Source organism: Gammaproteobacteria bacterium (assembly GCA_030949385.1).
Classification (GTDB): Bacteria; Pseudomonadota; Gammaproteobacteria; order JAUZRS01; family JAUZRS01; genus JAUZRS01.
On the sequence record JAUZSP010000007.1, the window covers coordinates 1 to 57,671 of the forward strand.

General features: G+C 50.1%; 56 protein-coding genes and 3 pseudogenes (1 of these 59 running past the window's edge). 26 read left to right on the forward strand and 33 right to left on the reverse strand.

Annotated features, from left to right (window positions below):
* A partial coding sequence (locus Q9O24_09400; GenBank protein ID MDQ7075346.1) for a hypothetical protein occupies positions 1 to 299 on the reverse strand: 299 nt, incomplete at its 3' end.
* Between the two features lie 134 nt (positions 300 to 433).
* Between Q9O24_09400 and Q9O24_09405 the strand changes: the two genes are divergently transcribed.
* From Q9O24_09405 to Q9O24_09450, 10 genes are all read left to right on the forward strand, one after another.
* Complete coding sequence (locus Q9O24_09405) at positions 434 to 1,003, forward strand: phosphatase PAP2 family protein (protein MDQ7075347.1); 570 nt, start codon at positions 434 to 436, stop codon at positions 1,001 to 1,003.
* Positions 1,004 to 1,131: 128 nt separating this feature from the next.
* Positions 1,132 to 2,412 carry a Glu/Leu/Phe/Val dehydrogenase gene (locus tag Q9O24_09410; protein MDQ7075348.1) on the forward strand — a complete coding sequence of 427 codons (1,281 nt, stop codon included), beginning with the start codon at positions 1,132 to 1,134 and terminating at the stop codon, positions 2,410 to 2,412.
* Positions 2,413 to 2,435: 23 nt separating this feature from the next.
* Positions 2,436 to 2,885, forward strand: a complete 450-nt coding sequence (locus Q9O24_09415) for a YcgN family cysteine cluster protein (GenBank protein MDQ7075349.1) — start codon at positions 2,436 to 2,438, stop codon at positions 2,883 to 2,885.
* Between the two features lie 86 nt (positions 2,886 to 2,971).
* Positions 2,972 to 4,489, forward strand: coding sequence for a GTPase (locus Q9O24_09420; protein MDQ7075350.1), 1,518 nt, complete (start codon positions 2,972 to 2,974; stop codon positions 4,487 to 4,489).
* A complete protein-coding gene (locus Q9O24_09425) occupies positions 4,398 to 5,108 on the forward strand; it encodes an Era-like GTP-binding protein (protein MDQ7075351.1) in 711 nt (236 codons plus the stop codon). Before Q9O24_09420 ends, Q9O24_09425 begins: the two co-directional genes overlap by 92 nt.
* Before the next feature lie 43 nt (positions 5,109 to 5,151).
* A complete protein-coding gene (locus tag Q9O24_09430) occupies positions 5,152 to 5,781 on the forward strand; it encodes a YcjF family protein (GenBank protein ID MDQ7075352.1) in 630 nt (209 codons plus the stop codon).
* A 77-nt stretch (positions 5,782 to 5,858) separates the two neighbouring features.
* On the forward strand, positions 5,859 to 6,992 hold the full coding sequence (locus tag Q9O24_09435) for a response regulator (protein ID MDQ7075353.1): 1,134 nt from the start codon (positions 5,859 to 5,861) through the stop codon (positions 6,990 to 6,992).
* Positions 6,989 to 7,294, forward strand: coding sequence for an Hpt domain-containing protein (locus Q9O24_09440; GenBank protein ID MDQ7075354.1), 306 nt, complete (start codon positions 6,989 to 6,991; stop codon positions 7,292 to 7,294). Before Q9O24_09435 ends, Q9O24_09440 begins: the two co-directional genes overlap by 4 nt.
* 3 nt (positions 7,295 to 7,297) lie before the next feature.
* On the forward strand, positions 7,298 to 8,575 hold the full coding sequence (locus tag Q9O24_09445) for a protein kinase (protein ID MDQ7075355.1): 1,278 nt from the start codon (positions 7,298 to 7,300) through the stop codon (positions 8,573 to 8,575).
* A gap of 61 nt (positions 8,576 to 8,636) precedes the next feature.
* Positions 8,637 to 9,572 carry a Gfo/Idh/MocA family oxidoreductase gene (locus tag Q9O24_09450; GenBank protein MDQ7075356.1) on the forward strand — a complete coding sequence of 312 codons (936 nt, stop codon included), beginning with the start codon at positions 8,637 to 8,639 and terminating at the stop codon, positions 9,570 to 9,572.
* Positions 9,573 to 9,595: 23 nt separating this feature from the next.
* Here the strand turns inward: Q9O24_09450 and Q9O24_09455 are convergent, their stop codons facing one another.
* The 4 genes from Q9O24_09455 to Q9O24_09470 all read right to left on the reverse strand — a co-directional run bounded on the left by Q9O24_09455 (position 9,596) and on the right by Q9O24_09470 (position 14,163).
* Positions 9,596 to 10,003: a type II toxin-antitoxin system VapC family toxin gene (locus Q9O24_09455; protein ID MDQ7075357.1), complete on the reverse strand. Its 408-nt coding sequence runs from the start codon at positions 10,001 to 10,003 to the stop codon at positions 9,596 to 9,598.
* Positions 10,000 to 10,245 carry an AbrB/MazE/SpoVT family DNA-binding domain-containing protein gene (locus tag Q9O24_09460; GenBank protein MDQ7075358.1) on the reverse strand — a complete coding sequence of 82 codons (246 nt, stop codon included), beginning with the start codon at positions 10,243 to 10,245 and terminating at the stop codon, positions 10,000 to 10,002. Before Q9O24_09460 ends, Q9O24_09455 begins: the two co-directional genes overlap by 4 nt.
* Before the next feature lie 144 nt (positions 10,246 to 10,389).
* Positions 10,390 to 12,951 (reverse strand): bifunctional aconitate hydratase 2/2-methylisocitrate dehydratase, encoded by a 2,562-nt coding sequence (acnB, locus tag Q9O24_09465; protein MDQ7075359.1) that lies wholly within the window; start codon positions 12,949 to 12,951, stop codon positions 10,390 to 10,392.
* 195 nt (positions 12,952 to 13,146) lie between these two features.
* Positions 13,147 to 14,163: a zinc-binding alcohol dehydrogenase family protein gene (locus Q9O24_09470; protein ID MDQ7075360.1), complete on the reverse strand. Its 1,017-nt coding sequence runs from the start codon at positions 14,161 to 14,163 to the stop codon at positions 13,147 to 13,149.
* Positions 14,164 to 14,609: 446 nt separating this feature from the next.
* On the opposite strand from Q9O24_09470, the pseudogene Q9O24_09475 reads away from it, so the two are divergent.
* Positions 14,610 to 14,819 (forward strand): annotated as a pseudogene (locus Q9O24_09475) (ISAs1 family transposase).
* Between the two features lie 65 nt (positions 14,820 to 14,884).
* Here the strand turns inward: Q9O24_09475 and Q9O24_09480 are convergent.
* The 6 genes and pseudogenes from Q9O24_09480 to Q9O24_09505 form a co-directional block, all read right to left on the reverse strand.
* Positions 14,885 to 15,208 (reverse strand): hypothetical protein, encoded by a 324-nt coding sequence (locus Q9O24_09480; protein MDQ7075361.1) that lies wholly within the window; start codon positions 15,206 to 15,208, stop codon positions 14,885 to 14,887.
* A complete protein-coding gene (gene cbbX / locus Q9O24_09485) occupies positions 15,208 to 16,179 on the reverse strand; it encodes a CbbX protein (GenBank protein MDQ7075362.1) in 972 nt (323 codons plus the stop codon). Before cbbX ends, Q9O24_09480 begins: the two co-directional genes overlap by 1 nt.
* 137 nt (positions 16,180 to 16,316) lie before the next feature.
* Positions 16,317 to 16,751 carry a ribulose bisphosphate carboxylase small subunit gene (locus Q9O24_09490; protein MDQ7075363.1) on the reverse strand — a complete coding sequence of 145 codons (435 nt, stop codon included), beginning with the start codon at positions 16,749 to 16,751 and terminating at the stop codon, positions 16,317 to 16,319.
* Between the two features lie 15 nt (positions 16,752 to 16,766).
* A complete protein-coding gene (locus Q9O24_09495) occupies positions 16,767 to 18,242 on the reverse strand; it encodes a ribulose-bisphosphate carboxylase large subunit (GenBank protein ID MDQ7075364.1) in 1,476 nt (491 codons plus the stop codon).
* Positions 18,243 to 18,704: 462 nt separating this feature from the next.
* On the reverse strand, positions 18,705 to 19,256 hold the full coding sequence (locus tag Q9O24_09500) for a pyridoxamine 5'-phosphate oxidase family protein (protein MDQ7075365.1): 552 nt from the start codon (positions 19,254 to 19,256) through the stop codon (positions 18,705 to 18,707).
* Positions 19,257 to 19,872: 616 nt separating this feature from the next.
* A pseudogene (locus Q9O24_09505) lies at positions 19,873 to 19,962 on the reverse strand (transposase).
* Positions 19,963 to 20,220: 258 nt separating this feature from the next.
* Between Q9O24_09505 and Q9O24_09510 the strand changes: the two are divergent.
* Positions 20,221 to 21,339: an ISAs1 family transposase gene (locus Q9O24_09510; GenBank protein ID MDQ7075366.1), complete on the forward strand. Its 1,119-nt coding sequence runs from the start codon at positions 20,221 to 20,223 to the stop codon at positions 21,337 to 21,339.
* 54 nt (positions 21,340 to 21,393) lie between these two features.
* Here the strand turns inward: Q9O24_09510 and cysC are convergent, their stop codons facing one another.
* Positions 21,394 to 22,026 carry an adenylyl-sulfate kinase gene (gene cysC, locus Q9O24_09515; GenBank protein ID MDQ7075367.1) on the reverse strand — a complete coding sequence of 211 codons (633 nt, stop codon included), beginning with the start codon at positions 22,024 to 22,026 and terminating at the stop codon, positions 21,394 to 21,396.
* 287 nt (positions 22,027 to 22,313) lie between these two features.
* Here cysC and Q9O24_09520 point away from each other — a divergent pair, with 287 nt between their 5' ends.
* Positions 22,314 to 22,892 (forward strand): hypothetical protein, encoded by a 579-nt coding sequence (locus Q9O24_09520; GenBank protein MDQ7075368.1) that lies wholly within the window; start codon positions 22,314 to 22,316, stop codon positions 22,890 to 22,892.
* Between the two features lie 106 nt (positions 22,893 to 22,998).
* Here Q9O24_09520 and Q9O24_09525 read toward each other — a convergent pair whose 3' ends face one another.
* The 7 genes from Q9O24_09525 to hfq all read right to left on the reverse strand — a co-directional run bounded on the left by Q9O24_09525 (position 22,999) and on the right by hfq (position 29,510).
* Positions 22,999 to 24,291, reverse strand: coding sequence for an adenylosuccinate synthase (locus Q9O24_09525; GenBank protein ID MDQ7075369.1), 1,293 nt, complete (start codon positions 24,289 to 24,291; stop codon positions 22,999 to 23,001).
* A gap of 5 nt (positions 24,292 to 24,296) precedes the next feature.
* Positions 24,297 to 25,478, reverse strand: a complete 1,182-nt coding sequence (locus Q9O24_09530; protein MDQ7075370.1) for an ATP phosphoribosyltransferase regulatory subunit — start codon at positions 25,476 to 25,478, stop codon at positions 24,297 to 24,299.
* A 13-nt stretch (positions 25,479 to 25,491) separates the two neighbouring features.
* Positions 25,492 to 25,677 carry a DUF2065 domain-containing protein gene (locus tag Q9O24_09535; protein ID MDQ7075371.1) on the reverse strand — a complete coding sequence of 62 codons (186 nt, stop codon included), beginning with the start codon at positions 25,675 to 25,677 and terminating at the stop codon, positions 25,492 to 25,494.
* 77 nt (positions 25,678 to 25,754) lie between these two features.
* Entirely contained in the window at positions 25,755 to 26,630 is an 876-nt protein-coding gene (gene hflC / locus Q9O24_09540) for a protease modulator HflC (protein ID MDQ7075372.1), read from the reverse strand.
* Entirely contained in the window at positions 26,630 to 27,790 is a 1,161-nt protein-coding gene (gene hflK / locus Q9O24_09545; GenBank protein ID MDQ7075373.1) for an FtsH protease activity modulator HflK, read from the reverse strand. Before hflK ends, hflC begins: the two co-directional genes overlap by 1 nt.
* Positions 27,791 to 27,911: 121 nt before the next feature.
* Positions 27,912 to 29,231: a ribosome rescue GTPase HflX gene (gene hflX / locus Q9O24_09550; protein ID MDQ7075374.1), complete on the reverse strand. Its 1,320-nt coding sequence runs from the start codon at positions 29,229 to 29,231 to the stop codon at positions 27,912 to 27,914.
* A gap of 24 nt (positions 29,232 to 29,255) precedes the next feature.
* Positions 29,256 to 29,510, reverse strand: coding sequence for an RNA chaperone Hfq (gene hfq, locus Q9O24_09555; protein MDQ7075375.1), 255 nt, complete (start codon positions 29,508 to 29,510; stop codon positions 29,256 to 29,258).
* A gap of 204 nt (positions 29,511 to 29,714) precedes the next feature.
* Between hfq and tsaA the strand changes: the two genes are divergently transcribed.
* Entirely contained in the window at positions 29,715 to 30,419 is a 705-nt protein-coding gene (tsaA, locus tag Q9O24_09560; GenBank protein MDQ7075376.1) for a tRNA (N6-threonylcarbamoyladenosine(37)-N6)-methyltransferase TrmO, read from the forward strand.
* On the opposite strand, the gene greA is transcribed toward tsaA, so the two are convergent.
* The 7 genes from greA to Q9O24_09595 all read right to left on the reverse strand — a co-directional run bounded on the left by greA (position 30,397) and on the right by Q9O24_09595 (position 39,357).
* The gene (gene greA, locus Q9O24_09565; protein ID MDQ7075377.1) at positions 30,397 to 30,873 is read right to left on the reverse strand and encodes a transcription elongation factor GreA; all 477 of its coding nucleotides are present in this window, start codon (positions 30,871 to 30,873) and stop codon (positions 30,397 to 30,399) included. The genes tsaA and greA overlap by 23 nt on opposite strands.
* Entirely contained in the window at positions 30,870 to 34,094 is a 3,225-nt protein-coding gene (gene carB / locus Q9O24_09570; GenBank protein ID MDQ7075378.1) for a carbamoyl-phosphate synthase large subunit, read from the reverse strand. The genes greA and carB overlap by 4 nt, the downstream gene beginning before the upstream one ends.
* Before the next feature lie 29 nt (positions 34,095 to 34,123).
* The gene (gene carA, locus Q9O24_09575) at positions 34,124 to 35,260 is read right to left on the reverse strand and encodes a glutamine-hydrolyzing carbamoyl-phosphate synthase small subunit (protein ID MDQ7075379.1); all 1,137 of its coding nucleotides are present in this window, start codon (positions 35,258 to 35,260) and stop codon (positions 34,124 to 34,126) included.
* A gap of 161 nt (positions 35,261 to 35,421) precedes the next feature.
* Positions 35,422 to 35,829 (reverse strand): NUDIX domain-containing protein, encoded by a 408-nt coding sequence (locus Q9O24_09580; GenBank protein ID MDQ7075380.1) that lies wholly within the window; start codon positions 35,827 to 35,829, stop codon positions 35,422 to 35,424.
* A 2-nt stretch (positions 35,830 to 35,831) separates the two neighbouring features.
* Positions 35,832 to 36,701, reverse strand: a complete 870-nt coding sequence (locus Q9O24_09585; GenBank protein MDQ7075381.1) for a GGDEF domain-containing phosphodiesterase — start codon at positions 36,699 to 36,701, stop codon at positions 35,832 to 35,834.
* A complete protein-coding gene (locus Q9O24_09590; protein ID MDQ7075382.1) occupies positions 36,649 to 38,346 on the reverse strand; it encodes a diguanylate cyclase in 1,698 nt (565 codons plus the stop codon). The genes Q9O24_09585 and Q9O24_09590 overlap by 53 nt, the downstream gene beginning before the upstream one ends.
* A 15-nt stretch (positions 38,347 to 38,361) precedes the next feature.
* On the reverse strand, positions 38,362 to 39,357 hold the full coding sequence (locus Q9O24_09595) for a cytochrome c peroxidase (protein ID MDQ7075383.1): 996 nt from the start codon (positions 39,355 to 39,357) through the stop codon (positions 38,362 to 38,364).
* A 394-nt stretch (positions 39,358 to 39,751) separates the two neighbouring features.
* On the opposite strand from Q9O24_09595, the gene Q9O24_09600 reads away from it, so the two are divergent.
* The 5 genes and pseudogenes from Q9O24_09600 to Q9O24_09620 all read left to right on the forward strand — a co-directional run bounded on the left by Q9O24_09600 (position 39,752) and on the right by Q9O24_09620 (position 43,408).
* On the forward strand, positions 39,752 to 40,795 hold the full coding sequence (locus tag Q9O24_09600; GenBank protein ID MDQ7075384.1) for a rod shape-determining protein: 1,044 nt from the start codon (positions 39,752 to 39,754) through the stop codon (positions 40,793 to 40,795).
* Between the two features lie 77 nt (positions 40,796 to 40,872).
* Positions 40,873 to 41,742, forward strand: coding sequence for a rod shape-determining protein MreC (mreC, locus tag Q9O24_09605; GenBank protein ID MDQ7075385.1), 870 nt, complete (start codon positions 40,873 to 40,875; stop codon positions 41,740 to 41,742).
* Complete coding sequence (gene mreD / locus Q9O24_09610; GenBank protein MDQ7075386.1) at positions 41,739 to 42,227, forward strand: rod shape-determining protein MreD; 489 nt, start codon at positions 41,739 to 41,741, stop codon at positions 42,225 to 42,227. Before mreC ends, mreD begins: the two co-directional genes overlap by 4 nt.
* A 4-nt stretch (positions 42,228 to 42,231) precedes the next feature.
* Positions 42,232 to 43,197 (forward strand): annotated as a pseudogene (locus tag Q9O24_09615) (2-hydroxyacid dehydrogenase).
* A 7-nt stretch (positions 43,198 to 43,204) separates the two neighbouring features.
* Positions 43,205 to 43,408 carry a SlyX family protein gene (locus Q9O24_09620; protein MDQ7075387.1) on the forward strand — a complete coding sequence of 68 codons (204 nt, stop codon included), beginning with the start codon at positions 43,205 to 43,207 and terminating at the stop codon, positions 43,406 to 43,408.
* Here the strand turns inward: Q9O24_09620 and Q9O24_09625 are convergent.
* The 4 genes from Q9O24_09625 to Q9O24_09640 are packed head-to-tail and all read right to left on the reverse strand — an operon-like array spanning position 43,402 to position 45,815.
* Entirely contained in the window at positions 43,402 to 43,938 is a 537-nt protein-coding gene (locus Q9O24_09625) for a hypothetical protein (GenBank protein MDQ7075388.1), read from the reverse strand. The genes Q9O24_09620 and Q9O24_09625 overlap by 7 nt on opposite strands.
* On the reverse strand, positions 43,935 to 44,630 hold the full coding sequence (gene dnaQ / locus Q9O24_09630; protein ID MDQ7075389.1) for a DNA polymerase III subunit epsilon: 696 nt from the start codon (positions 44,628 to 44,630) through the stop codon (positions 43,935 to 43,937). The genes Q9O24_09625 and dnaQ overlap by 4 nt, the downstream gene beginning before the upstream one ends.
* On the reverse strand, positions 44,630 to 45,082 hold the full coding sequence (gene rnhA, locus Q9O24_09635; protein MDQ7075390.1) for a ribonuclease HI: 453 nt from the start codon (positions 45,080 to 45,082) through the stop codon (positions 44,630 to 44,632). The genes dnaQ and rnhA overlap by 1 nt, the downstream gene beginning before the upstream one ends.
* The gene (locus tag Q9O24_09640; GenBank protein ID MDQ7075391.1) at positions 45,075 to 45,815 is read right to left on the reverse strand and encodes a methyltransferase domain-containing protein; all 741 of its coding nucleotides are present in this window, start codon (positions 45,813 to 45,815) and stop codon (positions 45,075 to 45,077) included. The genes rnhA and Q9O24_09640 overlap by 8 nt, the downstream gene beginning before the upstream one ends.
* A 4-nt stretch (positions 45,816 to 45,819) precedes the next feature.
* On the opposite strand from Q9O24_09640, the gene Q9O24_09645 reads away from it, so the two are divergent.
* From Q9O24_09645 to Q9O24_09665, 5 genes are all read left to right on the forward strand, one after another.
* Positions 45,820 to 47,373, forward strand: a complete 1,554-nt coding sequence (locus tag Q9O24_09645) for a transglycosylase SLT domain-containing protein (GenBank protein ID MDQ7075392.1) — start codon at positions 45,820 to 45,822, stop codon at positions 47,371 to 47,373.
* A gap of 99 nt (positions 47,374 to 47,472) precedes the next feature.
* Positions 47,473 to 48,579 (forward strand): cyclic nucleotide-binding domain-containing protein, encoded by a 1,107-nt coding sequence (locus Q9O24_09650; protein MDQ7075393.1) that lies wholly within the window; start codon positions 47,473 to 47,475, stop codon positions 48,577 to 48,579.
* Positions 48,580 to 48,601: 22 nt separating this feature from the next.
* The gene (locus Q9O24_09655) at positions 48,602 to 51,157 is read left to right on the forward strand and encodes a serine/threonine-protein kinase (GenBank protein ID MDQ7075394.1); all 2,556 of its coding nucleotides are present in this window, start codon (positions 48,602 to 48,604) and stop codon (positions 51,155 to 51,157) included.
* A gap of 28 nt (positions 51,158 to 51,185) precedes the next feature.
* Complete coding sequence (locus Q9O24_09660) at positions 51,186 to 52,010, forward strand: Stp1/IreP family PP2C-type Ser/Thr phosphatase (protein MDQ7075395.1); 825 nt, start codon at positions 51,186 to 51,188, stop codon at positions 52,008 to 52,010.
* Positions 52,011 to 52,032: 22 nt separating this feature from the next.
* Positions 52,033 to 52,731: an FHA domain-containing protein gene (locus tag Q9O24_09665; GenBank protein ID MDQ7075396.1), complete on the forward strand. Its 699-nt coding sequence runs from the start codon at positions 52,033 to 52,035 to the stop codon at positions 52,729 to 52,731.
* On the opposite strand, the gene cysM is transcribed toward Q9O24_09665, so the two are convergent.
* Entirely contained in the window at positions 52,728 to 53,615 is an 888-nt protein-coding gene (gene cysM, locus Q9O24_09670; GenBank protein MDQ7075397.1) for a cysteine synthase CysM, read from the reverse strand. The two genes, Q9O24_09665 and cysM, sit on opposite strands and share 4 nt — an antisense overlap.
* Before the next feature lie 95 nt (positions 53,616 to 53,710).
* Between cysM and Q9O24_09675 the strand changes: the two genes are divergently transcribed.
* Positions 53,711 to 54,529 (forward strand): response regulator, encoded by an 819-nt coding sequence (locus Q9O24_09675; GenBank protein MDQ7075398.1) that lies wholly within the window; start codon positions 53,711 to 53,713, stop codon positions 54,527 to 54,529.
* Here the strand turns inward: Q9O24_09675 and acpS are convergent.
* Both acpS and pdxJ read right to left on the reverse strand, forming a co-directional pair.
* Positions 54,471 to 54,851: a holo-ACP synthase gene (acpS, locus tag Q9O24_09680; protein MDQ7075399.1), complete on the reverse strand. Its 381-nt coding sequence runs from the start codon at positions 54,849 to 54,851 to the stop codon at positions 54,471 to 54,473. The two genes, Q9O24_09675 and acpS, sit on opposite strands and share 59 nt — an antisense overlap.
* Positions 54,848 to 55,582 carry a pyridoxine 5'-phosphate synthase gene (pdxJ, locus tag Q9O24_09685; protein MDQ7075400.1) on the reverse strand — a complete coding sequence of 245 codons (735 nt, stop codon included), beginning with the start codon at positions 55,580 to 55,582 and terminating at the stop codon, positions 54,848 to 54,850. The genes acpS and pdxJ overlap by 4 nt, the downstream gene beginning before the upstream one ends.
* Before the next feature lie 234 nt (positions 55,583 to 55,816).
* On the opposite strand from pdxJ, the gene Q9O24_09690 reads away from it, so the two are divergent.
* Positions 55,817 to 57,671: the 5' portion of an adenylate/guanylate cyclase domain-containing protein gene (locus tag Q9O24_09690; GenBank protein ID MDQ7075401.1), read on the forward strand. 383 nt of this gene lie beyond the right edge of the window; only the first 1,855 of its 2,238 coding nucleotides appear in the window; it begins with the start codon at positions 55,817 to 55,819; its stop codon lies off the right edge, out of view.

The window sequence follows — 57,671 nt, forward strand, 5'->3', positions numbered from 1 at the left end:
CGCGCATGATCTCGATCCACTTTCAGATGCACCGGGTCGAGACGAAAACAGACCCCCTCAGGCGCAACGCCGCTGTCGGCTAAATACGAGAGCGCGGCGCTGGAATTTGAACGGGATTCAATAGAGAGGGGCAAAGCGTGCAACAACGCCTGCGAAAACGAGTCAGCCGAATCTTCACAGCTCTGCGCACGGGCTAAAAAACGCCGCAGTTGCGGCAACTGTGGCAAAAACCCCTCATCCACACCGTAATCGTTTAAGGAGTCTAATAATCCAGGTAGAATCAGGCGCAACGTACTCATAAGACCACTCAATGGAAAAAGTCATTATAATAACTTGGATTCAACCCTAGCGACTACAGGTCTGTTTACGCTCATCGTAAAGCTTGTCGGATAAAACACGCTCTGTTTCCCGCATTCACTCGGAACCCAAACCCATGTCTCTTTTTCAGCCGCGTCTGTCTCGATTTTTATTGCCATTTTGCCTGCTCTTATTAACCAGCCAGACGGTCAGTGCCGCCATCATCTCCAGCGGCACCTCCGATACCGAACGAGCCGGTGATCTAATCATGCTCGCCCTACCCTTGACCGGTTTAGCCATGACCTACGCCAACGACGACTCAGCAGGGCGCACCCAATTGCTCAAATCGGCCTTCACCACCGCTGCCATCACCAGCATCGTCAAAGTCGTTGTCAACAAAGAGCGCCCCAACGGAGGCGACTACTCCTTCCCCTCCGGTCACAGCTCAGCGGCTTTTGCCGGAGCCAGCTTTATCCAGACCCGCTACGGCTGGCAGTGGGGCGCACCCGCTTACGCCGCCGCCACCTTTGTGGCTTGGAGCCGGGTCGATGCCAACAAACATTATGTCGAAGATGTCCTTGCTGGGGCTGCTCTGGCGCTGCTCGTCAACCGCCGATTTGTCACTCCCAAACTGGGCAAAATTGCTCTTAACGTCCTGCCCGTTATAGGCGGCGGCTACCAATTGAACGCCTCCCTGCATTGGTAATCGCCTTTAATCTGAAAATTGACGCAAAAAAAGCAACTCTAAGTGCAGAAAGGGATCAACCACACAGTCTAGGAGAACATCTTCTCCTATCCTTTTAGAGACCCCATTCCGAACAAGGAACCAGACCCATGGATTCGATTTTTGACGACGCTCAATCCCGCCTCACCGAAGTCTTTAGCCGCATTGATCTACCCGACGATGTGCGTGAACGCCTCGCTCACCCAAAACGCTCTCTGACCGTCAGCATTCCGGTACGAATGGACGATGGCAGTCTGAAAGTCTTTACCGGTCATCGCGTGCAGTTTGACGACACCCGTGGCCCGACCAAAGGCGGCATCCGTTTTCACCCTGATGTCACTCTGGATGAGATCACTTCCCTCAGTTTTTGGATGACGATCAAATGCGCCATTATGGGTCTGCCCTTTGGCGGTGCCAAAGGCGGTGTGGTGGTCAATCCAAAAAACCTTTCTCGTCTGGAAGTGGAGCGCCTCTCGCGGGGTTATGTTCGCGCCATCGCCGACATTATCGGCCCAAAACGGGACATCCCCGCTCCCGACGTCTACACCAACAGCACCATTATGGGCTGGATGGCGGACGAATATTCCACCATCTGCCGCGAACAACTGCCTGCGGTCATCACCGGCAAACCGGTTCACCTCAATGGCTCTTTGGGGCGTGAATCCGCCACCGGTCGTGGCGCGCTGCACATTCTCGACCAGTGGGCAGAACGCCAAGGCATCAACCCCAAAAAGACCACCGTCGCCATTCAAGGCTTTGGTAATGCCGGTTACCATTTTGCCCGATTGGCCTTTCAGCACGGCTATAAAATAGTCGCCATCTCCGATTCCAAGGGGGCTATTTACACCGAACGCGGCCTGCACCCCGACAGCGTTATGGAACACAAACGCCAATATCAAGAGCTGAAGGCGATCTACTGCGATACCTCCGTTTGCGAAACCGGTGACTTTGAAACCCTCAGTAATGAAGAATTAGTCACCATGAAAGTGGATGTCTTGGTCTTGGCGGCACTGGAAAACGTCATCACCATCGACAACGCCGACCGTATTCAGGCCAAAACCATTCTGGAAATCGCCAACGGACCGATCACCTCGCAAGCAGATGCGATTCTAAATCAACACGACATTACCGTGCTGCCCGATGTGTTGGCCAATGCCGGTGGCGTGACCGTCAGTTATTTTGAGTGGGTACAAAATCGCTCCGGTCTCTACTGGGAGGAAGAGGAAGTCAATGAACGATTGGCTAAATTCATGCGCCGTGAAGCGGGGCATATTTTCAAACGAGCGAAAAAAGAAGAAACTACCCTGAGAATCGCTGCCTACCTGCACGGCGTAGAGCGCATTGCAGGGGCGATTCAGGAACGCGGCACACGAGAATATTTTAACGGTTAAAGCCGTAACAAGAGAGCTTGATTATGACCGACAACACCCCACCCTTCTGGCAACAAAAAAGCCTCTTCGATCTCTCCCACGACGAGTGGGAATCGCTCTGTGACGGTTGTGGGCGTTGCTGTCTGGTGAAGCTCGAAGACGAAGAGACAGGCGAGCTGCACTACACCAGCGTCGCCTGTCGGTTACTGGACATCGACAGTTGCCGCTGTAAAAACTACAGCAAACGGCTGCAACTGGTCTCTGAGTGCGCCCAGATCAGCCCACACAAACCAGACCAATTCGAATGGCTGCCCCCCACCTGCGCCTATCGCCGCTTAGCCGAAGGCAAAGAGCTGCTGCCCTGGCACCCACTGATCTCCGGCAATGCCGACAGCGTGCATCAAGCAGGCATCTCCACCCGAGGATGGGCGGTCTCAGAGGAGTTTATCGAAGAAGACTTTTATCAAGAGTTTATTATCGACTGGCCAGAGTAGAGGCAAGGCACGCCTTGCCTCTACCGAATTTTGTCTAAAAAACCTGTTAAAATCCCCGCCATCACAGCTCACTTACACACTCCGTTATGAAACTACTCGGTTCACCCCCCAAAGCAACTCTGAAACTGCTCACCAGCCTGTTGATCTTTATCGCCTTTGCCATCGCCCTGTTTATGGTGTTGCTGCTCACAGAGAGTCTCTTCACCGTCTGGGCGCTGTTAGCGGAACAGTCTGGCTGGTTTATCGCCCTCTACGCCGGTGGCCTGTTTCTGCTTTCGGGCTTTTTTGTCCGCCTCATCTTGATCGTATTACGACCGAAAAAACGCCCAAAAGTCAGCTCAAAACCACAACTACCACCCTCACAAGAACAGCTCCACGCAGAGCTGCAACAGGCCGCCGAACAAGGCATTGAGGTGGTAGAAGCACAAAAAGAGCTGGCAGAACTGCAACAACGCCAAACCGCCAAAGAGATCCACGTGGTGCTGTTTGGTTCCGTCAGTATGGGCAAAAGTGCATTGATCAACGCCCTGCTACCAGGAGCCGAGGTAGAGACCGACCCACGCAGCGGCACCACTCAAACCATTCAACATTACCACTGGACTTCAGAACAGCAGCAAGCGCTGATTTTAACCGACATGCCCGGTCTGTTTGAACCCGACGGCCAATGCAGCCCGCTCTCCCAAGACGAAGCCAAACGCGCCCATTTGGTACTCTACCTCTGTGATGGCGACCTGACTCGTGATCAGTACCACGAACTGGAAACCCTCATTGAGTGGCAAAAACCACTGGCTCTGGTGCTGAATAAAATCGACCGCTACAGTCAAGAAGAACTCGATCAGATCCAAACACGGTTGCGTTCACACCTAAAAACAGAACACCACATCCCCGTGATTCCGGTACAGAGCGGCGGCCAACAAGAGGTGATTCGCGTTCTGCCCAACGGCGAAGAGGAGCGCGTCACCCGTACCCGCCCACCGCAAGTCAAAGCCCTCACTCACTATCTGGAGAGCACCCGCGAACAGCTCTGCCAACTGCACCAATCCCGCGACAATGGTTTTTTGCTGCTCGGCAAACAGAAACTGGAAAACGCCCTCAGTGACCACCGCCTGCAAGAGAGCAAAACCATCGTCAAAAGCCACACTCGCAAAGCGATCATCGGTGCAATGGCGGCGGTCACCCCAGGTACGGATCTGTTAATCCAAGGTTATCTTGGCATTCAACTGGTGCAGAACTTGGGCAAGCTCTACGACATCCCCATTCAAGAGATCGACATTCGCCGTTTTATCAACATTGCCAGCAAACATGTGGGAAAAACCTTGCCGATGATGCTCGCCATTGCCGGAAATGTGTTTAAATCCTTTCCCGGCATCGGCACCCTCACCGGCAGCCTGCTGCACGCCGTCGCTTACGGGATGATTTTTGAAAGCCTCGGCAAATCCGTAGCTCAAACACTGCACACTTTTGGCAAGCTGGAACCCCAACACGCCATCCATCTGTTCGAGGAGAACCTGCGTGAAGATCTGGAACATCATGCGCGAAAACATGCCCAAATGGTCTTTGAGGAGCTCAAAAAGCAGCGAAAAAACCTCATCAGAAGGCGATAACAGCCCGCAACCTCTGGAGCTGGCGCAAGAGAGCCTACGCACTCTGCTGCACGACAACCGCATTCCCAGCGCCATTCGTGAATCACTGGCGAGCGACTACCAGCAGGTCGAGCAGATGCTGGACAAAATGGAGCACGGCCACCTGCACATCGCCGTCTTTGGCCGCGTCAGTGTCGGCAAAAGCGCACTGCTCAACGCCCTCTTAGGCGAAAAACGCTTTGGGGTCAGCGCCCTGCATGGCGAAACCACACAAGCCAATTTTGCCAGTTGGCAACAGTTTCAGAGCGACGGCGTGTTTCTTATCGACACGCCTGGCATCAATGAAATCTCCGGCGAAGACCGTGAACGACTGGCACACGAAGTGGCTGGACGCAGCGATCTGGTGCTGTTCGTGGTGGACGGCGACCTGACTGAAAGCGAATTAACCGCGCTGCGCACGCTGGCCAAAGAAAATCGCCCGATGTTATTGATCTTCAATAAGATCGACCGTTACACAAAAAAAAGAACGCACCCTGATCCTCGAACACCTGCAACAGCGCAGCGACGGCCTACTGCCCAACAATCACATTCTGACCGCCTCGGCGCTGCCCAGCGAACGGCTCTACATTCACGTAGATGAGGAGGGTAATGAAGAAGAGCTCTACAAAACCCCAAAAGCCGATGTGACACAACTGCGCGATCACCTCTGGCAGCTGTTGGAACGCGAAGGCCATACCCTCTCGGCACTCAACGCCAGCTTGTTTGCCGGTAAATTGAGCGACCAAGTGGCGGCGCGCATCATCGCCGCCAAACACAACGTCGCCGAAAAAGTGGTGCGTTCTTACTCTGTCACCAAAGGGGTGGCCGTCGCCCTCAATCCGATCCCCATTGCTGACATCGTCGCCGCCTCCGCAGTCGATGCAACGATGGTGGTGCATCTGTCGCGCATCTACGGTATGCAGATCAAACGAGACGAAGCCGGTCAACTGATCAAAACCATCGGCGGACAGATGGCGCTGTTGATCGCTACGGTCTGGGGAGTCAACTTGATCTCCTCCGCCCTCAAGGCGGGCAGCGCCGGTCTCTCCACTCTGATCACCGCCAGCGCCCAAGGCGCGGTGGCCTACTACAGCACCTTTGTTGTTGGTCAAGCGGCAGAGCAGTACTTCGCTCAAGGAAAATCTTGGGGAGAGTCAGGGCCAAAACAGGTGGTGAAAACCATCTTGAACAACCTCAATCAAGAATCGATTCTGCAACAAGCACGCGCAGACATCGTGCGTCACCTCAAGACCCAAACCTCAACACCACACTAATTTCGTCGGATATTAATAAGACGGCGTATTGGATGATGTAGACCTGATTTTCACTCATCGTCACAGGCCACGAACGGATGCCCACTGAATCCCAAACCCAACACTCCATTTTTTCCGAATGTCAGCTCTGCACCGACCATAAGAATGAGAGCGTCAAACAGAGCTTCCTCTCTGCCATCAGTCACGAATTTAAAACCCCACTGACTAACTTACTCGGTTTCAGTGACATTTTACTGGCCAAAAAACAGAATCAAGAAGAACAAAAATTGCTTACCGACATTCAACAAGAAGGTGAAAAACTGCTGAGGTTGATCAATGAAGCACTGCACGCCAGGGAGCAGAACAAGCAGGCACCGGAAATGCAGCAACAACACGACGAACCCTTCTCTCTTAATATCCTCTGCAAAAAAATTGAAGAACCTTACCAACTGCGCTGTAAAAACAAACACCTCGGCTTCTTTCTCAAAAACCATTTTGAAAATCGACAAGATCTTTTTTGCGGCGACCACCAACGTCTCAGATTAATTTTAGAAAACCTATTAGATAATGCCATCCAGCAGACAGAAAACGGCAGCATCGAGTTGGAGTTTGGCGGTCAGTACCAACAGACGCCCTTTTTTTTCTCCATCAACGTTAAACAAAATAACGCAACCCGAGCGCAGAGCAGATCAATGCCAGACCTGTACACCTGTCAGCGGCTCTTAAGGAAGATGGGCGGAAGATTGCACATGGAAAGTGAAATGAATGAACCTGTACGTTTTTGGGCTGAACTACCCTTAAAAGGCAGCACAACAGAACCCGTAGCAAAAAACCAAGCCCAACCGTCAAAACCACGCCTGTTGATCGTTGATGATATGGAAGAGATGCACCTGTTGCTTAAATTTTACTTACGCGGAAGTGATTGTTTATTGGACTTTGCCCACAACGGCAAACAAGCCGTCGAAATGCATCAACAACAACCTTATCAAATTATTATCATGGATATGAGAATGCCTATTATGGACGGCCTAGAAGCCACTCAACAGATCCGTCTCTGGGAGGCTGAACAACAACGAACAGCGAGTACCATTATCGCCTTAACCGCCGATCACAACTCACGACAACACTGCCTCTCCACAGGCTGTGATGAACTGCTGACCAAACCCGTACAACGTCAAAGATTGATCGACCTTATTACCATTTCACTTTCACAGGCGAGCCAAAAACCGTGAACGACAACCAACACCATGTCACCATTGATCTGGATCTTAAAGAGCTGATTCCGCTCTTCTTAGAGAATCGTCATAAAGACACCCTTTATTTACGCCAAGCACTCAATGACCATAATCACCATGCCATTGCTCGCATTGGTCACAACCTTAAAGGCACCGCAGGCAGTTACGGTTTTGCCGGTATGGCGCAGCTGGGGCAAAAACTAGAACAAGCAGCGCAGCAAGAAAATCCGAGCAAAGAAAACCAACTCATTGAGCGACTGGAAAGTCTACTCACCCTAACCGAAGTCTTTTACGAGTAGATCATGCTTTCATTACAAACCCTAAAAGCGGAACCGGAAAAACCGCCCTCAATTTTAATTATTGATGACAGTGCCGATTTTCGTCGCCTGCTGCATCATTATTTGAAAAAACAATACCCCAACGCCGTAATTGAAGAGCGCGAGGGCCTCAACAGCAATATGGCTATGCATGAAGTATTGCATGCACGCTACAATATTATCCTGCTTGATTACCTGCTCGATTACACCCCAGGAGAACGCAACGGACTTGATATTCTGAGCGAATTGCGCCAATTAAAATGCAAAAGCAGCATTATTTTAATGACCGCTCACGGCGACGAACTGCTGGCGGTCAAAGCGATTCGCAACGGTGCATTTGACTACATCGTCAAACAAAATTTCAGTAAACAGGATTTCCTTAACAGCATTGCCGAAGCGCTGTCGCATCAATTGGAGCTGCAACCTCAGAGCGCCAATACCCCCGATGTCACTGCCAGTGCCGAATTTGGTCACCACATGTTGGTGCAAGGTTATCGACCTCTCTACCGTCTCGGTGCAGGCGGGCAGGCGCTTACTTACCTAGCCGAATCGTTCAAAGACGGCCCCAAAGTGGTGCTCAAACTGCTGCCCAGCAACACCTCTGATACTCAAGTTCTGGGACGTTTTGTGCAAGAGTACGAAATGATCTCCAAACTGGAGCACCGCAATATTGTCCAGCTGCACAGCCAAGGCATCAGCGACAACACGGTCTTTATCGTTATGGAACATCTGCGCAACGGTTCTCTACGAGAAAAAATGTTGAGGCGCAAAATCCAGCCCCATGAAACCCTCAGTATCATCCGCCAACTCAGCCAAGCCCTAAGCCACATGCACGAACACGGCGTATTGCACCGTGACATCAAACCCACCAACATCATGTTTCGTGATGCCGACACGCCAGTCTTGATCGACTTTGGCGCGGCCAAACAGATGATCTCTCACAGCGATCTCACTCTGCACGGCGAAGTGCTTGGCACACCGCACTACATGAGCCCTGAGCAAGCGCTGAGCGAACCGCTCAGCCCCGCAACCGACCTCTACAGCCTCGGCATTGTTTTTTATGAAATGCTCACTGGCGAGCTGCCCTATCGCAGCGACCGCATTGCCGCCGTGATCGCCCAGCACCGCCTCTCGCCACTGCCAATTTTACCCAAACCGCTCAAGCACTTTCAGCCCATTTTAAACCGTCTGTTGGCTAAAAAAGCCCTGCTGCGCTACGATTCTGCTCGGGATTTAAAAGACGCACTGGCTGCGATACACTAGCCAAAACAGTCAGATCTGTGGAATACTCGCCAACCTCCTTGGTCAGTCGCAGAACAACACTATGAAAAATCTCAGCAGCGCCGTCATTGGCGTCGGTTATTTGGGTCAATATCACGCCGAAAAACACCACAACATCAAAGGCATTGATCTCAAAGCGGTGGTGGATGCCGATGCAAAGCGCGCCCAAGAGATCGCCACCCGCCTCAACACCCACGCCTTAAGCGACTACCAGTCGCTGCTCGGCCAAGTGGATCTGGTCAGTATCGCCTCTCCCACAGCCTCCCACTACCAAGTCGCGAAAGATTTTTTGCAGGCGGGCAGCCATGTGTTGGTCGAAAAACCGATCACAGTCACCGTTGCAGAGGCGCAAGAGCTGGTCGATATTGCCAAGAAAAACAATTTAGTCCTGCAAGTGGGTCATTTGGAACGCTTTAACCCTGCCCTGCTCGGCATTGAAAAACAACTGCTCAAACCGATGTTCATCGAATCTCATCGACTGGCTCCCTTCACTCCCCGTGGATCTGATGTCAATGTCATTTTAGATTTAATGATTCACGACATCGACATCATTCTCAGCATCGTTAACTCAGAGGTGAAAGAGATCGCTGCCAGCGGCACCTCGGTGCTCTCCAACGACACCGACATCGCCAATGTGCGTTTGGTGTTTGAAAACGGCTGCGTGGCCAACGTCACCGCCAGCCGCGTCAGTGTCAAAACCGAACGCAAAATGCGCTTTTTCCAGCACGATGCCTGCATCAGTGTCGATTTCCAGAACAAAACCCTCAATACCTATAAAAAGGGCGACAGCGAAAACGCAGCGGGCGTTCCTCAGATCATCAAACAAGAGACCCACTTTGAAAACAGCGATGCCATTATGGCCGAGACAACGGCTTTTATTAAAGCCATTCGCAACGGCAGCCGCCCCATTGTCAGTGGCGAAGAGGGTAAACGGGCGCTGCACACCGCCATTCGCATCAGTGAGTTGTTGAACCTGTAGAGATGAACCGTGTGTTCGCCCCGTTACAGCAACCAGTTTTCCACTTTTAAGCGAGGCACACGCTGAAATTCATTGCTGTTATCGGTCACCATGATTAAATTCTCCGCCAAGGCGTGAGCCGCGATAAGAAGATCATTTGGCCCGATGGGCGTTCCCGCTTGTTGCAATAGAGAACGAATTTCTCCGTAGTGACGATCTGCGGGAGATTTAAAATCAATTATATTGATGGATTCCAATACCCTTTCTACTCTCTCTGTTAAAGAGGCTGACGCTTTTTTTCGAATACCAAACTGCAATTCGGAAGCAACAATAATGCTGGTGAAAATACACTGATGCCCCACCTGTCGAATCTTTTCAGCAACACTCCCTTGCGGATTTTTTAGCATCGCAGAGAGAATATTAGTGTCCAACAGATAGCCTCTGTGCTTCATAACTCAATGTCATCCAGCGGTAACAGATCATTTTTCATCTCGTCTAGGCTTTCATTCATTGGCTCAAAGCTGTCCAACAATTCAACCAGATTCATCTGCTGGCTCTCCTCAATAATCAGCTTATTACCCACTTTACGAATAATAACCTCTCTGCCTTTCAACTCAAATTCACGCGGAATACGAATGGCCTGATTTCGACCGTTGCGAAACAGACGGACGTGGCGCTCTTTTGTGGTCAGCATCGACATAATCAACTCCCATTTGTATATGCCAAAAGCATAGGCCTAGTCCAAATAAGAGTCAAGAATGAACCCTCTAAAAAAACACCCACAAAAAAGGGCGAACCGAAGTTCGCCCTACATCAATACCCCAGAAAAACGATCGTCTTAGGCAATCGCCACCGGAATCACCTTATCCGCCACCTCTTGATATTCCGCAATCTGATCAAAATTCAGATAACGATAAATGTCATCGGCCATTGGGGTAATGCTCTGCATGTGCTGCATGTACTCCGCCACCGTAGGAATACGACCCAACAACGAGGCCACCGCCGCCAGTTCCGCCGACGACAGATAAACCATCGCACCGTTACCCAAGCGGTTGGGGAAGTTGCGCGTTGAGGTAGAGACCACCGTCGCACCATCCTTGACCCGCGCCTGATTGCCCATGCAGAGAGAGCAACCGGGCATCTCGATGCGCGCCCCCGCTTTGCCAAAGATGCTGTAATAACCCTCTTCGGTCAGTTGGCGTTCGTCCATTTTGGTGGGCGGCGCAATCCAGAGCCGTCCAGGAATGGTCTCACCCGCCGCTTCCAGCACCTTGCCTGCCGCTCGGTAGTGACCGATGTTGGTCATGCACGAACCAATAAAGACCTCATCAATCTCAACACCCGCCACCTCAGAGAGCAACTTCACATCATCAGGGTCGTTCGGGCAAGCCACAATCGGCTCTTTGATCTGATTTAGATCAATCTCAATGATCTCCGCGTACTGCGCATCGGCATCGGGTTCAATCAGCTCGGGGTTCTCTAGCCAAGCCTGCATCGCCGCCACACGGCGCTCCAAGGTGCGCGCATCGCCGTAACCGTTGCCGATCATCCACTTCAACAAAGTCACATTGGAATTGAGGTACTCGGTAATCGGCTCTTTGCCCAAACGCACCGTACACGCATTGGCCGAACGTTCCGCCGAGGCATCGGAAAGCTCAAAAGCCTGTTCGACTTTCAGATCGGGCAGCCCTTCGATTTCGATAATACGGCCGTTAAAGCAGTTTTTCTTACCTGCTTTTTCCACCGTCAGTAGGCCCTTCTGGATCGCTACATAAGGGATGGCGTTAACCAGATCACGCAAGGTGATCCCCGGCTGCATCTCGCCTTTGAAACGCACCAAAATGGATTCGGGCATGTCCAGCGGCATCATCCCCAGCGCGGCACCAAAGGCCACCAGACCGGAACCGGCAGGGAATGAAATGCCAATAGGGAAACGGGTATGAGAATCACCGCCCGTACCCACGGTGTCGGGCAGCACCATGCGGTTCAACCACGAGTGAATCACCCCATCGCCTGGACGCAGCGACACCCCACTGCGGGTGTGCATAAAGTCCGGCAATTCGTGCTGCAAGGTGATGTCGATGGGTTTAGGGTAAGCGGCGGTGTGGCAGAAACTCTGCATCACCAGATCGGCAGAAAAACCCAAACAAGCCAACTCTTTCAGCTCATCACGGGTCATGGCTCCGGTGGTGTCTTGCGAACCGACCGTGGTCATTTTCGGCTCGCAGTAGCTGCCAGGACGCACCCCCGCCACACCGCACGCACGACCGACGATCTTCTGAGCTTGAGTAAAACCCACATCACTCGCTGCCGCTTCTGCGGGGCGGATAAAGAGGTCGGTGGCTGCTTTGCCCAATGATTCACGGGCTTTTTCGGTCAAACCACGGCCAATGATCAACGGGATACGCCCACCGGCACGCACTTCATCGGCCATCGTCACCGGTCTCAGATCAAAACGGGCAATCACCTCACCTGCTTCGTTCTCCACCGTGCCTTGATAAGGGCGGATGGTGATCACATCGCCCATCTGCATCTGAGTCACATCACACTCAATGGGCAACGCACCGGAATCTTCAGCGGTGTTGAAAAAGATCGGTGCGATTTTACCGCCGATCACCACCCCGCCTTGGCGTTTGTTTGGCACAAAGGGGATTTCGTCACCCATGTGCCACAACACGGAGTTGATAGCCGACTTGCGCGATGAACCGGTGCCGACCACATCGCCCACATAGGCCAAGGGATGGCCTTTTTTCTTCAGCTCTTCGAGGGTTTTCAGGCCGTCGGGCATTTTGCTGACCAGTATTGCTTTGGCGTGCAGGGGAATGTCTGGGCGGCTCCACGCTTCCGTGGCTGGAGAAAGGTCGTCGGTGTTGGTTTCACCCTCGACCTTAAAGACCGTTACCGTAATCGACTCGGCCAGTGGGGTTTTATTGGTAAACCATTCGCCCTCTGCCCACGACTCCATCACCTGTTGCGCGTAGCGGTTCGTTTTGGCTTTCGCCTCCACATCGTGAAAGGCATCGTAGACCAGCAAGGTTTTAGATAACCCTTCAGCCGCCACCGCTGCGGTCTCATCCCGATCCAGCAGTTCAATCAGGGGTTGAATGTTGTAACCACCGAGCATGGTGGCCAGCAGTTTTGTTGCGTGCTGCGGGTCAATCATCGGTGAACTCGTTTCACCTTTGGCCAGCGCCGACAAAAAGGCCGCTTTAACATAAGCGGCTTGATCCACGCCCGGTGGCACTCGTTCGGTCAGCAGATCAAGCAGGAACTCACCTTCGCCCTCCGCTGGGGTTTTTAACAACAGCACCAAATCGGCCACTTGGGCGGCACTTAAAACTAAGGGAGGCAGGCCTTCATTGGCGCGTTCTTCAACGTGTTTTCTGTATTGTTCAAGCACGGGGAGTAGTCCTCTTGATCACTGACGGTTATAAAAAAGGTGGCCTATTCTACCCGAAAGCGCGGCAAGAGCGAATTATGATTTTCTGTACTACGGCTCAAAGGGAATGCCATATGGTCAGTGGATTAAACCTGTATTTCAGCCCCGTCGTAGCCTAAATTATTCAAAGGCTCTTAACTCAAATTTGACCATAATTTAAACCCAATCGCTCAACACCAGCTTACCAATCGAGTTCCCTTGCTCAATAATTTGGTGGGCTTTACGTAAATTCTCAGCATTAATAGGACGCATAAATACGTTGGCAGTGGTAACCAGTACACCTTCGTTAATCAGATCAGAAACACAGTTTAATAATCGTTGCTGCTCTATCATATCATTCGTTTGGTACATAGCCCGAGTAAACATAAACTCCCAGACGAAGGTCGCGCTTTTGCTTTTTAACAATGAAAGATCGACCGCTGAAGTATCGACAATGGAACACATTCTCCCTTGAGGTTTAATGGCCTTTGTCATCGACAACCAGTGTTGATCCGTATTGTTTAAACAGAGTATATAATCCACCTGTGGATGATCTATTTTAGCCAATTCTTCATCTAAAGCTCCACGGTGATTGATGACACTGGTTGCCCCATGCTGCAAACACCACTCACTCGACTCAGGACGGGAAGCGGTTGCAATGACGTTTAATTTCGCCAATTTATTCGCCAACTGTATGGCAATGGAACCTACGCCTCCCGCACCACCAATGATCAAAATTGACTTCGCGGCATCATCACCGTGACGAGAAATGTCCAACCTTTCAAACAAGGCTTCCCAAGCGGTAATGCTGGTGAGTGGTAGCGCCGCAGCTTCAGAAAATGAAAGTGAGACTGGCTTTCTACCCACAATACGTTCATCAACCAACTGAAACTCACAATTGGAACCTGAGCGCGTAATATCACCCGCATAGTAAACCAGATCACCGACCACATAATGCTGCACCTGTGATCCAATTTCCATTACTTCACCCGCCGCATCCCAACCCAATATGCGCGGCGACACCTCGACCTGACCTTTAGAGGCGCGAACCTTAGTATCCACAGGGTTAACTGAAATTGCATTGACCTTTACCAACAAATCATGATCACCGATTTTAGGTTTTGGCAATGTAAAATCTTGCAAACTCGCTTTATTTTTGATCGCTAAATATTGGGTTAAACCAACGGCCTTCATGCGTAGCTCCTGGCTAATAAACTGCATTATTAAAAAAATTATTTTCCAACTCCCGCACCTTTACCCCAAAAGCGAGCCAGACGCTTTAAAAAATCCTCACGCGACCCAGCATTGATCCAGCATGTGGCAATCGTCTTGCTCAGCTCGCCATTCACCCGACCACGATGGATGTGAGAGGGAGAGGCCGGAAAGATCACCAGTGCCGCTGATTTATGTCAAGCAACGCACCGTCATTGGGGGATAGAAAACAGTTTGCATTGGGTTCTGGATCAGGGCGATTGCACTACGTGTAACCCATCTAAATATACTGATATACAAGCATATTCAGGTGTTTGACAGTTTTTCATGAAACCAAAAAGCTAACTATTGAATTACTCAAAACCAAGAAAAGCACCAAATGTTGCTAAAACACGTCATTATGTCGCTATCTGGTCATGATCATAGTGCAATTGCCCTAGGTTCTGGATATGGCTTTTCGTGAAAATGAATGCCGAGTTAGAAAAGGGAATGGGGCTGAAAATTTAGCGAGATTAAGGCACTTTTCATTAAACATGCTCAAACAAGATAAAATCTCGAAAATTGGAATTAAAAACAAACGCCTTAAAGCGGGGTGGAGCAATGACTATTTATTACAGCTTTTTGGCATTCAGCTGTAATTTCATAGTGCAATTGCCCTAGGCAATTAACCCAGCTAGACGCATGTCATTGTGACAGCAGGTAGTCAGATGTCGTGGTTGATCTCTTCATTATCTGGCGAAGGATCGATGTCTTCATCATGGGTGCTTATCGCCAAAATCAATGCAGCCAACGCATCGTGCAAGGTGGCAACGTCAGCACTGCGAGATTCTCGGTAACTGGCTTCTGCAGCTTCACGGAGTTTATCGAAAGCCTCAACGATACGCCCATCTTTGTCTATAACCCCTTCTGCCCAGCCAACTGTGCTGGTATATCGGGCTGCCTCGGTTGATAACAAATCGATGGTTGCAGCATCAACTGGCGTATTCAGTGCTGCACGCATACCACTGTAAAGTTCATTAATATCCATTAATTATCTTCTATCGCATCACTGCCTTCATCAACGTCCATGTCGGGTTTTCCTTCGAGGAACACACGACTGGCTAAAATATCTTCGGCTTCGAGGGTCATCAGATCTGTTTTGCTCAGTGATTTGCTGGCGTCAGCAAACAGGCGATTGGCCTGGCGTAAGCGAGCACGATCCAAAGCATTTCGCACCGAACGTGCGTTAGCAAAATGTTCCATTGTCATGCGTATTGTAATGTATTTAAAAAAAGCTTTTTCGGCATCGGGGCTAAATAAATAGTTTTGTTCTGCCAACATCAGCTTAGCAATTTCCAGCAATTCATCGGCGCTGTAGTCAGGAAAATCAACGTGATGAGCAACGCGTGAGCGCATGCCTGGGTTACTGTGGAAGAATTTATCCATGCGGTCTTTGTAACCTGCCAGAATCACCACTAAATCATCGCGATTATTTTCCATTGTTTGCAGTAGGATTTCAATCGACTCTGCACCATAGTCGCGTTCGTTCTCAGGCTTATATAAGTAATACGCCTCGTCAATAAACAGCAAGCCGCCCATTGCTTTTTTAATCACTTCTTTGGTTTTTGGTGCGGTGTGGCCTATGTATTGGCCAACTAGGTCATCACGAGTAACGGAAACCAAATGACCTTCGCGCACATAGCCTAGGCGATGTAATATTTCAGACATACGCATGGCTACGGTAGTTTTACCGGTACCGGGGTTGCCGGTAAAGTTCATATGTAAGGTAGGGGTCTCGGAGCTTAAGGAAAATTGTTTACGCAACCGATCCACCAGTAGCAGCGCCGCGATTTCGCGGATGCGGGTTTTAACCGGTGTTAAACCGATGAGTTCATTATCAAGCTTGTCGAGGACTTCTTTAACATTCGAATCTTTAAATTCTGCGGCAAGATTAACCAGCGCATCTTCTGCCAAAGTAGTATCTGCAGTTAGTTCATTTTCATCAACAGTGTCGTTCATATCAATTTTTCCAGTTTGTTCAATTTTTTAAGTTTGATCAATCTTCATAATTGAGCAAACTTAAAAAATGGCGGGTGGTAGATACCACTCGCCATTTTAAGCACTAAGCAATTAACTTAATTGAATCAGTTAATTGACTAGTAGCGCTCACCTTCTGGCTTATCTGTTGCGTAGGAATGGATAGAGTAACGCATGGTACGTCCCTCTGTTTCCATACGCGTTAGACCAAAGCCTGGTTCAACTTTAGGTCGGTTAACAATATACGACATGGTCACACTCTCTACACCACGTACTGCACTAAATGCAGTAACGCGAATGTAGTGATTAGGGAAAGTTTTGCGGGCGTTATTAACTTCCATCAAAATTCCGGCCGGGTCTTTCATGTCAAACATCGGGTTACCGAACATTTCCCAGTAAGTATTACGTGGGTGCGGATCGTCGGTATATTCAATACCCAGCGACCAGCTTTGATCCAGTGCGTATTTGATTTGCTTAGAAATTTCCTCATCGGACAATGCCGGTAAAAAAGAAAATTGTCCTTGAGTAACTATCTTCGAAGGATTCGTCATCATAATAATTTCTCCTAATTAGGTGCTGGTTGTAGGGGTAACTACGTAGTCTGGGCTGTCTGTGGATTCGTAGTTGAAGCTAATATCACCCCACGTATCAAGACCGGCCTTAAGTGGTGAACACCATTTTGCAGCATCTTTAAGAATCTGCGGGCCTTCATTCCAAATGTCACGACCTTCGTTACGAGCCTGAATCATGACTTCTAGCGCGGTACGGTTGGCAACTGCGCCAGCTTGGATACCATCTGGATGACCGATAGTACCGCCACCGAATTGCAGAACCACGTCATCGCCAAGGTAATGTATTAACTGATGCATCTGACCGGCATGAATACCGCCTGAAGCAACTGGCATACACTTGTTCAGTGAAGCCCAATCTTGTTCGAAGAAGATGCCTTTTTCGAGTTGAACCGGAGTTTGCTGATCAAGCAGTGTGTCGTAGTAACCACGAATCATCATAGGGTCACCTTCGAGTTTACCCACAACTGTACCCGCGTGAATGTGATCCACACCCGCCATACGCATCCACTTACAGATTACGCGGAAAGCCATACCGTGGTTTTTCTGGCGAGAGTAAGTCGAGTTACCTGCACGATGTAAATGCAGAATCATGTCATTCTTACGAGCCCAAAGAGCCATAGTTTGAATGGAGCTGTAACCGATTACCAAGTCAATCATGATAATGATAGAACCGAGTGATTTAGCGAATTCTGCACGCTCAATCATTTCTTCTACGGTACCAGCAGTCACGTTCATATAGTGACCTTTCACTTCGCCTGTTGCAGCGGACGCTTTGTTTACCGCATCCATACAATATAAGAAGCGGTCACGCCAATGCATGAAAGACTGAGAGTTAATATTCTCGTCGTCTTTCATGAAATCCAAACCACCCTTAAGTGCTTCGTATACAACACGACCATAGTTACGACCAGATAGGCCTAACTTTGGTTTTGTAGTAGCACCCAATAATGGACGACCAAACTTATCCATACGCTCACGCTCAACAACCACGCCCGTTGCTGGGCCTTGGAATGTGTGCAAGTAAGCAACAGGGATGCGCATGTCTTCTAGACGCAAGGCTTTAACGGCCTTCATACCAAACACGTTACCAATGATAGACGCGGTAAGGTTGGCAATTGAGTTGCCTTCAAAAAGATCGATGTCGTATGCAATGTATGCAAAATACTGCTGCTCAGTCTTAGTGCCTGGGCCTGTGTTAGGCACAGGATCCACCCGATAAGCCTTAGCGCGATACATTTCGCAAGCAGTTAAACGATCCGTCCAGACGACAGTCCAGGTTGCAGTAGAAGACTCACCCGCAACGGCAGCGGCACATTCGTCTGCTGGCACACCTGCTTGTGGAGTCAGTCGGAACATGGCAAGCACATCCGTCTCTTTAATATCGTAGTCAGGCTCCCAGTAGCCCATCTTCTTATAAGGTATCACGCCAGATTTATAGCGTTCTTTGCCTTCTTTCATTGTTGTTGAAGCCATTTGGTCGTCTCCATCGTTAGGATTTAGGTTTTTGTTTCATCAAGCTGAGGTATATCAAGCGATATCATTCAGATTGAGGGCATCATAGTGCATGAAGCGATATATTAATAATAGTCAATTTTTTCTATTTCATGTATAGATAAAACTCTATGTTCCAGAAGTACACAATGCGGCAAAACATGACCGCTGTGCTGTTTTGTTCTTCCCGCTTTTTGGCGGGGTCAATGGGAATCGTCAGCAGCTTACCGAGTCCCTACCTCAGCAGGCGACTGTAACGCCGATCAAAATAAGTGACGCGCCGCTTCGGAAATGAACCTAGATCCTAATATTTGGCCAGATTTACTTGACCACTATACTGTCACCTTGGGGTTGGGAGAGGCATCATTTTACCTCTTGTTGGCTAGACAGATTGACTATGCCACTACAAAAAATGCCACTTTTTTCGATAGGCTACAGCTGTTTTTAGCCATTTTTTTCGACAATGTGGGTTTTCTTACCATCAAGACTCTGCTCGTTCTTTTCCTTCCAATACGTCTTTATTCCTGCCTCTCCCTTTTTATTTGCCCATTCATTTAACTGCTCTCTTTGCCCTGTGTATTCATACAATGGCACGCCCATCCCACAAGATGTCTGGACGAGATCAACGGTTAAATCAAATATTTGTCGCGCGCCAGGTAGCGCCTCGAATAAAACAATATTTTCCTGCCATTCAGGATCGTTCTTATGAATTACCCTCGCGTTTCCGTAGAGCCGGAGGATCATTGGATTATCCTCTAATGCAGCAAACAATATTGTCATTCTAGGATTTTCCTGCACATGAGCAGATGTTTCATTTCCGCTTCCCGTAACATTTAGCCACAATACCCGATTTGCGTTTAAAACACGTAACGAGTCCATTCCCTTCGGGGATACGTTGACTCTACTATCGGCGGTCGCCGTACCTACGAAGAATAATTTTTGTTGTTCAATAAACTGCTTAAGCTTATCGGGAATTTCAGTATATCGTTGACCCATGTTTTGACTCTCTTTAATGTCTAATTTAGGCTGTAAAAAAACGTGATAAAGCCACAAGCCGTCTACATCTCGATTAATTCCTATTATTTTTACTAAACGCAATAAAGTGCGTTTAAGTAATGTGTCGTTATTGTTTCTGCATTAAATCTTGAGCCGCTTTATTTTATGATTTATTTTATTTATCGACCGAATTGTTCATAGATATCTTTTAATTTACATGAAATCCAGTCATTAGCTCTTATTTAAACACTGCTCCTTGCTTAAGATTGGGTTCCTAGCAATGTAGGAGAATCCAACCCAACAGGTGCAGTGGCTCTACTAATACTAATACGAATTTGTTTTTAGGCCCCTAACGTGACAGATTGGTTTTACACCCAAAGTCACCCAGTGTTGCTCCAATTTCATCTCAATATCCACCAGACCGTACCCTATCTCAAGCTGAGCACATCAGTAGAATAGACTATTTTTTCCCGTTTTTCAGCTTTTGACCGCACTGGATTCTCAGCCCCCCTCCTTGGCGCTGATCGACTGAGCTACTTTGGCAGTGATGAGCTGTGGATCTTGACCGTGAACTCAACCACTCCTCTCCAATTGAGGCGGAATCAGACACATCACACCGTGGCAAAACGTGTTGCAAAAAACGACGAATGAACTCTGACCCGCTCAAGGGCATCACCTTATGTTGCTCATCTCGATAGTCGTGATAACTGATGTTACACAGTAAGTGACAAAACATGCGAACCATTCCCCTCCGATGGAGGGGTGCCTCGAAAAGGTGGGGTGGTTTTTTCAACGCAGGGAAGAGTGCTGAATTCACTTCAGAGGGGAATAAAAGCCCATGTTGTTTGAGTTCTCTACAAAGTTAGGACTTGGGGGACAGGGCAAACGCACGAAAACGTATTGATTTAAAAGGGAAAAGTATAGGGTTATAATTGTTTCTCAGCTAATCAAGCGAGAATCGTTCATGCAAACCCAATCTTTAATAAAGCATATCAGTACAATCCCTGATCCTCGAATCGAAGGCAAATGCAGTCACAAATTGGTCGATATCATCGCGATTTCAATCTGTGCGATCATCTGTGGAGCTGAGGATTGGAACTCTATTGAAGAGTTTGGGCAAACAAAGCAGTCGTGGTTCGAAAGTTTTCTTGAGTTGCCCCATGGAATCCCATCGCACGATACGTTTCGGCGTCTTTTTTTCATGCTCTCCCCAGAGGCTTTTGAGCGTTTTTTTACAGAGTGGGTTCGAGATATAGCGGGATTAGTTCAAGGTGTGATTGCCATTGATGGTAAGACGCTGAGACGTTCTCACGATCGGCGGCTGGGGAAAAAAGCGATCCACATGGTGAGTGCGTGGAGCGTAGAAAATCAGTTGGTATTGGGGCAAGTAAAAACAGAAGAGAAGTCAAATGAGATCACGGCGATCCCCAAGTTGCTCAATATGCTGGCGATCAAAGGCTGTATTATCACCCTTGATGCCATGGGTTGTCAGCGATCAATTGCTCAGCAAATCATTGATCAAGAAGGGGATTATCTGATGGCATTGAAAGGCAATCAGGAAAAACTATCCAAAGCAGTGGAAGCCCTGTTTGATCAAGCTGACACAAACGGCTTTGAAGGTTGCGATTTTAGTTATCATGAGACGAAAGAGGTTTCCAGAGATCGCACGGAGATTCGACGACATTGGACATTGTCGTGCGATGAGACATTGGAAGAGGCCAAAAAGTGGGCATCCTTAAACACCCTCGGTCGAGTAGAATCCGAACGAACGGTAAAGGGAAAAACGACGATAGAGCACCGCTATTACATTAGCTCCATTGAGAATAACGCAGAACTGTTTGGTCGATCTGTTCGCCAGCACTGGGGGGTGGAAAACTCACTGCATTGGCAGTTGGATGTGAGTTTTCGAGAAGATGAGTCTCGAATTCGCAAGGGGTATTCAGCACAAAATTTCGCAGTAATGAGGCATATGGCATTAAACCTTCTTAAACAGGAAAAGAGCTTAAAGTTGGGTGTAAAAAATAAACGTTTAAGAGCAGGGTGGGATGAGGAATATTTGAAAATAGTACTTAATGGCACTTAATTTGATGCATTTGCCCTGACTTGGGGGATTTGCTCTTACGCGCTTTTATCGCTCTCACCCATCCTGAGACAAAGGCTGATAACCGCCATGCAAGGCATTAATCTCATCCAGGTAGGCCAAAATGTGATCCACCGACTCAGCAACCGAAAGACGGTTGGCATCAATGTGTACCTCGGGCGCGTGAGGTTTTTCGTAAGGGCTGTCCACCCCCGTGTAATCTTTGATCTCGCCACGCAACGCCTTGGCATACAACCCCTTCGGGTCACGCTGCTGACACAGCTCCACCGACGCATCCACAAACACCTCCACAAACTGCCCCTCTGGCAGTAAATCCCGCACCGTCTGCCGATCCGCGCGAAACGGCGAGATAAACGCCGCCAAAGTAATCAACCCCGCATCCACCATCAACGTCGCCACCTCACCCACTCGGCGAATGTTTTCTGCCCGATCTCGGTCACCGAAACCCAGATCTTGGCAGAGACCGTGACGCACATTGTCACCGTCCAGCAGATAAGTGTGGTAATTGCGCTCCACCAAACTCTGCTCCAACGCACCAGCTAAGGTCGATTTACCCGAAGCACTCAAGCCGGTAAACCAGATCAACAGCGGCTTTTGACCCTTCTGTTTGGCACGGCTGCTTTGCTCTGCCCGATGTGAATGCCACACCACATTGTTCTGCTTATGCATACATCCTCTCAAAATTGATCACGTCCATGAAAATCAAAGGCTCAAACCACAGACCAATTGTGGCATAACAACAACCAGTAAATTCTTATTCTCACGCGCAATGTATTAGGGAATTCCCCTAAAAAGAGAATAAAATCAAGACTTTTTTCATATCAGCGTTTATTTACCAGCCAAACAGTGTTCTAATCAGCCACGGATTGAGCGGCCTTCTGACTCAGAAGAACACCTGATCCTGTACCCAATTACTTCCGTTTTAGAAAACTCGACGATTCGTCTGGAGAAAGTTAATGAAGAAATTTATTAAGGTTATTGCTGTCGCTACCTTGCTCACCGCTTCCGCTTCTGCTTCTGCTTGGAACAACGGCAACAACGGTTGGAACAACGGCAACAACATGCCGTGGAATGGCAACAACATGCCTTGGAACGGCAACAACGGTTGGAACAACGGCAACAACATGCCTTGGAACAACGGCAACAACAACATGCCTTGGAACAATGGCAACAACAACATGCCTTGGAACAACGGCAACAACAACATGCCTTGGAACAACGGCAACAACGGTTGGAACAACGGCCCTTGGAACAACGGCAACAACATGCCTTGGAACAACAACGGTTGGGGCAACAACAACGGTACGGGTAACGGTGCTGGTAACGGCAACGCATCTGGCGAGATGGGCATGAACATGAAAGGCAACGCAAAAGGCAACAGCAACTACCAAGGCAACAGCAACCAGGGCTACCACGGTAACAACGGTTACGCTCCTTACGGTATGACTGCTCCTGCTGCAAAAGCGCCTGCCGCTCCTGCTGCAAAAGCACCTGCTGCACCCGTAGCTGCTCCTGCTACACCTGCTGCAAAATAAGCGTTACTTCATAACCTCTTTATTGAGGGCATGAAAAAAGCCGCATCAACTTGATGCGGCTTTTTTCGTTTAGGCTATCCCTAAAGATCAGCCAAACGTTCAGACACTACTCAAACGGATGGCGCAAAACCACATTTTGGTTCCGCTCAGGCCCCGTTGAAATAATATCAATCGGCACACCCACTACTTCTTGCAGACGGTTCAAATACGCCTTGGCGTTTTCCGGCAGATCATCGTACTCGGTCATGCCTTCGGTGGATTCAGTCCAACCCGGCATCTCTTCATACACCGGTTTGCACAACTCATAGGCTTCGGCACCCACAGGCGGGGTGTCCAAAATCTCACCCTCACAGTTGTAAGACGTACAGAGCTTGATGGTTTTCAAACCGTCCATCACATCCAACTTGGTGATGCACAAACCGGTCAGACTGTTTATCTCAGCAGAGCGACGCAGCGAAACGGCATCAAACCAACCACAACGCCGTGAACGACCGGTGGTAGAGCCAAACTCATGGCCCTTCACACCCAAATGCTCGCCACTGTCATCAAACAATTCGGTGGGAAAGGGGCCAGCACCCACACGAGTGGTATAGGCTTTGGTGATACCCAACACATAATCCAGATCACGCGGCCCCACGCCACTGCCACTGCACGCACCGCCAGCGGTGGTATTGGAAGAGGTCACATAAGGATAGGTACCGTGATCAATGTCAAGCAAGGTGCCTTGAGCACCCTCGAACATGATGCTCTTGCCCTCTTTGCGCAGTTGATGCAACAGACCTGGAATGTCTGCCACCATCGGTTTTAACTCGTCGGCCATCTTCAGCGCCAGATCCAACATCTGCTGGTAATCCACCGGATCAGTCTTGAAGTAGTGCACCAAAGAGAAGTTGTGATAATCCAAAATCTCTTTCAGTTTGCTCTCCAGACGCTCACGGTGAAACAGATCACCGACCCGCAAACCACGTCGTGAGACTTTGTCTTCATAAGCTGGCCCAATGCCGCGACCCGTAGTACCGATGGCCTTTTTGCCCCGCGCAATCTCCCGCGCCTGATCCAAAGCCACATGATAAGGCATGATCAGAGGGCAGGCCTCACTGATCCGCAAACGCTCACGCGCAGGCACCCCGCGCTCCTCCAGCATTGCCAACTCCTTGATCAAGGCTTCAGGTGATAACACCACCCCATTGCCGATCAAGCAGAGCACACCTTCACGTAACACACCAGAAGGAATCAAATGCAGCACCGTGGTCTCGTCACCGATCACCAAGGTGTGGCCTGCGTTATGACCGCCTTGAAAACGCACCACCGCAGCAGCACGATCCGTTAGCAGATCAACAATTTTGCCCTTCCCCTCATCACCCCATTGGGTGCCCAATACGATTACATTTTTGCCCATAGTATTTATGCGTCTACGACAGTCCAAAATTCATTATTGAAAACGAGCTTACGCTCGCAGCCCATGTCAGCGGCAGAACCGCTCTGTCCCGGCAAAGCACGAATCACGGTTTGACCCGAATTGCGCAACTCCTGAATGGTTTCCCACAAGTTGGAGTCATCCCCTGCTGGGGCGAAAATTTTGACAGATTGCTCTGCCACAGTGCTTGATAAGGACACCAGGGTTTTTAAATCGGTACTGAAACCGGTTGCGGGACGCGCTCGTCCAAAGGCACGACCAATGTCATCGTAACGTCCACCACGGGCAATTTCTTGGCTGTACCCCATCGCGTAGGCACTGAACACAACGCCCGTGTGGTAGTGATAACCGCGCAACTCCGCCAGATCAAAATGCAAAGTCAACTCAGGCTGGCTCTGTTGCAGCCGTTCAGCGGTTGCTTGCAAATAATGCAACGCTTGCTGCACTTCGTTACCTGCGGTGGCCAACGCCCCCCGCGCCTGCGCCAACACGGACGCATCGCCGTTCAGGTTCACCAACGCCATCAACATGTCACGATGATCTGAAGAGAGTGAAATCCCCTCTAAAAAGGTCTCAATCTCCGGCTTAGCTTTGCGCTGAAACATCTCAAACAGGTGAGCTTCTTGCTCCTCGTTCAGTTCCGCTTCGGCAGCCAAACCACGAAACAGACCCACATGGCCCAGATCCAGATGCAGTGATTTAATTCCGGCCAGCTCAAGGGTTTTGAGCATCAGAGCAATGATTTCAACGTCGCTCTCCACACCCGCATGACCGTACAATTCAGCACCCAACTGCAACGGACTGCGGCTGCCCGCCAAACCTTCACCACGAGTGTGCAACACCGACCCCAAATAACAAAGCCGCGTCGGTACCTCTCGTTGCAGACGATGCGCATCAATGCGTGCCACCTGCGGGGTGATGTCCGCTCGAATCCCCATCGTTCTGCCGTTGAGTTGATCTACCAATTTAAAGGTGCTCAAATCCAACTCACGACCGGTACCCACCAACAGCGACTCAAGGTACTCCATCAACGGCGGCACCACCAATTCGTAACCCCAACTGGCGTAGAGATCCACAACACGACGGCGCAACGTCTCCATCTTGCTCGCCTGTTGCGGCAATAATTCTTCGATGCCTTGCGGCAATATCCAACGATCTTGAACCATAATGTACAAACAGGGTTTATTTCACCCAGTAAAGTAACGACACACCCACCAGCATACTGGCCAGCCCGAACCAACGCAGGTTCGAATCGGCCAGCTGAAGCATACGCGCCAGATTTTGTTTAAACGCCGTCGGACTCAGAAACGGCAACAAACCTTCCACAACCAATAACAGCGCAATGGCGGTTAAAATTTCTTGCCACATAAAAAAAGATCTCAGCTCAGCGGACACAAAAACGGCGTTAGGCATCACGCCTAACGCCGTTTTTGGCTCAATTTACTCTAACGTACAGCTCCCCCATTGGGGTCATTAAAGTAACGGAAAAACTTCGAATCCGGTTTCAACAACATCATGTCATTGCCACCGGAAAAGACTGATTTATACGCGTTCAAGCTGCGATAGAGATTGTAAAACTCCCGATCTTTACCAAAAGCCTTGGCGTAGATACTGGATGCTTCGGCATCACCTTCACCGCGAATCTGCTGCGATTCACTGTAAGACTCGGCCAAAATCTCTTCTCGCTGCCGCTCTGAATCAGAACGAATGCCTTTCGCTTGCTCTTCACCACGAGAACGGAACGATTTCGCGACGGTTTCGCGTTCTTTCTCCATTCGGCGAAACACCGAATTACTCACCTCGGAAGGCAGATCCACTCGTTTGACCCGCACATCCACTACGGTGATGCCCAGATCAATCGCTTGTTCACCGGCCTCTTTCTGCACTCGTTTCATAATTTCCGCACGTTCTCCGGAAATCACCTCTTGAATGGTACGTTTACCAAACTCATCCAACAGACCTTTTTTGATGAACTGAGCCAACAGATTCAGAGCACGGCGCTCATCGCCACCGGTGGCTTTGAAGAATCGCTCCACATCGGTAATACGCCATTTCACAAACGAATCCACAATCAAGTTTTTCTTCTCGCTGGTCAAAACCCGTTCAGGACGCGCATCCAGAGTCAAAATCCGCGAATCAAACTTATGCACGTTGTGATAAAGCGGAAACTTAAAGTGCAGCCCTGGCTGATAATCCGAACGGACAATTTTACCCAGTGCCAACTTGATCGCCACTTCGGTCTCTTTAACCACAAAGGTCGCCGAGCTCAACAGCATCACAGACAACGCCAGCAACACAGACAACAGATTACTACGAGACATTAGCGGGTCTCCCGTGTACGACGGTTACGCACCGACTCACGCATCGGTGACGGCACCGAGGCACTGTCACTGCTGGGGATCATAGGATCAAGAGCAAAGTCAGTACTGGCCGAACGACCCCGACCGCCTTTACCCATCAATTGATCCAGTGGCAAATACATCAAGTTATTGCTGCCCTCAGCGTCCATCAAGATTTTGCTGGTATTGGACAGCACATGCTCTACAGAATCAATGTAAAGACGATCACGGGTCACCTCTGGCGCTTTTTGATATTCAGCCAACACCCGTAAAAAACGATTCGATTCCCCTTCTGCGGCTTTCACCACCCGAGTCCGATACGCTTTCGCCTCTTCCAAGACTTGTTTCGCATTACCCCGTGCCTGAGGAATGATGCCGTTGCTGTAAGCTTCGGCTTCATTGATAAACCGCTGTTCATCTTCACGGGCTTTAATCGCATCGGCAAAGGCCGCTTGCACCGCTTCCGGTGGTTGCGCGCCTTGCAAGTTGACCGTCTGCAAATCCAAACCGGTTTTGTAATCATCCAACGTCGCTTGCATCAGCTCTTGAGTGGCAGCAGCAATGGCATCACGACCTTGGGTGATAATAAAGTCCATGTCGTTTTTACCCACCACTTGACGCAGCGCACTTTCGGCCACTTGTGCCAGAGTTTCATCGGGGTTACGAACACGGAAGAGAAACTGCTCAGCATTTTTGACGTTGTACTGCACCGCCAAATCCACCTCAACAATGTTCTCATCTTGAGTCAGCATCGCCTGTGAACGCAGACGCACACTGCGGTTTTGATCCACATTGACCCGTTGTTCACGATCAATCGGCCACGGCAGATGCCAGTGCAAACCGGCGGTTTCTGAACTAACATAAGCACCGAAACGCGTCACCACACCACGCTCGGCAGGCTGGACAATGAAAAGACCGGACAACAGCCATAAAATAAATAAGATCAGGAAAACAATACCACCGCCCCAAGAGAGCGCTGCACTGCTTCCACCACCACTGCCACTGCTACCGCCCCTTTTTCCAAACAAGTCGGTTACTTTGTCCTGAACTTTCTTAAACGCTTCATCCAGATCGGGAGGCCCTTTGTCGTTCTTATTACCCCAAGGGTCTCGATTACCACCACCCGGTTCATTCCAGGCCATAGACACGCTCCAATATTATCAATCAATTCCGCACGAAGACAAGTACTGCTAACAGACAAAAGAGCCTTGCAAGGCTCTTTATGAATTTTAAAGCAGTCCAGAAAGCTACATTCTATTGAGCTTAGGCCACAGTAGCAAGATGCTCAGGCAAATCAGCCAATAATTCTTCTTGATCCAGTGATTCATGTTTGCACAAACGCACCCAATCACGCAGCTCCATATCCAACTGCAATAAAAAACCGCCGTTTTTCTGCTGGCGCTCGGTGCTGACCGCTTTTAACTCAAACAGTCGTGCCCGCAAGCGCCCCTGCTCAGGCGCAAGCACCAACCAACCCAGTGCCCGCTCTTGTGCCAAGCGTTTTTCCAACACCTGCCGCAGCAGCTCCAGCCCCTCACCACTCTGAGCCGAGAGCCACACCTGCGGCAACACATCGGGATTAACCTCATCCAGCTGAGCAGGCGTGCCATCCACATCAATCTTATTGAAGACCTTCAAACACGGGATGCCATCAGCACCAATGGCTTTCAGTACCTGCTCGACGTTTTCTATGTGCTCCTCACGCATCTGATCGGAGGCGTCAATTACATGCAATAACAGCGTTGCGTCTTTGGTCTCTTGCAATGTGGATTGAAACGCGTTGACCAAATCATGAGGCAAATCACGAATAAAACCCACCGTATCCGCCAGCACCAACTTAACCCCGTTTTCCAGATGCAAACTGCGCAAGGTGGGATCAAGGGTGGCAAACAGCTGATCCTCAACGTAAACAGAGGCCTCGGTCAGAGCGTTGAAGAGGGTTGATTTACCCGCATTGGTGTACCCCACCAGCGCCACCGTCGGAACAGACGCTTTACGCCGTGACTGCCGTCCCTGCTCTCGTTGACTGCGAACCTTGCTCAAACGGCCATTGATTTGCTTGATGCGCACCGCCAACAGACGACGATCGGTCTCCAGCTGAGTCTCTCCAGGACCACGCAGACCGATGCCACCTTTTTGCCGCTCCAGATGAGTCCAGCCTCGAATTAGGCGGGTCGAGAGGTGTTTTAGCTGCGCCAGCTCAACCTGTAATTTGCCCTCAAAAGAACGCGCACGCTGGGCAAAAATATCCAGAATCAAACCGGTACGATCCAAGACACGACACTGAAACAACGCCTCTAAATTACGTTCTTGAGCAGGCGACAACAGATGATCGAACAACACCAGCTCCGCATCCAGAGCACGCACCTGCTGAGCAATTTCATCGGCTTTACCACTGCCAACAAAGGTACGCGCATCAGGACGTTTACGGCTACCGGAAATAACGGCTAAAGGAAGAGCGCCTGCCGAAACAGCAAGCTCTCGAAATTCACTCAGATGCTCTGCGGCATTGGTTTCACGGCCAAAACTGACCTGAACCAGCAAAGCACGCTCCCCAGCCTGGGGACGATCAAATAACTGCATCAGTTACCCTGCAAAAAAAGAAGTTCAATCTTGAAGGTCGCCATTGCCATTACCACTGGTAGGAGGAGGCATCTTCACAACTCGTGATGGCACCACGGTAGAAATGGCGTGTTTATACACCATCTGACTGACGCTGTTTTTCAACAACACCACAAATTGATCAAAGGATTCAATTTGACCTTGCAACTTAATGCCATTCACCAGATAGATTGAGACGGGGACACGTTCCTTGCGCAACACATTAAGGAAGGGTTCTTGTAAAGACTGCCCTTTTGCCATGATAACACTCCTAAAATCGGGTCTGTAATGAGCCAGTTTTGAATTAAATTCATTACCAGCAGGATTAATTTATTTACTGCTTTTTTTTAGTCAGGCCATAATAACAGCCCTGAAGAGAGGAAGCCCACCCAAAGCCCACAGTTGTTTTTGGTCTTCGACTCCTGCCCCCCTAATAATTTATGATTCTGTTCACAAGAGAGAACAATGAACCTCAAGCACCACTCTATCGGCCTACTTCACTCCTGCTTCAAAGAGAAATTTGGCATTCCTCGCCAGTCAGGTCTGGCCAGCCACGCCACCGCACAACTCGAATTCCATCCAGAATACGGCTCAGCCGAAGCCCTACGTGGCCTTGAGCAATTTTCCCACCTGTGGGTTATCTTTGAATTTCACGCTTGCCCAGAACAGCAATGGCGACCAACGGTACGGCCACCGCGTCTGGGCGGCAACCAAAAGATCGGTGTGTTTGCCAGTCGCTCCAACTTTCGTCCCAATCGCATCGGTCTATCGGCGGTTAGGCTGATTAAAATAGAACAACGAGCCAATACGCATTGGCTGCACCTCAGCGGCGGCGACTTTCTTGACGGCACACCCGTACTGGACATCAAACCTTATCTGCCGTACAGCGACAACATCGAAGAGGCTCATGGTGGTTTTGCCAACAACGCACCAGAAAACAGCTATAAAATTGACTTTAGTTCACAAGCAAAAGCCAATATTGAAAGCAGAAAAACCAGCCACCCGAAACTGAAGCAGTTGATTGAAGAGGTGCTGCAACAAGATCCGCGCCCCGCCTACCGACAAACAAAACCGGATCAACATGAATACGTTTGTCACCTGTACGACTTTGATCTGCACTGGCAAGTCAAAGGCAAACTCATCTACGTTACCGGTATTTCACCTCGATAATCTCATACTCGATGTTGCCACCTGGTGCGCGCACATCGGCCACATCGCCCTCTTCTTTACTGATCAGGGCGCGGGCGATGGGTGAGTTTACCGAAATCATGCCCTGTTTAATGTCCGCCTCATCTTCACCAACGATTTGATAGGTCACCTCCTCATCGGTCTCCACATTAAGCAGATCCACGGTAGCACCAAAGATAACCCGGCCATGGGCGTCGATGTTGGTGATATCAATCACCTGAGCGTTAGAGAGTTTGCCATCAATCTCTTTAATGCGCCCCTCAATAAAACTCTGCTGCTCACGCGCAGCATGGTATTCAGCATTCTCTTTCAGATCACCGTGCGCCCGCGCTTCAGCAATCGCTTCAATCACCTTGGGTCGTTCAACGGTTTTTAAAATACGCAACTCTTCGCGCAGCTTTTCCGCACCGCGCAGCGTTAATGGAATTAAGTTCACAGCATCTCCTCATGCAATTCTTGTAAACGACTCACATTGGTGTTATCCGCACTGGCAATGGCCAAGCAGATCGCTTTGCCACCAGCCAAAGTGGTGGTGTAGGCCACCTTGGAGCTGAGCGCCGCGCGGCGGATGGTAAAGGAATCTGAAATGGCCGACTTGCCTTCAGTGGTGTTGATGATCAAGCTCACACCGCCGTTTTTGATCAAATCCACAATGTGCGGCCGCCCCTCTTTGACTTTTTTCACCTCAGAACAACTGATGCCTGCGGCTTCAATCTGACGCGCTGTGCCACGGGTGGCCACCAGCTCAAAACCTAACTTGTTCAGATCACGGGCAATTTCAACCGCGATACTTTTGTCTTTATCGCGCACACTGATCAACGCTTGACCCGAACTGGGCAACTGCGTCCCCGCCCCAAGCTGACTTTTGTAGAACGCCTCACCAAAACTGCGCCCCACCCCCATTACTTCACCCGTAGACTTCATCTCAGGCCCCAGCAGTGGATCAACACCTGGGAATTTCACAAAGGGGAAAACCGCTTCTTTAACACAGAAATAACTGGGAATTTTTTCCTCGGTATGACCCTGCTCAGCCAAGCTAACCCCCATCATGCAACGTGCCGCCACTTTGGCCAGCGCCACCCCCGTTGCTTTGGAGACAAACGGCACCGTGCGCGAGGCACGCGGATTGACCTCCAAGATAAAGATCTTCTCGCCTTGAATGGCAAATTGAGCGTTCATCAAGCCCTTCACCCCCAGCGCCAAGCCCATCTGTTTCATCTGTGCGCGCATCCGATCTTGCACCGCCGCACTCAAGGTGTAGGGTGGTAAAGAACAAGCCGAATCACCGGAATGAACTCCCGCCTGTTCAATGTGCTCCATCACTCCACCGATCAGCACATCGGTGCCATCACAGATGGCATCAATGTCCACCTCCACCGCATCGTCCAAAAAACGATCCAGCAAAACGGGCGAATCATTGGAAACAGAAACCGCCTCGCGCATGTAACGGCGCAGGTCTTCTTCGTTGTGCACAATCTCCATTGCCCGACCACCCAAAACATAAGAGGGGCGCACCACCAAGGGGTAGCCGATCTCTTCTGCTTGGGTGACCGCTGTTTCGGGGTCACGCGCAGTACGATTGGGCGGCTGGCGCAAACCGAGTTTTTCGATCAGCTGCTGAAAACGCTCACGATCTTCAGCCAAATCAATGGAGTCAGGGCTGGTACCGATGATCGGCGCACCCGCTGCTTCCAGCGCTTCAGCCAGCTTCAACGGCGTTTGACCGCCGTACTGCACAATCAAGCCTTTAGGGTTCTCTTTGTGCAAAATTTCCAACACGTCTTCCAGCGTCAACGGCTCAAAATAGAGTCGATCCGAGGTGTCGTAATCAGTGGAGACGGTTTCAGGGTTGCAGTTGACCATGATGGTCTCGTAACCGTCTTCGCGCATCGCCAACGCTGCATGTACACAGCAGTAATCAAACTCGATGCCCTGACCGATGCGGTTTGGCCCGCCTCCCAACACCACCACCTTGTCGTTGTCTGTGGGGTCAGATTCACACTCTTCTTCATATGTGGAGTACATGTAGGCGGTGTTGGACGCAAACTCCGCTGCACAGGTATCGACCCGCTTGTAAACGGGGCGAATGCCCAGTTCATGACGATGCGCGCGCAGCTCACCTTCAGAGCAGGCCAGCAGCTGCGCCAAACGACGGTCAGAAAAGCCTTTGCGTTTCAAACCGTACAACTCCGCATGTGCCAGATCGATGAAAGAACGGCCACGCAAGGTCTCTTCGTGCTGAACCAGATCTTCGATCTGCACCAAAAACCACGGATCAATGGCGGTCAGTTCAAACAGCTCTTCACGGCTGTAACCTTGACGAAACGCATCGGCCACATACCAAAGACGACGATCACTGGGTTCACTCAGTTCTTGGCGCAGTCGGGCTTTAATCTCATCCGCCGACAAATTGCTCGGCAAAATTTCATTCAAACCGTCGGTGCCAATTTCCAAGCTACGCAAAGCCTTTTGCAAGGATTCTTGGAAAGTACGCCCAATGGCCATTACCTCACCCACGGATTTCATCTGCGTGGTCAACAACGCATTGGCTTGCGGGAATTTTTCAAAGGTGAAACGCGGAATTTTTGTTACCACATAATCAATGCTTGGCTCAAAAGAGGCCGGAGTCGCACCACCGGTGATCTCATTGGAGAGCTCATCCAAGGTGTAACCGATGGCCAATTTAGCCGCCACCTTGGCAATCGGGAAGCCCGTCGCCTTAGAAGCCAACGCCGAGGAGCGCGACACCCGTGGGTTCATCTCAATGATGATCATGCGACCGTCTGCGGGATTGATGGCAAACTGCACATTGGAGCCGCCGGTTTCAACGCCGATTTTACGCAACACCTGCAAAGAGGCGTTGCGCATGATCTGATACTCTTTATCGGTCAAGGTCTGCGCAGGGGCGACGGTAATAGAGTCACCGGTATGCACCCCCATTGGATCGAGGTTTTCAATCGAGCAGATGATAATGCAGTTGTCGTTGCGATCTCGCACCACCTCCATCTCATATTCTTTCCAACCGAGCGCCGACTCTTCCATCAGCACTTCGGTGGTGGGTGACAGATCCAAACCACGGATAATAATTTCTTCAAACTCGTCACGGTTATAAGCGATGCCACCCCCGCTGCCGCCCATGGTAAAGGAGGGCCGAATGATGCAGGGGAAACCAATCTGCGCCTGCCCTTGCCACGCCTCTTCCATGCTGTGAGCGATAAACGCACGCGGCGTTACTAGACCGATTTCCGCCATCGCTTTGCGGAATTTATCTCGATCTTCCGCCATGTCGATGGCTTCACGAGAAGCCCCGATCATCTCGACGCTGTATTTTTCCAGCACCCCTTCTCGATCCAGATCCAGCGCACAGTTGAGCGCCGTCTGGCCGCCCATGGTGGGCAGCAGCACATCGGGGCGCTCTTTTTCGATGATGCGTTCCACCACCTGCCAATCAATGGGCTCGATGTAGATCGAATCAGCCATATCGGGATCGGTCATGATGGTGGCGGGGTTGGAGTTAACCAAGATAACTCGACACCCCTCTTCACGCAGCGCTTTACACGCTTGCGCACCGGAGTAATCAAACTCACACGCTTGGCCGATGACAATCGGGCCAGCGCCGATAATTAAGACGCTCTTTATATCTGTACGTTTTGGCATAAGTCTCTAAACAGTCCGTATCGGCAATATCAGGCGCGCGCCGCATGCATTAATTCGATGAAGTGGTCAAACAGAGGAGCCACATCGTGAGGTCCTGGGCTCGCTTCAGGGTGTCCCTGAAAACCGAACGCCGGTTTGTCGGTGCGATGCACCCCTTGCAAAGAGTCATCAAACAGAGACCGGTGTGTGGCGCTCAGATTGTCTGGCAAGGAGCTTTCGTCTACCGCAAAACCGTGGTTCTGACTGCTGATCATCACCACACGGCTGGCCAGATCCTGCACCGGATGGTTGGCACCGTGATGACCAAACTTCATTTTCATGGTTTTTGCACCGCAGGCCAGCGCCAACAGTTGATGCCCCAGACAGATGCCAAACACCGGCACCTCGGTCTCCAGAACCGCACGAATCGCCTCAATGGCGTAATCGCACGGCTCGGGATCACCCGGTCCATTGGAGAGAAACACCCCATCGGGCTGCATCGCCAATACGTCTGCTGCCGGAGTCTGCGCCGGCACCACGGTCAGACGACAACCGCGATCCACCAACAGGCGTAAAATATTGCGTTTCACGCCGTAATCGTAAGCCACCACATGAAACTGAGCTTTTTCGTCACTCAGCTCGCGTTGCGGTTGCCCCAACGCCCAGCTTGCTTCACGCCACGCATAAGAGGCATCGGTTGTGACCTCTTTGGCCAAATCCATCCCCTTCAAACCAGGGAAGGCTTTGGCCGCGTGCAGTGCAGCCTCTTCGTCAATGGCATCAGCCGCAATAATGCAGCCACTGAGCGCGCCTTTTTGACGCAAAATGCGCGTTAAACGACGGGTATCAATATCAGCAATGGCGACAATCTTGTGACGTTGCAGATAATCGTCCAAGGATTCGCTGCTGCGCCAGTTGCTCGCCAGCAGCGGCAGATCACGAATCACCAGACCGGCAGCGTAAACACCCTCGGCCTCTTCGTCATCGGCATTGGTACCGACGTTGCCAATGTGGGGGTACGTTAACGTAACAATCTGACGACGGTAGGAAGGATCGGTCAGAATTTCCTGATAACCGGTCATGGCGGTATTGAATACCACCTCACCGACGGTCTCTCCCAAAGCACCAATGGAGGTGCCTCGAAACAAAGAGCCATCTTCAAGCACCAATAAAGCGGGTTTACTCAACGGATTGTCCCTCTCACGCGCAAACAAAACGGGAAAGCCCGATGGACGCTCCCGTTTTTAGGATTAATTAGATACATCGCAGCACCCAGCTATTTTGGGCGCAATTCTACTGCATTACCCCCAAAGATGTCCATGCAGAGAACGCCCTTTTATACGCGCCATTAAGCAAAATCATCCAAATTGAAACCCTGCTGCAATAAAGTCAGAGTGGGTTGAAACAGCGGCTGGGGCAGATTCGACCACATAAACCAATCCCAGCGACGACATTTGTCCCGTTCCAGAGCCTCTGGCTGACCCGATCTCCAATCGGCGATCACAAATAGGGTGATGTACTGCGTGTTCGCAGGCAGAAAAACATCGTTGCAATACGGGCCGATACGCAAATTGTCAATCTGCAAACCGTTCTCCTCCAACACCTCGCGGCGCGCACACGCCTCAACGCTCTCGCCGAACTCCAGATGACCACCCGGAAACTGCCAGCAATCTTGGCCTGTTGGGTTAATCCGCTCACCTAACAACACTCGACCGGCTTTTTTGATGATCACCGCTACGGCTACGGCGGGTCTCATATTCACAACAAACGCTCAAACTGATCCGCAGGCAGGGGTTTTGAAAACAAGTAACCCTGCACATACTCACACTGCAACTGTTGTAACATCTGCTGCTGGCCTGGGGTTTCCACTCCTTCAGCAACCACCTTCAAGCCCAAACTTTTTGCCATTGCTAAAATGGCTCTAACCAAGGTTTCATCTTCACCGTCATCGGGCAAATTTTTAATAAACGCACGATCCACTTTCAAAATATCCAGAGGAAATCGCTTTAAATAACTCAAAGAAGAGTAACCGGTACCAAAGTCATCAATGGAGAGTGTGACCCCTAACGCTTTGATCTCCGTCAACCATTGAATAACCTCATCACTGTCGCTCAAAAACAGGCTTTCGGTAATTTCCAACACCAAATTTTCCGCTGCTATTCCATTTTTCAGAAGCAACGCCTGAATAACTTTATAGTTGATCGTCTCAGGACTTTGGCGACTGGAAACATTCACCGACAAGGTGACCACCTTACCCTCACGCTTCCAAACCCCCAATTGTTGACAAGCCTGCTGCAAAACCCACACACCCAGGGTTGTAATCAGACCACTTTCTTCCGCTAAAGGGATAAATTCATTGGGCAACATCAAGCCGTACTTTGGGTGTAACCAGCGCACCAAAGCCTCGGCGCTCTTCATTTCATCACCCGCAACAGTCATAATCGGCTGGTAATACAACTGCAACTGCCCCCCCACTTCTAAAGCCACGCGAAGATCCTGTTCCAGCTCCATATTGCGACTGACTTTTTCTTGCATACTGACGGTGAAGAATTGAAAATTATTACGCCCCGCGTCCTTAGCACGATACATGGCCATATCGGCGTATTGCAGCAACTGATCCGCTCCCAAACTGTCCTCGGGAAACAGAGCTAATACCGATACTGCAACCAATATAAATGTTTCGGTTTTCAATCTGAAAGGGTTTGGCCAGAGAATGAATGATTTTTTCCGAAATCAGCGCCGCATTTTCTGCATCATGAATGTCTTGCAATAACAGCACAAACTCATCGCCACCAAAACGCGCCACCATATCCATCGCCCGCACGCACTCTTGCAACCGTTGTGAGACCGCTTGCAATAAGGTATCTCCCGCTTTATGCCCCAAGGTATCATTAACAGATTTAAAGTTATCCAGATCCAAAAACAACAGCGCCATCAACCAGTGCTCTCGTTTCGCCGTCACAATCGACTGCTGCAAACGATCCAACATCAAACTGCGGTTGGGCAGACCGGTCAAAGCATCGTATTGAGCTTGATACAGCACTTGCTCTTCAGCCTGTTTGCGCAGACTGATGTCCTCTTTCAAAGCAATATAGTGACTGACCTTGCCTTTATCATCTTTCAAAGAGGAAACCATCACACTTTCCCAATAGAGCGAACCGTCTTTACGAATGCTATTAACCTCGCCGCGCCAGGTTTTACCCGCACTGACCATTTTCCACAGGCGGACACACTCCGTTTTGGATTTATCTTCAATTTGCATCAAGCTGAAATTTTGCCCAACAACGTCAGCAAAGGCATAACCGGAAGCCTGTTCAAAATGGGGGTTAACGTACTCAACAAAGCCGTGTGTATCGGTAATGATAATCGAGATGGGACTCTGCTCGGTGGCCAAACTCAATTTTTTCAGATCAACCAGCGCTCTTTGCAAATTCATCTCAGAGTATCCCAACTGTGCTACCAGTCGCGTCAAACCCCATAATAAAATTAAAATACAAAACCAGAGCAAATAACTGAACTGCTCCGAACGTTGACGGCTGGAATTGTAAAAATTACGGTAAGCAAGGCGTAAGCTCTCAAAACTATCAACACTTTGTACCGCAGAGTAACGATTTTGCAGAGTTGCCAACATTTTCAAACTGGTTAAATTAGACGACATATGAAACAACACGTTATCAACCAATTTTTGCTGTTTATTCGAACTCATCTGCACTTTTTTCAGCGCGGTCAACTTCCGCTGTAAAAAATTAAAATGCACTTCATCCGGAAAAATAGTGTACCGATACAACTCATCTAAAAAGGCGATAACCTGATCTTTTTTAGGCTCGTTTACTTGCCGCAACTCAGTCGCAACAAGGGTCAAGTAGTGCAACCCATTGCGCACCAGTGCCGCCCGTGATTTAATCCGTTCCAGCAACCATATTTTTGCATTCAAATCGCTGCTGTAACGATCCAAATAATGGGCAATAACACGATTGGTGCGATGACGAAAACCATTATCAAGCGTGGAAAATTGGCCAATGATGTCATACAGACCATGAGTCACATCCAACAGCGGATCGTATTGCACCAAACTCAATGAAGCAACTTGCAACACCCCTTGATCCAAGCGTGCCTCTAAACCTCTGGCCTCAGACAGCAATTCCAAGCGTTCATTATGCAGGCTGACATCAACGTCACGACTCCAGAGTAACAAGCCCAAAATAAACACCACAAAGACCAATAACCAAAGAAGCTTCAAACGCCACTGCTTAGCAAAAAAATCAAATATCATCGTGTTAGCAATTCATCACTGAGAAACAACCGTTGGTTTTGAAAAAGCTGGAGGCAAATCACCCAGTAGTGATTTCAAAAATGCTTCGATTAAAACAATGTCTTTATCTGGCAGTTTTCTGCCCAACTGATATTTGCCCATTATTTGAATCGCCTCTTGTAAAGAATCAACACTGGCATCATGGAAAAAGTAACGATTCACTGCCGCAAAGCGCAAACTCGGTACTTTAAACACATGTTTATCGTCTTCATGGTCGGTGAGGGTAAATAGCCCTAAATCCGACTGTTTCATATCGTCGTTGCGGTCGATAAAATAATTGCCCATCGCCCCCATGCGGGCAAACATATTACCACCCACATTTTGCCCCTGATGGCAACTGATGCAGCCATACGATTTAAACAGAGCGTAACCCTGCAAGGCCTTTTTGGAAAGCGCAGACTCTTCACCTCGAAGCCAACGGTCAAAGGCTGAATTGCTGCTGATCAAGGTGCGTTCAAAGGTGACAATCGCATCCACCACCGAGTTTTTATCCAGACCCTGTTCATAAATTTGCCCAAACTGCTGGCGCAATGCCTCATCCTTACGCAATCGAAAGAGTAACTGCTGCCAATTGTTATTCAATTCTAATTGATTCTCAATCGTAGCCTCAACCTGCTCCGCTAAGGTCACCACCCGTCCATCCCAAAACTGACGAAAGTTAAACTGACTGTTGATCACCGTCGGGGTCTTTACCTCTTCAAGCTGCTCATTCGCACCTATCGAGAAAGCCTCTCTTTCCATACCGTAATAATCCAAACGGTGGCAACTGGAGCAGCTGATCTGACCGCTGGCAGAAAGACGTTTGTCTTGAAACAGCTGCCAACCCAGAGCCACCTTAGCCGGATCCTCCGCACTGCTTAGGGGCAGCGGTCGAATCGGTTCATCCCGCATTTCCAGCTCTGCTCCAGACAGCGACGGTAAAAGCAGCAGCGTTGCCAAGCAAAAAACAACAATCAAAGCGTCTCGACACATGGTGAACACTCGTACCCTTGTATATGTGTAAATCACACTTTGCAGCATAAGCAGCAAATCACCGCGTAGCAATATGTGCGAGCTAAAAAAACAACCACCCACAAAAAGAGAATTTAATTAACATAAAAACCAAAACTATCGTTACCTTTCGTACTAACCGATCCTAAAAAAGACTGCGGCACGGTAGCATAAAAGGCAGCAATACGGTTCTGGCTTAAAAAATACCGCTCTATCCAGCCAAAACTGACTTAAGATTACATTTTGCAAGGTACAGGGCAGCAAGATTCGGCTATACTTGTCCCATTCGCAACCTGCGCACAAAACTTGCTCATTCGTTACTTGGATCAAGCACACATCTTTATCAACTGCATCATCAAGTGGAACACCATCAATCATGTTTAACCGTCTTCGAGGTCTTTTTTCCACCGATCTCTCTATCGATTTAGGCACCGCCAACACCCTCATCTACGTACGCGGCAAAGGCATCGTACTCAACGAACCCTCTGTGGTCTCCATTCGCCAGAGTGGGCCGGGCGGCACCAAATCGATCCAAGCCTACGGCGAAGAGGCCAAAAAGATGATTGGCCGCACCCCGCAAAACATCACCGCCATTCGCCCCATGCGCGACGGCGTAATCGCGGACTTTCACATCACCGAAAAAATGTTGCAGCACTTTATTCGTAAAGTACACGACACCCGCATTTTGCGTCCCAGCCCACGGGTCTTGGTCTGTGTTCCCTGCGGTGCCACCCAAGTGGAGCGCCGCGCCATTCGTGAATCGGCCATCGGCGCGGGCGCACGCAGCGTCTACCTGATTGAAGAGCCGATGGCCGCTGCCATCGGCGCAGGAATGCCCGTCGATGAAGCCTGTGGTTCCATGGTACTCGACATCGGCGGCGGCACCTCCGAGGTGGCCGTGATGTCCCTCAATGGCATCGTCTATTCCGCCTCGGTTCGCATCGGCGGTGATCGTTTTAATGACTCCATTCTCAATTACGTGCGCCGCAACTACGGCGTCTTGATCGGTGAAGCCACCGCCGAAAGAATCAAACATGAAATCGGCTCAGCCTACCCAGGCAAAGAGCTGCTGGAAATGGACGTTAAGGGTCGCAATCTCTCAGAAGGGGTTCCACGCAGCATCACCCTCAACAGCAACGAAATACTTGAAGCCTTGCAAGAGCCGCTCTACGGCATTGTCAGCGCGGTAAAAACCGCCCTAGAACAGACCCCGCCCGAGTTGGGCTCTGATGTTGCAGAACGCGGCATTGTCCTCACCGGTGGCGGCGCTCTGCTGCGCGACTTGGATCGACTCTTAATGGAAGAGACCGGCCTGCCCATCGTCATTGCCGAAGACCCGCTGACCTGTGTCACTCGTGGCGGTGGTCGAGTTTTAGAGTTAATCGACGAACACGGTGATGAGTTTTTATCTGTAGAGTAACCTCGACAGCACCCGTTCCTAAAGCTGCTCAGCGCAGCTTCGCAGGCACCCCCCTTTTTTCAATATCCGACTGACACATGCGGCCACTTTTTCAGAAAAACACAGCTCTCAATTTACGCCTGTTTTTTTTTATGGCTCTCTCTGCTGCTGCCATGTTAACCGACCATCGTCACCAGCATTTGCAAGAGGTGCGCAGCAGCCTCAGCCAAGCCCTCTATCCACTGCAATACTTAGTGAACCTGCCCTCACGGTTGGCCAACTGGAGTTCGGAGATTTTTAGCAGTCACGGTCAACTGCTGCAAGAAAACCAGCGACTCAAACAACAACAGCTGCTGCTGCAAGCCCGTCTGCAAAAACTGGAGATCATCGACAGCGAAAATGCTCGTCTGCGCGAACTGCTGCACGCCTCTTTCAAAGTCGGAGAAAATGTCTTGGTGGCAGAGATGTTAGCCGTCGATATGGATCCTTATCGTCAACAGGTCGTGATCAACAAGGGCAGCAACGACAACGCTTATGAAGGCCAACCCCTCATCGACGCCCACGGCATTATTGGTCAAATCATCCATGCTTATCCTTATTCATCAGAAGCACTGTTACTGACCGACCTGAGCCACTCTATACCGGCACAACTGAATCGCAACGGTCTGCGCACCATCGTCTCTGGTACCGGCAAAACCAATCAGTTAAAGTTACTCTATATCTCTAACAGCGCCGATATTCGTATTGGTGATCGCATTATCAGTTCCGGTTTAGGCGGCATCTTTCCCGCCAACTACCCTATTGGTGTAGTCCGCACGGTGAAACATTATCCAGGGCGTGATTTTGTCGAGGCCTACGCAACCCCCAGTGCCCACGTTGGCCGCAGTCGTGAAGTGTTGTTGGTCTGGGATAAAGCCAAACTCGCAGCTGATACTCAGGCTGCTGAAGCGGCTAAGGCGCGGCCATGATGACCCATTGCAAACATTACTGGGTGGTACCTGTCAGTCTCAGCATCGCCTTAATTCTAATGATCATGCCACTGCCGCCTCATTTACAACCCTTCCGCCCCGACTGGTTAAGTTTGGTGGTGCTCTACTGGGGGATGGCCATTCCAAGCCGCTTCGGTCTCGGCTTAGCGTGGTTGTTTGCGCTGTTACTGGATGTCTCTCAAGGTACTCTTCTAGGACAACACGCCTTTGGTCTCTGCCTGATCCTCTACGTTGTTTTGCGTATGCACCGTCAAGTCCGCGTCTCCAGTTTTATCCAGCAAGCCATCTTTATTGCCGTGCTGCTGCTGCTCAAACAACTGCTGGTACTGTGGGTCGATGGCATCGTTGGCCGCTCTGTGGAAAGTCTCTGGCTCTATTTCACCCCCTCGCTGATCGGCATGCTGCTCTGGCCATTTGTGTTTATTATTCTGCGTGACATTCGCCGCAGCTTACACATTCGCTAAGCCATTGAAAAACGTCACCACCGTGCTGTTAGACCAAAATTCCCTCGGCCCACAACTCGATTTCAGCCCCTTTGCAACTCTGCCACTGGATTGGCAAAGCTTCAAGCAGAGCACAACAAAAGAGACCCTACAACGCATTCAAAACGCTGAAATCATCATCAGCAATAAAGTGATCTTGAGCCGTAAAACATTACAACAGGCCAAACAACTTAAACTGATCTGCATCGCCGCCACCGGCTGCAATAACGTCGATCTACAGGCCGCCACCGATCTGGGCATCACGGTCTGCAATGTCAAAAATTACAGCACCGCTTCTGTGGTACAACACGTTTTTGCCGCTCTGCTCGCCCTCACCACTCAGCAAGCGGCTCACCAAAAAGCCGTACAAATGGGCAAATGGCAACACAGCCCCTTTTTTTGCCTGTTTGAACAGCCCATTTATGAATTGAATGGCAAAACGTTGGGCATCGTCGGTTACGGCACGTTGGGCAAAGCCGTAGCTCACGTGGCCAGCGCCTTTGGCATGAAGGTATTATTGGCACAACGCCCTGACAGCTCATCAGCACAGCCCAACCGACTGCCACTGCATCAACTGCTGCCTCAAGTGGACGTGCTCAGTTTGCACTGCCCCCTGACCCCAGCAACCCAAAACCTGATCGGAGCTGATGAACTGGCACTGATGAAACCCAGCGCCCTACTGATCAACACCGCTCGTGGTGGCATCGTTGATGAACAGGCTCTGGCGACGGCACTGCAAAACGGCACGCTGGCGGGAGCCGCCATTGATGTTTTGAGCCAGGAACCCCCCAACAACAGCAATCCACTGCTGCAAAAAAACAGTCCCAATCTGATTTTAACTCCGCACGTTGCGTGAGCCAGCGTCGAAGCTCGGCAACGGCTGCTACAGCAGTTAGTAAAAAACATAGCCGCCTTTTTAAACGGCACGCTACGCAACGTCATCACCCCTTGAGAACCCTATGAACCAACGCATTGACGAGCTAGAGATCAAGCTCACTCTACAAGAACAGACCATTGACGAACTCAACAGCGTCATTACCGGCCACGAGCAACGCCTCAGCCAACTGGAACAGCAACTGCGTCTGCTGCACACCCAGCTCAAAACCATCACCAGCAGCAACGTCACTCCCGCAGGTGAAGAGCCACCGCCACCGCACTACTGAGCACCTCCCTCCAGCCACAACCCACCGTTTTCAAAACGATACGCTGGCAGCCGCAAATCTTCATCAGCAGCCTGTTCTTTAAACACCCGCCCAGCCACGTCGTAACGGGAACCATCGCAAAGATCCACAAACCCACCCAGCCAGCTACGCCCCAAAAAGGCAGTGCCATCGGCAACTCGATAACTCACGGGGCAATTCAGTTCACCAATGGCAAACAACACCGAATAAAGCCCCGTTCTTTCGCCTACTGAGTCAGGTCGTTTTAATAACTGATGAGTTTTTTTCAAATCGGCCAACATCTGCGGCGTACGATGCAAAATCAACATTCGATGCTGCTGCCACTGCACAAATTTCACCTGTCCTGCGGGTAAGTTTTTCAAAGACTGCCACAGAGGTGACAAACGAGGCGACTCGGGGCGCTGAAACGCAGCGGCAAACAGCACCCACAACACCCCTAAAATCGCCACTGAAAACATCAGCTTTAAAACCACCTGCAACAGCAAACGCCGCCCCATCGTTTTAGCCTTCACGCCTTCCAAAGACAGTGACCACCGCTCTCTTTCCGTACGGTTTCCAATAGGCTTTCATGCGCCTCCAGCTCAGCCGAAGTGGCTTTAATTACGGGAGTCACTTGATGCACCACCTGCACCTCGCCCGCCGCAGCACCGTTGTGCAGATCCCCAAAACTAAGGCTCACCTGACCGCCGGTCATGGCCAAATAAACGTCGGCTAAAATCTCAGAATCAAGCAGCGCGCCATGCAGATCACGCTGGGTGTTGTCCACCCCGTAACGTTTGCACAGCGCATCCAAACTGTTGCGCTGCCCAGGATGACGTTTGCGTGCCATCTTCAGAGTGTCGAGAATCGTGCAGACCCCAGCACTGTCGATGGCAGGCAACACCTGACCCAACAAAACAAACTCATGATTAATAAAACCGACATCAAAAGGCGCATTGTGAATGATCAACTCAGCCCCTTTGATGTAATCAAAAAACGGTTGAGCAATCTCGTCAAAGGTTGGTTTATCCGCCAAAAATTCATTGCTGATGCCGTGCACCGCCATCGCCCCTGCATCCACTTCACGTTGCGGATTAATGTATTGGTGGTAATGATTGCCGGTCAAATTACGATTCATTAATTCCACACAACCGATCTCAATAATGCGGTGTCCCGATTTAGGATCAAGACCCGTGGTCTCTGTATCCAATACAATTTGACGCATCAACGACTCTCCAACTCATCCAGACCCTCATTAGCCAACTGATCCACACGCTCATTTTCAATATGACCGCTATGACCTTTGACCCACTTCCACTCCACTTGATGTGGAGCGGCGGCTTTTTCCAGCCGCTGCCAGAGATCGGCGTTTTTCACCGGTTTACGCGCAGCGGTCATCCAATTGCGTTTTTTCCAATTTGTAATCCACTCGGTGATGCCTTTTTTGACGTATTGAGAATCGGTGGTCAGTGCAACCACCGATTCCCGCTTCAAGCTCTCCAGCCCTCGAATCGCCGCCATCAGCTCCATGCGATTATTGGTCGTATCCGACTCTCCTCCCTTCAGCTCCTTCTCCGTATCTTGGTAACGCAACAACACCCCCCAACCACCGGGACCTGGATTGCCGCGACAGGCACCGTCGGTAAAAATTTCAATCAACTCACTGCTCTCACTCACCTTCTGAACTCCTCTGTGCTGGCTCTGCCAACGGGGCAGGCATTAATATTTCCGCTCGCCAACGAGGACGAATCAAGGTCATCGGCACAGTCTGTTTGCGTGCCAACAACAAATATCCGCCACCCAAAGTGGGAAACAGACGACGCAAACCCTCCAGCGGTAGCAACCACTGCAACAGTTTCAGCTGTGAAATCGGCGGGCGAAACAGCACACTACGACGATGCACGGTCTGAAACTGCAACAGAGACAACCAATCGCTGACCCGCCCCATGCTGCAAAAACGCCCCTGCCACGGCATCGACTCACGCCAACGCAGTGGGTAACGCAACAAACCCCAAAGACTCCAAGGGTTAAAACCGATCACCAACACATAACCGCCGTCCACCAAAACACGATCCACCTCACGCAGCAGCTGGTGCGAATCTTGGCAAAAATCCAAACTGTGCGCCAGCACCAGCAGATCCACCGACGCGGTCTTCAACGGCAACCGCTGCACATCGGCCAACAATTGGGCATTAAAGCTGGCTCCATCCAACAAGGCACGATGGTAATGACCGGTTTTTCTCAGCAAATCCATAGAGTCATCCAGATCACCCAATTGAAAGGCGTGGTGACCAAAGGTCTCGGCCAACAGCAGATCCGCCTGCTGCTGTACAGCCAGCGCAAATTGCTGCCCCAAAGGTTTGGCATACCATCTGCGTAAATGCGCCATTGAGGCGACATATTCTGACATTAAAATGAACCTTTTAAAAATCGAAAGCGTAGAGTTAAACCATGCCCCAAAACAGCACCGGTTAGCCCCCTTTTTAGGCGGCAATTTATTGCAGTTTTGGCAACTCATCCGTATAGTGGCGAGCAACGTCGAGACGGAAAATCATCAACCGCCGTTAGGCCAACAGGGACACATGGACAGAAGTCACAACCCCTTATTTTTATTGCTCTTTGCACTGCTGTTAAGCACTCTGCAAGGCTGTGTGCAACATGCCAGCAAAAGCAGCCAATTACAAGCCAGCACCTCCAGAAATCTCACTCTACCACCAGCGGAACGCAGCCAACAAAATCATCTCCTTACAACTCAAAACAACCCACACGATCTTTGGCAACGGATTCGCGAAGGCTTTCAACTGCCCACCGCCCATCAGCAGCAATTTCGTCCACAGATGCGCCACTTTCTCTCGCTGGATAATTTTTTTGTAAACGTCAGCCAAAGAGCCGAACCGTTCCTCTATTTTATCGTTGACAGTCTAGAGAAACGCGGGCTGCCCACGGAGTTAGCGCTGATCCCCGTCATTGAAAGCGCTTTCAAACCTTTGGCACACTCCAGCAGCAAAGCCGCCGGTATTTGGCAGTTTATCCCCTCCACCGGTCGCCTCTACGATCTGAAACAAAACCACTGGTACGACGGTCGCCGCGATATCTACGCTTCTACTCTGGCGGCGATAAACTTGCTGGATGATCTGGGCAAACAATTTAACGGTGACTGGTTGCTGGCCATCGCGGCCTACAACGGTGGCCCAACTATGGTGCTTAAGGCAATGGCAAAAAACCGCCGTCTGGGCAAGCCCACCGATTTTTGGCACCTTGAGCTGCGCTCCGAGACCCAACGTTATGTACCCAAACTGCTGGCAATCCGTGAAATCATTCTCAACCCCAAACGCTATCGCATCAACCTGCCCTTGATCCCCAATCATCCGCAGCTGGCAAAAGTCAATTTAAGTGCGCAAATCAGTCTTAAAACCGCAGCCACCCTTGCCGAACTTTCGACAGCGGAAACCACGCGCTTGAACCCAGGTTTCAAACGCGGTATCACCTCCCCTCACGTGCAATATCTGCTGCTGCCGATGGAACAAGCAAAAATTTTTAGCTTCAACCTAAAGAAAATCCAGCGGAAACGTCTTAAAAAAACGGAGCCAAACAGAGAAAAATCAAGACAAAATCATTACCGCGTACAGCAAGCAGACACCCTCTGGAGCATCGCTTATCGCTTTGGCACCACCGCTCCACAACTGGCGCTCTGGAATCAAATCGGTTTACAGTATAAAATTCGCGTCGGGCAACATCTACGCATCGCAAGTGGTCGGGAAAAGACCACAGAAGTTGCCTTTAAAACTCGCCACCCACTGCACCACCGGGTCAAGAAAAACGAGTCGCTGTTTCTTATTGCCAGACGGTTCGAGCTAAACATAGCCGATCTGCGCCGTTGGAACCGGATCGATTACGGTCAGCAACCGAATGTCGGTCAGTTGTTGCGCCTCACCCCAGAGCGTAAGGTGAGATTAAACGCGAGTTAAAACACCAGTTTGGTTGCTTTCTACTGATGCAACCGGTACCTTTTAGAGCTTTCTCGACCCATTTGGAGTCGCTCTTGGATCTATGGATCACATTGCATTATGGGTAACCCTGTTAATAAACGGCTTCTCACCACCCTGATACCGTTAAATGCGTTGCGGCCTGAAAGCCTCAATGAACTGGCGAACAAAGCAAAAACCGCTAAGTTACGCTCGGGTCAGTTCTTGTTCAAAGCCGGTGATCACGACAAACAGCACATCTATCTGCTTTCAGGCAAGGTGGAGCTGCTCTCGGATCACGACGTGGTCTCCAACGTAAAAGGAGGGACTGATGCGTCCAAACACGCCATCGGCCACACCCAACCGAGAACCCTCTCAGCGCGCGCCAAAAGCGATGTGCATTATCTGCGCATCGACAGCGACCTGCTGGACATTATGCTCACCTGGGATCAAACCGGCAGCTACCAAGTAGAAGAGTTGCAGGCCGACAACCCCACTTGGGTCAACACCACCAGCGCCGATTGGATGACTCAGATCCTGCAAACACGCGCGTTCCATCGCATTCCACCGGCCAATATTCAGGCCATGTTTATGCGCATGGAGTTGATCAGCTATAAATCAGGCGATGTCATCATTCGCCAAGGTGAAAACGGCGACTACTTCTACACCATCACCGACGGTCACTGTTTGGTCACCCGTGCCACCCCATCACAGCCTCGTGGGGTGAAATTAGCTGAGCTGGGACCCGGTGACAGTTTTGGCGAAGAGGCGTTGATCTCCAGCGCCAAACGCAACGCCACCATTACCATGCTCACCGCTGGCACCATGATGCGCCTCTCCAAAGAGGACTTTATGTCGCTGCTCAACGAACCCTTGCTCAATTGGGTAAACTACGCCGATGGGCAAGCAATGGTGCAGCACGAACGTTCCGTCTGGATTGATGTCCGTCTGCCGAGCGAATATCAACACGGCCACATCAAGGGCAGCATCAACATTCCACTGATATTTTTACGCATTAAGATCAAGAACTTAGATAAAACACGCAAATATCTTTTATGTTGCGATACCGAACGGCGCAGTTCAGCCGCCTCGTTTATTTTAAACGAACACGGCTTTGATGTTTATTTGTTGCAAGGAGGCATACCCAGCGTTCCCGCTGCCAATATTGTCACAGGAAAACCGCCTGTAGCAAAAACAAACCCCTCGTAGCTTAAAGCGACCGTAACCTTAAATGAAAACAACACTGTGGCGACAAGATTGGTTTATTATTCTGCTCATATCGCTGGCCGTGCTGCTTTTTTCTGGTGGCGTTTTTTTACAAGACTTGGAGCGCAGTGCCTACGACTGGGGCATTCGCAACGCGGCTAAAACCCCTTCCAAAGAGATCGCCATTATCGCCATTGATAAACGGAGTCTCGAAAACATCGGCCGCTGGCCTTGGCCACGCAGAAAACATGCCGATTTTATTAATCTGCTGAACAGTAAAGCCCAACCCAAACTGATTGCCTACAGCGTGCTTTTTTTAGAGCCACAGACCGACCCTGGGCTGGCACACATCAACGACCTCATTAAACAGTTTGATGACTCTGGTCTGCAAGAATATGCCGACAACAACCGTTCTACCCCAGATCAAAATACAGCGCGCAGTCTCACCAACCTAAGAGCAGAATTGTCACAGGCACAACAGGATTTAGAACAAGACAAACCCTTTGCCCAAGCTTTGAAAGAAGCCAACAATGTTATTCTACCCACGCTGTTTGATATTCGACCTTCCGTCAATAGGTATAACCAAACCCTCTCAAAATCCTTACAACAATACGCATTAAACTACCAAGACAATGACAATGCCATTCAGCGCGGTGACCTGCCTCTCACAGCCTACAATGCCATTCCGCTCCACGAACCCTTTGCTCAAGCCAGTAACGGTATTGGTCACCTCAATATCGAACCTGACCCTGATGGCAGCATTCGCAGTGAACTGCTCGTCATCAACTACAACAGCAAACTCTATCCGTCCATTGCTCTGCAAATTGCTATCAAAGCACTCAATCTTAAACCGCAAGATGTAGATGTACTGCTGGGCGAAGGGATCAGGTTAGGACATGTGCGCCTGAACATTAACTCTGATATGCGTATGTTAATGACCTTTTACAATCAAGATAGATTTTCCATCGACTCCTACTACGATGTGATCAGCGGCAAAATTAATTTGGCAAAATACCGCAATAAAATCATTCTGATCGGCTCCACCTCCTCAGGCTTGGGTGCCAATCAATTAACGCCTATAGACCCTACAATGCCTCCTGTTTATCTGCTCGCCCATGCGGTCTCCAGCATTTTACAACAAGAGTATTACTCCACTCCCTACTGGGGCGCAGCGCTCAAATCAGCACTCATTTTGCTTGTTGCACTCTATTTGATCCTACTCGTACCCCGAGTTAACAGTCGTACCGCGCTTTGGTTGTCGTTCTTTATCGGCGGCGGCTTTATCACAGCGCACTTTTTCTCGATGTTGCAACACGACCTCTGGCTACAGCTGATGGCCCCCCTGTTTCTATTGGTCGTGGGGCACTTAACTCTACTGACCAAACTTTGGTTGAGGGCTGAAAAAGGCATTCTGCGCTCCGATGCCGCCTCTGCCGAGAGCAACCGAATGCTGGGTCTCTCACTGCAAAGCCAAGGACAACTGGATGCCGCCTTCGATAAATTTCGAAAATGCCCTCTAGATTCGTCACTGTTGGAGATCCTCTACAACCTAGCCTTGGATTTCGAACGCAAACGACAATTCAATAAAGCATCGGAACTCTATCGTTACATCAGTGACTTTGACAATGGCTTTCGAGACGTGCAAAGCCGCATCACCCGCAACAAAGCGATGGAAGACACCCTCATTCTGGCCGCTGCCGGTGGCACCAATGCCAGCCTTCTCCTCAACAGCGACAACGGCATCGCCAAACCCAAACTCGGGCGTTATGAGATAGAGCGAGAACTGGGCAAAGGGGCGATGGGCGCAGTCTATTTGGGCAAAGACCCCACCATCAGTCGTACCGTGGCGATCAAAACCTTGGCGCTCTCAAAAGAGTTTGACGGCGATGAATTAATTGCCGTTAAAGAACGTTTTTTCCGTGAAGCAGAGACTGCTGGCCGTCTCAATCACGCCAACATCGTCACCATTTACGATGCCGGTGAAGAACACGATCTGGCCTACATCTCGATGGAATATCTAAAAGGCCACGAGATGTCTCGTTACACCAAACCAGACGCTCTGTTGCCCGTCGCCAAGGTGTTAGAGCTAATGGCTCAAGCCGCCGATGCACTCCACTACGCTCATGACAATCAAGTGGTGCATCGAGACATCAAACCGGCCAATCTGATGTACGAGCCTAAAACCGATACACTGAAAATCACCGACTTTGGCATCGCTCGCATCACCGATTCCAGCAAAACAAAAACCGGCATGGTCTTAGGCACCCCCTCATACATGTCTCCGGAACAACTTTCAGGCAAAAAAGTAGACGGGCGATCAGATCTATTTTCCTTAGGAATCATGCTTTACCAACTCTTAACCGGAAAATTACCCTTTTATGCAGACTCTATGGCCACTTTAATGTATAAAATCGCCAACGAGAAACACCCCGATCCGCTTCTGATACGGCCTGATCTGCCCTCTTGTGTACGCAGAGTGCTGAATAAGACCCTCTACAAAGACGCAGAACAGCGCTATTCCAGCGGCAATGAATTAGCTCGTGACATTCGAGCCTGCATGAAACAGCTGATCATCAATTAACAAAGTGTCAAGATAAGGCAACAACATGATGGATTTAACGGGAAAACTGGAGATTGTGGGCAGAACCGACAAAGGCATGGTTCGCTCCCACAATGAAGACAGTTACGGCAGCGAAATCGGCAGTGGCATCACCGTGCTCGCCGATGGCATGGGCGGCTACAAAGCAGGCGAGGTGGCCAGCGCCCTGGCGGTCAATACCATTATTGGTGACATCGCCAGCCGTCTGTTTGAGCTTGATCACAAAACGATGCGCGAAAACACCGGTTTTCGTGCCGAAAGCATCGCCTGCCGCCTGACCGTTGAAAAAGCCAACGAGGTCATTTATCAAACCTCGCAAAACCAGCCGCAATACAGCGGCATGGGCACCACCTTGGTTATGGCGCTGTTTTACGACAACCGCATCTCCATTGCCCATGTCGGTGATTCTCGTCTCTATCGCTTTCGCGAAAACAGCCTGGAACAGATCACTGTTGACCATACCTTGTTGCAAGAATTGGTAGAACGCGGCTTTTACACCCCAGAGGAAGCGAAAGCCTCTCTTAATAAAAACTTAGTCACTCGTGCTCTGGGCATCGAACCCTTTGTCAAAGTTGACCTTCGAGAAGACATTGTCCTACCAGAGGACATCTATTTGTTGTGTTCTGATGGACTTAACGATATGTTGGAAGACAGTGCGATAAGCTTAACGTTACAAAAATTTAGTGATAACCTTGAAGAGGTTGCTAAGCAACTGATTGATCAAGCCAATGCCAACGGTGGAAAAGACAATGTTTCCGTCATTTTAATCAAGTCTTTGAAGACTTTTCCAGCCAAAAAACGCTGGTACCAAAGACTGTTTTCACGTTCTAACTAGAGACCCTGGTGGATAATGTAAGATGTCCAAGTTAATTCTTAGTCTCGGCGGAGACACCCTCGGCGAGTACCAGCTCAGCAAAGAGCACATCGTCATTGGGCGTAAATCCGGCAATGAAATTCAAATCGACAATCTGTCGGTCAGTGGTGCCCATGCTAAAATCATCACCATCCTCAATGACTCTTTCCTTGAAGATCTCAACAGCACCAACGGCACCTACGTCAATGGCTCACTGATCAAACGTCACGCCCTGCAAGACGGCGACATTATCAGCATTGGCAAACACCAGCTGAAATACGCCAAGCAGGGTCACCCCATGAACGAAACCGATGTTCATGATCGTGCCAAAACCATGCAAGCCGCTGGCATTGCTGAAGTGTTTCCCAATGCAGAAGATGGTGAGACCGCTGGGCGCATCGGCACCCAAGCCTCACCGGACATTTACACCTACGCCGCGCGTTTGCAAGTCGTTAGTGGTAAAAATCGGGGTAAAAAATTACAGCTCACCAAAGCCCTCACCACCGTCGGCAAACCCGGCAAGCAGGTCGCTGCCATCACCCGTCGCCCACACGGCTATTTTATTATCCATGTGGAAGGCGGCAAAGGTGCTAAATACCCTTCCGTCAATGGCCAACTGATCGGCACTCAAGCGCAAGCACTGAGCGACAAAGATGTAATCGAAGTGGCGGGGGTAAAAATGGAGTTTGTCCTCAACACCTAAGAGGAGAAAACGTTGGTGGAAAGATAACGGTCACCCCGATCACAGATGATGGTGACGATCACCGCATTCTCCACCTCCTGATCCAACTGCAATGCAGCGGCCACCGCCCCTCCCGATGAAATACCACAAAAAATACCCTCTCTCTGCGCCAAATCCCGTGTCGTCTGCTCAGCATCTTGCTGACTCACATCCAAGGTACGATCCACTCTTGATTCCTCAAAAATGGTCGGCAAATACGCCTTTGGCCAGCGGCGAATACCTGGAATCTTAGAACCTTCCATCGGCTGCACCCCAACAATTTGAATCGCTTCGTTCTGTTCTTTCAAGTAACGTGAGACCCCCATAATCGTACCCGTGGTCCCCATCGCACTGACAAAATGAGTCACGCGCTGTTCACTGTCAGACCAAATTTCTGGCCCCGTGGTCTGGTAATGCGCCAACGGGTTATCAAAATTAGCAAATTGATCCAACACCTTACCCTGCCCCTCACGCTCCATCTGTTTGGCCAAATCACGCGCGCCCTCCATGCCCTGTTCTTGAGTCACCAAAATGATCTGAGCACCGTAACTGAGCATCGCCGCGCGGCGTTCAACACTCATGTTATCGGGCATAATCAACTTCATCTTGTAACCTTTGATCGCCGCAGCCATCGCTAAGGCAATGCCCGTATTACCACTGGTGGCCTCAATCAGGCAATCTCCCGCTTGAATATCACCACGGGCTTCCGCCTGCTGAATCATGCTCATCACCGGACGATCTTTTACCGAACCGGCAGGGTTATTGCCCTCCAATTTCAATAAAATGGTATTGGAACTGTGACTCAAACGTTGCAGTCGCACTAAAGGCGTATTTCCCACACAGGACTCAATCGTAGCAAACGACATACTTTTTTCTCCTATTCATAAACTTGATTTTTCGATAGACTTGCAATGAATAACTTCAAAACACCAGCACAACAATCACAATACAAAATCACACAATGACCAAAACCGCTCTCCACCTCTTAATCGTCGATGATCACAACATCAACCTTGAACTGTTAAAGCAATTTTTACTGCTGCTCGGCCTGCACGTGGATTGTGCCCAGTCGGGGCAACAAGCCATTGAGAAACAGTCAGTCAACAAGTACGACCTGATTTTTATGGATCTGCACATGCCGATGATGGATGGCCTACAAACCACCCGATTGATCCGTCAATCCAACAGCATCAACTGCAAAACCCCCATTATCGCTCTGACCGCAGACGTGCTGGCCAGCCGTTTAGAAAAAGCTCTAAAGGCCGGTATGGACGACATCATGATCAAACCGGTCATGATGGCAAAACTGCAAGCCATGTTAAAAAAATGGTGTGCCTCAACGGACTTCGAAGCAAAAAAACCAGCTCCCGCTGCCAAAAAAAAACCGATCAGCGAAACAAACCCACTGCCCCTCATCGACCCAGCTCTGGCTCTGCAACAAGCGGCGGGCAATCAAAAACTGGCCAACGAGATGCAAGCCATGTTGCTCGACATGTTGCCAGAACAGCGTCAAGCGCTGAAAGTGGCCATCCAACAACGACACATCCAACAAGTGCATTTTCACGCCCACAAACTGCACGGTGCCAGCAATTACTGTGGTACACCCGCACTGACCCACGCCGCCAATCTAGTGGAAACGCAGATCAACGCCCGTCAGCTGGGCAAACTGGACCATCAAGTGGGCATGTTACTGATCGTCATTGATCAATTGATGGCCGCACTTAAAGCCCCTCAAACAGCACCATCCCAACCACATACTCCTTCTCATCCGAAACAGTGACGTGGCTGCTGGTCACACCCATTTTCACAGCCTGCTGCTGTGCTTTGCCCGCTAGAACCAGTTGAGGTTTCCCCAATTCCGTATGCGTCACACTTAAATCCTGCCAACCAATGCCATTGCGAAACCCCGTACCTAACGCCTTGACCGCCGCCTCTTTAACCGCAAAGCGTTTCGCCAGCAATGGCACAGGATCGGCTACCATCAACGCTGTTTTTTGCTCCATCGGAGTTAAAATACGCTGCACAAAACGTTCGCCGTAACGCTGCCAAAGTCGCTCAATGCGCGCCACCTTAACAAGATCCACCCCCACGCCTAAAATCACCGCTGCCGTGCCGCCCGCATCAACGCCTTCATCTCCGCCACCGCTTCCGGCAAGCCAGTAAACAGCGCTCTGGCCATAATCGCATGACCGATGTTCAACTCATGCAGTGCCGGAATTTCAGCGATTTTCTCAACATTATGATAATGCAAACCGTGTCCCGCATTGACCACCAAACCCTCGGCCACAGCCAGATCCACCCCAGCCACAATGCGCTCAAACAGACGCTGCTGCTCTTCACCAGCCGCATCAGCATAATGCCCCGTATGGATTTCAATCACCGGTGCAGCGCAACGCACAGAGGCTTCGATCTGCGCCGGATCCGCATCAATAAAGAGTGAAACACGCACCCCAACAGCGGCCAAACGCACACACGCCTCTGTAATCGCCGCTTCATGCGCCACCACATCCAAACCACCCTCAGTGGTCAGCTCTTCGCGTTTTTCTGGCACCAAACAGCAATCTTGCGGACGAATTTTTTCTGCAAAGACCAACATTGACTCGGTCACCGCCATCTCCAGATTCAATTTGGTGTGCATGGTCTGCTGCACCAGCAACACATCACGCTCTTGAATGTGGCGGCGATCCTCACGCAAATGCATCGTAATGCTGTCCGCTCCCGCCTGCTCAGAGAGCTGGGCAGCAAAAACAGGATCAGGATAGACCGTGCCTCTGGCTTGACGCAAAGTGGCAATATGGTCGATGTTCACACCAAGAAAAATCTGTTTACTCACACGCTGTTCCTATAAATTTCGGGTTACATTGGCCTTGGCCAAAATCATGGAAAGATTGCCGGTTGAATTACCTTCACACGGACGGCATCATCCCACAGCAATTAACAATAAAACAGCGCCGATCCCATTTAAACGCCACTCAAATCTGGCTAAAGTGAATTATGTTAGTCTGATCTCGCTTTAGTCGTAGAAGAGCACACTATTTATGCCCGCACCGTCATCAGGGAGTCAAGAGTGATCCGTCAACAGAGCGCTCGACTGCTGTTCAGTTTATTGATTGTTCTGGTTTTTCTGCTGCACACCGCAAACGTGTTTCCCATTTCGTTTTTGCAAAAACTGGAAAACGTCTCCTACGACGTGCGCCTCAACACCACCTTGCCCAAAATCCAAGACAGACGCATTGTCATTCTCGACATCGACGAAAAAAGTTTGGCCGCCCTCGGTCGCTGGCCTTGGTCGCGTAATCGTATGGCAACTCTGGTGGACAATCTCTTCGACAAATATCAAATCAAAGTACTCGGTTTCGATATTTTGTTTGCCGAGCAAGATACCAGCTCCGGCCTGCCTCTGTTGCAACGGCTGGCTCGCGAACAACTGCGCGACAACCCTGCTTTTTTACAACAGCTGGAACAACTGCAACCCCAGCTTGAATACGACCAACTGTTCGCCACAAGTTTGCAAGGGCGCAAGGTACTGCTGAGCTATTATTTTAAGGGCAAAAACAACGTCGATGGCCACCGCCGCATCGGCCAACTGCCAACGGCCATCAGCGAAATACCGCCCCTATGGCGCGGTCGCCTGCTGTTTAAAGAGCCTGTTGGTTACAGCGCCAATCTAGCTCAACTGCAAAGTGCCGCCTTAGGCGGCGGCTTTTTTGACAACCCACTGGTGGACATCGACGGCATTTTTCGGCGGGTACCGCTGTTGCAACTGTTTGAAAACCATCTTTACGAATCCCTCGCCCTCGCCGTTGCCCGAGCGGCACTGAACGAAAACAAAGTTCAAATTGTGGTCGCCTCCAATAAAGACAAACAGGGCGGCTACTCTGCTCTGGAAGCGATCAAGCTCGGCAATTACACCATTCCAGTGGACGCGGAAGCGGCGGTTTTAATCCCCTATCGCGGCCCACAAAACAGCTTTCCGTATATCTCCATCATTGACCTGTTTAATGATCAGGTCGATGAAAAATTGCTTAAAGATGCCATCGTACTGGTGGGCACCACCGCACCTGGATTACTGGATCTGCGCTCCACACCGGTACAAAACGTCTATCCTGGAGTGGAGATTCACGCCAACATCATCTCCGGCATTTTAAATCAGAACATCAAACACCAACCGGCCTACACGCTGGGTTACACCTTCCTACTCTTGGTTCTGATCGGCCTCATTATGAGCACTCTGCTGCCCAGAATTTCCCCGCTACACACCTCCCTACTAACCCTTGCAATGGCCGCCACCATCACCACTATGAGCTTTTACGCTTGGAACCGTTGGAACCTAGTTTTGCCGATGGCCACCCCACTGCTGTTGACCCTAAGCCTTTTTATTCTGCACATGTCCTACGGCTTTTTTGTTGAATCGCGTAGCAAACGTCAGCTGGCACGTCTGTTTGGCCAATACATTCCTCCCGAATTGGTAAACGAGATGGATCAACATCTTGATGACGAGGTCATTTCACTGGAAGGTCAAAGTCGTGAAATGAGCGTTTTATTCACCGACGTGCGCGGTTTCACCCCCATTTCAGAAGGGCTTGAACCCAAAGAACTGAGCCAATTAATGAACGCCTTTCTTACCCCCATGACCCGCACCATTCACAAACATCGTGGCACCATCGACAAATACATGGGCGATGCCATTATGGCCTTTTGGGGTGCGCCCCTCAAAGACGAACAACACGCCGAACATGCGCTGAACTCCGCCATGGAGATGATAGAAACCCTAGAAGAGATGCAAGCAGACTTTCAAGCCAAAGGCTGGCCAGAGATCAAAATCGGCGTCGGTCTCAATACCGGTCCCATGAGCGTTGGCAATATGGGCTCGGAATTTCGCATGGCCTACACGGTTCTTGGCGATGCGGTCAATTTAAGCT

Excerpts from the sequence above, each read along its gene's own strand:
- Q9O24_09405 (MDQ7075347.1), top strand. The coding sequence starts at position 434 with ATGTCTCTTTTTCAGCCGCGTCTGTCTCGATTTTTATTGCCATTTTGC.
- Q9O24_09410 (MDQ7075348.1), top strand. The coding sequence starts at position 1,132 with ATGGATTCGATTTTTGACGACGCTCAATCCCGCCTCACCGAAGTCTTT.
- Q9O24_09415 (MDQ7075349.1), top strand. The coding sequence starts at position 2,436 with ATGACCGACAACACCCCACCCTTCTGGCAACAAAAAAGCCTCTTCGAT.
- Q9O24_09420 (MDQ7075350.1), top strand. The coding sequence starts at position 2,972 with ATGAAACTACTCGGTTCACCCCCCAAAGCAACTCTGAAACTGCTCACC.
- Q9O24_09435 (MDQ7075353.1), top strand. The coding sequence starts at position 5,859 with ATGCCCACTGAATCCCAAACCCAACACTCCATTTTTTCCGAATGTCAG.
- Q9O24_09445 (MDQ7075355.1), top strand. The coding sequence starts at position 7,298 with ATGCTTTCATTACAAACCCTAAAAGCGGAACCGGAAAAACCGCCCTCA.
- Q9O24_09450 (MDQ7075356.1), top strand. The coding sequence starts at position 8,637 with ATGAAAAATCTCAGCAGCGCCGTCATTGGCGTCGGTTATTTGGGTCAA.
- Q9O24_09455 (MDQ7075357.1), bottom strand. The coding sequence starts at position 10,003 with ATGAAGCACAGAGGCTATCTGTTGGACACTAATATTCTCTCTGCGATG.
- Q9O24_09460 (MDQ7075358.1), bottom strand. The coding sequence starts at position 10,245 with ATGCTGACCACAAAAGAGCGCCACGTCCGTCTGTTTCGCAACGGTCGA.
- Q9O24_09470 (MDQ7075360.1), bottom strand. The coding sequence starts at position 14,163 with ATGAAGGCCGTTGGTTTAACCCAATATTTAGCGATCAAAAATAAAGCG.
- Q9O24_09480 (MDQ7075361.1), bottom strand. The coding sequence starts at position 15,208 with ATGGATATTAATGAACTTTACAGTGGTATGCGTGCAGCACTGAATACG.
- cbbX (MDQ7075362.1), bottom strand. The coding sequence starts at position 16,179 with ATGAACGACACTGTTGATGAAAATGAACTAACTGCAGATACTACTTTG.
- Q9O24_09490 (MDQ7075363.1), bottom strand. The coding sequence starts at position 16,751 with ATGATGACGAATCCTTCGAAGATAGTTACTCAAGGACAATTTTCTTTT.
- Q9O24_09495 (MDQ7075364.1), bottom strand. The coding sequence starts at position 18,242 with ATGGCTTCAACAACAATGAAAGAAGGCAAAGAACGCTATAAATCTGGC.
- Q9O24_09500 (MDQ7075365.1), bottom strand. The coding sequence starts at position 19,256 with ATGGGTCAACGATATACTGAAATTCCCGATAAGCTTAAGCAGTTTATT.
- Q9O24_09510 (MDQ7075366.1), top strand. The coding sequence starts at position 20,221 with ATGCAAACCCAATCTTTAATAAAGCATATCAGTACAATCCCTGATCCT.
- cysC (MDQ7075367.1), bottom strand. The coding sequence starts at position 22,026 with ATGCATAAGCAGAACAATGTGGTGTGGCATTCACATCGGGCAGAGCAA.
- Q9O24_09520 (MDQ7075368.1), top strand. The coding sequence starts at position 22,314 with ATGAAGAAATTTATTAAGGTTATTGCTGTCGCTACCTTGCTCACCGCT.
- Q9O24_09525 (MDQ7075369.1), bottom strand. The coding sequence starts at position 24,291 with ATGGGCAAAAATGTAATCGTATTGGGCACCCAATGGGGTGATGAGGGG.
- Q9O24_09535 (MDQ7075371.1), bottom strand. The coding sequence starts at position 25,677 with ATGTGGCAAGAAATTTTAACCGCCATTGCGCTGTTATTGGTTGTGGAA.
- hflC (MDQ7075372.1), bottom strand. The coding sequence starts at position 26,630 with ATGTCTCGTAGTAATCTGTTGTCTGTGTTGCTGGCGTTGTCTGTGATG.
- hflK (MDQ7075373.1), bottom strand. The coding sequence starts at position 27,790 with ATGGCCTGGAATGAACCGGGTGGTGGTAATCGAGACCCTTGGGGTAAT.
- hflX (MDQ7075374.1), bottom strand. The coding sequence starts at position 29,231 with ATGCAGTTATTTGATCGTCCCCAGGCTGGGGAGCGTGCTTTGCTGGTT.
- hfq (MDQ7075375.1), bottom strand. The coding sequence starts at position 29,510 with ATGGCAAAAGGGCAGTCTTTACAAGAACCCTTCCTTAATGTGTTGCGC.
- tsaA (MDQ7075376.1), top strand. The coding sequence starts at position 29,715 with ATGAACCTCAAGCACCACTCTATCGGCCTACTTCACTCCTGCTTCAAA.
- carB (MDQ7075378.1), bottom strand. The coding sequence starts at position 34,094 with ATGCCAAAACGTACAGATATAAAGAGCGTCTTAATTATCGGCGCTGGC.
- Q9O24_09580 (MDQ7075380.1), bottom strand. The coding sequence starts at position 35,829 with ATGAGACCCGCCGTAGCCGTAGCGGTGATCATCAAAAAAGCCGGTCGA.
- Q9O24_09590 (MDQ7075382.1), bottom strand. The coding sequence starts at position 38,346 with ATGATATTTGATTTTTTTGCTAAGCAGTGGCGTTTGAAGCTTCTTTGG.
- Q9O24_09595 (MDQ7075383.1), bottom strand. The coding sequence starts at position 39,357 with ATGTGTCGAGACGCTTTGATTGTTGTTTTTTGCTTGGCAACGCTGCTG.
- Q9O24_09600 (MDQ7075384.1), top strand. The coding sequence starts at position 39,752 with ATGTTTAACCGTCTTCGAGGTCTTTTTTCCACCGATCTCTCTATCGAT.
- mreC (MDQ7075385.1), top strand. The coding sequence starts at position 40,873 with ATGCGGCCACTTTTTCAGAAAAACACAGCTCTCAATTTACGCCTGTTT.
- mreD (MDQ7075386.1), top strand. The coding sequence starts at position 41,739 with ATGATGACCCATTGCAAACATTACTGGGTGGTACCTGTCAGTCTCAGC.
- Q9O24_09620 (MDQ7075387.1), top strand. The coding sequence starts at position 43,205 with ATGAACCAACGCATTGACGAGCTAGAGATCAAGCTCACTCTACAAGAA.
- dnaQ (MDQ7075389.1), bottom strand. The coding sequence starts at position 44,630 with ATGCGTCAAATTGTATTGGATACAGAGACCACGGGTCTTGATCCTAAA.
- Q9O24_09640 (MDQ7075391.1), bottom strand. The coding sequence starts at position 45,815 with ATGTCAGAATATGTCGCCTCAATGGCGCATTTACGCAGATGGTATGCC.
- Q9O24_09645 (MDQ7075392.1), top strand. The coding sequence starts at position 45,820 with ATGAACCTTTTAAAAATCGAAAGCGTAGAGTTAAACCATGCCCCAAAA.
- Q9O24_09650 (MDQ7075393.1), top strand. The coding sequence starts at position 47,473 with ATGGGTAACCCTGTTAATAAACGGCTTCTCACCACCCTGATACCGTTA.
- Q9O24_09655 (MDQ7075394.1), top strand. The coding sequence starts at position 48,602 with ATGAAAACAACACTGTGGCGACAAGATTGGTTTATTATTCTGCTCATA.
- Q9O24_09660 (MDQ7075395.1), top strand. The coding sequence starts at position 51,186 with ATGGATTTAACGGGAAAACTGGAGATTGTGGGCAGAACCGACAAAGGC.
- Q9O24_09665 (MDQ7075396.1), top strand. The coding sequence starts at position 52,033 with ATGTCCAAGTTAATTCTTAGTCTCGGCGGAGACACCCTCGGCGAGTAC.
- cysM (MDQ7075397.1), bottom strand. The coding sequence starts at position 53,615 with ATGTCGTTTGCTACGATTGAGTCCTGTGTGGGAAATACGCCTTTAGTG.
- Q9O24_09675 (MDQ7075398.1), top strand. The coding sequence starts at position 53,711 with ATGACCAAAACCGCTCTCCACCTCTTAATCGTCGATGATCACAACATC.